The sequence below is a fragment of the Frigidibacter sp. MR17.24 genome (assembly GCF_037095655.1).
GTDB lineage: Bacteria > Pseudomonadota > Alphaproteobacteria > Rhodobacterales > Rhodobacteraceae > Frigidibacter.
The window spans coordinates 496191-552069 of sequence record NZ_JBAWKE010000001.1; the positions used below are offsets into that span (position 1 = coordinate 496191).

Consider the following 55879-nt stretch of genomic DNA (forward strand, 5'->3'; position numbering starts at 1 on the left):
GCGGGATCGCGCCAGAGCGTCATCAGGTCCGTCATTGGGTCACATCCTCGAAGGCAGGAACAGCGCGAGCTGCGGGAAGAGATAGAGGATCACCAGCATCGCGAAGCCGGCCAGGACGAAGGGCACCAGCCCCTTGAACACGTCCTCGAGCCGGACCCGCCCGCCCGAAGCCGCCTGCACGACGAAGCAGTTGATCCCGACGGGGGGCGTGACGGCGCCGATCTCGACCAGCAGCACCACGAAGACGCCGAACCAGATCGGGTCGTAGCCCAGGTCCATCATCACCGGGTGGGTGATCGGCAGGGTGATGGCCAGAAGCGCGGGCGCATCCATCATCATCCCCAGCGCCAGATAGATCAGCGACACCAGCACCACGATCATCCAGGGCGCGACGTCGAGCCCGGTGAGATAGCCGCCGACCGCGTTGGCCAGCCCCGACAGCGCGAGGAACTTCGAGAAGAGCAGCGCCGAGATCAGGATGCCGAAGATCATCGCCGTGGTGCGGATCGTCTCGAGCAGCGTCTCGCCCAGCCGGACCCCGGCGATGCCGCGATGTCGCAGGATCGCCAGCAGGAAGGTCAGGCCCGCGCCGACGCCGCCGGCCTCGGTCGGGGTGAAGATGCCGACGTAAAGCCCCGCGACGATGCAGAAGATGATCAGCACCAGCGGCCCCGCCAGCCGCAGCGCCGCCATCTTCTCGCGCAGCGTGTAGCGGGTGGTGTCGACGGGGGCGAGTTCCGGCCGGCGCAGCACCGTCAGCCAGATCGCGAGGCAGAGCATCGCGGCGAAGACGATGCCGGGGATGAAGCCCGCGATCAGCAGCGCCCCGATCGAGCTGTCGGTCAGGATGCCGTAGACCACGACCAGCGCCGAGGGCGGGATCATCACCGCCAGCGTCCCCGCGATGGCGATCGAGGCCGAGGCGAGGCTTTTGTCATAGCCGCGCTCCAGCATCTGCGGCAGCGCGAGCTTGGTGAAGACCGTGGCCGTCCCGACCGACGAACCCGAGGCCGCGCCGAAGGCCGCCGCCCCCATCGTGGTCGAGATGGCGAGCCCGCCGCGCAGGTTGCCCATCCAGCGGGTCGTCGCCTCGAACAGGTCCTCGCCAAGGCCCGCGCGCATCGCGAAGAAGCCCATCAGCAGGAACAGCGGGATCACCGAGAAGTGGAAGGAATTCGTGGTCTCGAAGAACACGGTCGACAGCAGCGCCGTCGCCGCCTTGAACCCCACCAGCGAGGCCAGCCCGAAGGCGCCGACCAGCCCCAGCACCACCATCACGTTGATGCCCGCGAGGATGCCGGCAAACAGGCAGCCGGTGCCGATCAGTCCGATGACGATGCTGCTCATTGGCGGGTCTCCAGGGCGGGCGGCTCGAGGTCGGGCGCCTCGAGGCCGTGGTCGTGATGCGGGGTGAGGCCGGCGGCGGTGCAGACGGCGTCGATCAGGAACTGCACCGTCAGCAGCGCCATGCCGAAGCAGACGGCGAACTTGATCGGCCAGACCGGGAACCGGATCGAGCCGCGCTCCATCTCGCCGATGGCCAGCGATTTCAGCGCCGACAGCCAGCCGGCCCAGGCCGCCCAGGCAAACAGCAGCGCCCCCGCCAGCAGCGCCAGCACCTGCGCCGCGCGGGCGGCGCCCGCCGGCAGCCGGTCGGTCAGCAGCGTCACGCGGATGTGCCCGCCATGGAACTGCGTCAGCGCCAGCGACAGGAAGATGATCAGCGGCAGCGCCGCCTCGGTCAGCTCGAGCGAGCCCGCGATCGGACGCGACAGGCCGTAGCGGCTGACGACATTGGCCAGCGTCAGGCACATGACCGCGAAGGTCACCGCGCCGGCGATCCAGCCGCAAAGGGTGAGGAACCGGCCGAAACCGGCCCGGACCTGCGTGAGGGTGTTCATGAGACGGGTCCTGGCTGGCGGCGTCCGCGCCCGGGCGGGCCGCCGTTGCGGCCGGCCCGGGCGCATCCGCGCAAGGGGTCAGAAACGCAGCTTGGCGACGATCTCGTCGACGGGCAGGCCCGCGGCCTCGGCCTTGGCCTGCCATTCGGCGCGCACCGCCTGCACGCCCGGGTCCTCGATCAGCGGCGCCAGCTCGTCGGCGGGGAACTCGGCGACCGTGACGCCCAGATCGCCCTTCCAGGCCTCGCGCACCGTCGTCTCGTCCTGCTCCAGCATGGCGGCGTATTCCTCCATGTAGTCATGGCCCAGCTGGTCGATCACGGCGCGCGTCTCGTCGTCGAGCCCCATGTAGCTGTCGAGGTTCATCGCCAGGATGTGGCCGAACGAGGCGCCGAAGGGCACTTCGGAATAGTATTTCGCCACCTCGTCGTACTTGAATCCGCGCGCCAGCGCCGGGCCGATCGGGGCGCAGTCGACGATCGAGCGTTCCAGCGCCTCGTAGGTGTCCGAGGTGGTGATCGACACCGGCGTCGCGCCCATCGCCTCGATCAGCGCCGGATAGGCGAAGCCGTAGGACCGGATCCGCTTGCCCTTGAGATCGGCCATCGACGCGATCGGCTGCTTGCACAGCATCCCGTAGCTCTCGAGCGGGCGGAACGCGAAGGCGTGCAGGTTCTGGCTTTTCAGCTCGTCGTCGAACTGGGGATAGGTGGCGTGCCAGTCGACCATCGCCTCGCCGACCTCGCGGCTGTCGAGCGGCTGCGGGATGAAGAATCCGACGGCGTTGTTCAGCGGGAACTGGTCGGGGAAATAGGGGGTGACGATGTCGCCCATGTCGCCGACGCCGTTGGCCAGCGCGTCGGGCGTCTCGCCCACCGCGGCGACCGAACCGCCCCAGAAGACCTCGATCTTGTGCTTGCCGCCGGTGCGCTTGGCGAATTCCTCGACCAGCCATTTCAGCGACCGGGCATGCGCGTCGTTGGCACCTTCGGGCTTGTAGGTGATGTAGCGGTAGGTGTCCGCCTGCGCCGTGGTGGCGGCAAGGGTCACGGGCAGGCTCATGGCAACCGCCATGGCCGACAGCGTCGTCCAGTTCATGGGTCTTCCTCCTCCGTCCGCCCGGCTCCTCCCGAACGTCAGGGCCTACCTTCCCCGCCCGCGGCCCATGTTGCAAATATCATGTTTCTATGATCCCATGCCTGCACGGCATGGATCTCAGCGCCACAGTCCGCGGCGCACGAAATCGGTGACGATGTCGAAGATCGCGTCCTCGACGATGGTGATGGCGACCTTGCGCTTCTGTTCGGCCCGGGTGGCGATGCACAGCCGCCAGCCGATCTGCGGCTCGACCACCGGGCGCGCCTCCAGCGTGCCGGCCGCCGCCTCGGTCAGCACCGCGCCATAGGTCAGCACGGTGAAGCCCTGGCCCGCGCGCACCAGCGCCTTCAGGTGCCACATCCCGTCCACCCGCTGCACGACCTGCGGCTCCAGCCCGCGTTCGTCGCAGGCCCGGTCGAAGATGATGCGCAGGTAGTTCGGCCGCGAGGGCATGATAAGCGGCAGGCCCGCCAGCTCCTCCAGCCGGTAGCGGTCCTGCAGCAGGCTGCCCGGCGGCCCGACCAGGTGCAGGTGTTCCACCAGCAGCTCGCGCCCGAGGATGTCGCTACGCTCGGGCGGGTCGTGCATCACCGCCAGCGCGATGTCGCCGCGGATCAGCGCCTTCTCCAGCTCGCGGCTGAAGCCCTCGACGAAGCGCAGCTCGATCTCGGGATAGCGGTCGCGGATCCGCGCGAGCAGCGGCGGCAGGATGAATTCGCCCGGCGTCGGCGGCATGCCGACGATGACCGTGCCCTTGGGCGAGGCCGAATGCGCCGTGATCTCGCGGTAGCCCTGCGCGAGGGTCGAGAACACCTCGTAGCAGCGGTCGAGCAGGATCTCGCCCGCCTCGGTCAGCTCGACCCCCCGCGCCAGCCGCAGGAACAGCGGCGTGCCCAGCTCCTGTTCCAGCCAGGCGATCTGGCGGCTGATCGCGGGCTGGGCGATGCGCACCCGGGCCGCGGCCTTGGTGATGCTCTTCTCCTCGGCCACGGCCACGAAATAGCGCAGCGCCCGCGTGTCGGGGAACCAGTCGAGGTCTCCGAATTTCTGCGACATGGCTCCCCCCGGGTCCGGTGCCGCGCCACGAGGCGACGGGCGCGGGCATCCCGCCATACCCCAGCACGGCGCGTCTGGCGAGCGCGACCCGGGCGCCGCGGCGCCCGGGGCCCGGCGCGGCACCGCGGGGAGAGGGGCGGGCCGCATCGCCCGAGGTCTCGCCCCCGGTCCCGGCGGCCCGCCTCGCGGGGCCTCGATGAAACCGCTGGTCATCCTCCGCGGCGAGGGGCCGGTGGTGTTCGGGGTCGCGGCGCCCTTGCCCTCCGCTATCCGTCACCCCGTCCTGCGCCGCGCGCCCTGCCGCGACCGGGCGCAGGCGAACGGCGGCCACATCCCCGGCCCGACCCGCGCCGGCACCGACGTCGCCCCTCCGCGCGCCTTTCGAGGCCGCGATCATGCTGCCGCAGGGCTCCGGACCCGGGGAACGCCTCCGCAGCGCCCCCCGACCCGGAAGGCGCTGGCTGATGACACGGGTCCTGCGGCCTGCCGCGGCCTCGGCCCGGGGCCGCGGTCACTGACGGCGACCCGGTTGACGATCCCGCGGGCAAGGGTGACGGGGAGGAAGGTCCCGCCTTGATCGGCGTCGGGACCGACGCCCTCCCGGACGCGGGCGCGGCGCTCACCGCGTCGAACATCAGGGCGCCGCGGGGCGTCAGCGGCCGGGCGCAGGCCACGCGCGGTGGCCCGAGGGCTCGCCCCGGAAGGCTGTCCCCCTTGCCTTGTCAGGCGCAGATCCTCGCGCGATCCGATCGGCTGCCCGGATGTCGATGCCCTGCGTGCGGCCTGTCCCTGACCGCCCGGGTCCGGCCGACAGCCGACGCCCGGGCCAGCAGGCGATGGTGATCGGCCCGACGCCGGCGGCGGCGCGGAGGGGCCACCTCACCGATGACGCACCGGTCGCCCCCGGGCGCGGTCACGCGCTTCATGCCGTGGTCGATCCGTCCGATCGCAGCCAAGCGCCGTGCTTCAGCCCCGGCACCCCGGCGGCGGCGAGCGCGATCCTCACCAGAGGGCGCCCGACGATGGTCGTGCCGCCGATGACCGCCGCGCCCGTCCCGTGCCGCGCGCCGATCCCGTCCCCCAGGCCGCCTGCGGCAGCCCTGCAGGGGCAGCCACGCCGCCGACCGCGCCCGAGGCGAGGCGCCCAGATTCCTCCGCTGTCCGGGGTGTCGTCGCTCACCCGCTTCGCAGGCCATGAGGGTCTTCGTCCTCTTTGCCGGCCCGTCCGTGCGCGCCTCGGCCGACGGCAGCCGGCACCCCGGTCACGGCAGGGTCGGGCCGGTCGGCGATCTGATCGAGCACGCTTTCGGTCGTGCTGACGGGCGGAGCCGGCGGCACATGGCCGTCCTTTGGCCGGTCTTCGGCTCGCCCGCCAGCCCATGGGTCGGATCGAACGGCTGCCGCATGGCGCGGTCGGCCACGCGGTTGACGCCCCGGAGGGGTCATGGCCGCGGCCCGAACCGGTGGCGCGGCGCGGTCCCGAGGGGACGAGATCGCGCCCGGGCATGTCCGACACGACGGCGTGGCCCCGCGGCGATCGGCTCGAACCAGCCCGCCGCTGTCGTCGCGGATCCGGAGGTGGCTGTCGTGGTCCGACAGTCTCGGCGCGGTACCGACGATCCCGTCGATCGGCTTCGTCAGCCGTCAGACATGCGCGCAGGCCAAGGCCGGCACCCCACCTCGCGCCTCCCTCGCACCACCACAGCCCGGTGCAGAGCATGATCGCATCGCAGATGAACGCCGTCTGCACGCCCGTCGCCCGGCCGTTCCCGGTCAGGGCGCCGGTCTCTTCGACTGCCGAATGTCACCCGCGCCGTGCAGACGGTCCGGGGCGGGACACGGCCGTCGTCGGCGACGCCCCCCCCCCCGACACGACGTCGGTGTTCATCGCCGGCCAGCGGTGCCGGCCGAGATCCAGCGCGCGCCGATGCCATGGCGATGGGCCCGCGCCCCGTGCCGCTTGATGGGCGTCAGCCGACTCCGGTCGGTCGCGATTAACGGCGAGCCCTTCCGGATCCGGCCCGGAGACAGCGCTGTCTCCTGCCAGATCCGGGGATGACGCTGGGTCGACCATGGGACCATCCCTGTGAGGACGCGCGAGCGGCGCAGCGCCCGCACCCGCGCCGCCAACACCCCTCTCGGCGAGATGGTGGAGCGTCGAGCGCGTCAGTGCAGGGTTTGCGCGCTTGGCCGCAGGGCCTGCCGTACCTTCAGACGATCCCGCGCCATGCCGGCCCGGCCATGGATGATCGGCACCCGGCCGGACCCTGCGCCGCGAGGATCACCGTCACGTCCCGGTCGCGCGCGACGTTCGAGGCCGTCGCCCGCCGGCCGAGGCGGGTCCGGGGCCCGGACATCAGCGCGGGCGAGACGCGGCCGGCCCCGGTGCCGTCGCTGCCTCCTGTCGGCTGCCATGCCGGCGCGAGCGCGCTGCTGGTCAAAGAGGGCGGCCCGGCGGCGAATCGCCACCGGACGCGTTCCTGCGGCGCGGCCCTCACGCCGACCGGAGCGCGCAAGATGACGGCTGCACGCCGGGCCGGCCCGGCGGACGGCGGACCCTGCCTCGGGCCCGGGACCGGCACCAGCCCGCCACGGCCCGCACCCGGGGCCGCGTTCGCCCCGGGGCGAAGGCCCCGCGCGGCCGTGCAAATGCGTCACCGCCGGCCGGCGATCCGCCCCGGGCGCCGCCCCGGGCGGTTGACACTCCGGCGCCGGGGCGCTCGACACTGGCGCGAGAGCTTTGGGACCGCGACAAGGACCGACCATGACAAGACAGTCTTCCGCCGGCCTCTGCGCGCCGACCGCCGTACCCGAGCTGCAGGCCATCCTCACCAACGTCTACCGCTTCATCGCGATCGATGTCGAAACCGCGAACCCGGATGCCGGCAGCATCTGCCAGATCGGCATGGCCTGCGTCGGCGCCCGCGGCGTGGAAGAGGTCGTGACCCTGCTCATCGACCCGTGCTGCGACTTCGCGCCGATGAACGTCCAGATCCACGGCATCCGCCCCGAACACGTGGCGGGCCGGCCGCTGTTCTCGGCCTTCCTCGATGCGGCCGGGGCGTTTCTCGCGCGTCACATGCTTGTCCAGCACAGCGCCTTCGACGGCCGCGCGATCCGCCGCGCGACCGAGGCCTGCGGCCGGCCTCCCGCCGCGCTGAAGTGGCACGACAGCGTGCTGGTCGCGCGCCGCGCCTGGCCCGAGTTCAAGGGCAACGGCGGCCACGGGCTGGGTCACCTGAAGGCCGCGCTGGGGCTGGAATTCCGCCACCACGACGCGGGCGAGGACGCCCGCGCGGCCGCCGAGGTCATCTTGCGGGCCGAAGCGCGGATGGGCCTGCCCTTCGCCGAGATCCTCGCGACGCCGTCGGGGGCGGCGGCGAAAGCCCCGGCCCGGACAGGCGCCGCGATCACCCGACGCCCCGCCTGACGCGCGCCCGCGCAGGCGACCCGCCGCCGCCCCATCGGCGACGACCCCGCCGGGCAGGGCAGTGGCGCATCCCGACCTGCGCGACCTCGTCCTTGAGGCGCGCTGACGAAGGCGCGGGATCGGCGGCGCCCGGCCGCGGGCGATCCGGGGCCCTGCCGCGGCGCTATGCCCCGGGGCCGCCCTGCCGCCGCCCGGCCCGCAGCGCCCATCGGCCCGGGCCCTGCGCCGCCAGCACCAGAAGCCCGCCCGCGATGGCCCAGTTCTTGACGACGATCGTCACCTGCCAGGGATCGGCGCGCAGCTGCCAGTGGAACCAGCTCGTCGCGATGCAATAGCCGGCCATGACCAGCGCCCAGAGCGCGACCCCCGGGCCAAGGACCAGCCCCAGTGCCGCCAGCAGGTCGAACCCCGCGATCCAGGGCACGGCGGCCGCCGGCACCCCGACCGAGCGGACCATCGCCGCCACTGGCGCCGGATCCGCCAGCTTCTGCACCGCGCCGCCAAGAAACAGCAGCGCCATCAGCAGCCGCCCCACCAGATTGAGCGCGTCGCGCATGATCGTTCCCCTTCGCCCCTCTTACGACCCGCGGCCCCCGGCCGGATCACCCGGCACCGCCCGCGCCCCGGCGTTTCGCTTGACAGACCGGGCCCCGCCGGGCGTGTTGGGCCGGTGACGGGGGAAGGCATGGATCACGATCCGCTGGCGGAGACATTCGCGCGCATGGCGCGGGGCGACCGCGCGGCGCTGCGCGCGCTTTATGCCGAAGCCGCCCCGAAACTTTTCGGCGTCTGCCTCCGTATGCTCAGGGACCGAAGCGAAGCAGAGGACGCGCTGCAAGAGATCATGACCCGCCTCTGGACCAGGGCCCACCGTTTCGATCCCGCGCGCGGGTCCGCGATGACCTGGGCCGTGGTGATCGCGCGCAACCACTGCCTCGACCGGCTTCGGGCCCGCAAGGAGCCCGTCGCGCGCGACGAGGCGGCGATGGCCGAGGTGCCCGACCGGGGCGCCTCGCCCGAAACGCTCGCGCTGCGGCGGGGCGAGGCGCGCCGGATCCTCGACTGCCTCGGCCAGCTCGATCCGCAGCGGGCGCGCGCGATCCGCAGCGCCTATCTGGACGGCGAAAGCTACGAGGGGATCTCGCGCGCGCTCGGGGTGCCGCTGAACACGCTGCGCAGCTGGCTGCACCGCGGCCTGAAGGCGCTGAGGGAGTGCATGGAGCCGTGACCGAGGACGATCGCCTCCTTGCCGCGGATTACGTGCTGGGCACCGCCCCGGCCGCGGAGCGCGCCCGCGCCGAGACGCTGCTGCGCCAGGACGCGGCCTTCGCCCGCGAGGTCGAGGGCTGGCAGCGCCGGCTGTCGGGGCTCGACGCGGAATTTGCGCCGGTCGAGCCGCCGCCAGAGCTGCTGGGCCGGATCGAGCGGCGCCTTTTCGGGCGGCAGGCACGCGTGCGGGCCCGGATCTTCGGCTGGCTGGCGGCCGCGGGGGCCGCCGCGGCGCTGGCGGCGGTGCTGTTGTGGCCCGCCGCGCCGCCGCGCCCGATCGCCGATCTGGCGGCGCCCGGTCTCGACGTCGCGGTGCTGGTGGCGGACGGCAGCCTGATCTTCCGCACCAGCTCGCCCCCGGCGCCGGGCCGGGGCGCCTATCAGCTGTGGGTCATCCGGGCGGGCCAGCCGCGCTCGCTCGGGTTGCTGGGCGCGGCCGAGACGGTGGTGAGCGCGAGCCTCGCGCCCGGCGACGTCCTTGCCGTCAGCCTCGAGCCGGCGGGCGGCTCGCCGACCGGCCTGCCGACCGGGCCGGTGCTGGCCACGGCCGAGATCAGGGATCTGTGACTTTTTTCCCGTCGCCCTGCAACGCGCGGGGTCGGGGGTCCGTATCCGCTGCGACCGCGGAGGGAACCGCGGGTCAAGGAGGATTACAGATGACCAAGGCCAAGTTCATGATCGCGCTGAGCCTTTCGATGGCGGCGGCGGTGCCGGCGCTGGCGGCGAACCCGATGGTCGGCGGCGCGCCGATGTACGAGACCAAGACCATCGTCGAGAACGCGGTGAATTCCGCCGATCACACGACGCTCGTGGCCGCGGTGAAGGCCGCGGGGCTGGTCGAGACGCTGCAGGGGCCGGGGCCGTTCACGGTCTTCGCGCCGACCAATGCGGCCTTCGGGATGCTGCCCGACGGCACGGTCGAGACGCTGCTGAAGCCCGAGAACAAGGCGATGCTGACCAAGGTGCTGACGGCGCATGTGGTGGCCGGCGACTGGACGGCGGCGAAGATCGCGCAGAAGGCGCGGATGAGCCGGGACGGGCTGGCGAATTTCACCACCGTCTCGGGCGACGCGCTTTCGGCGCGGATGAAGGACGGGATGCTTTACGTCTATGACGAAAGCGGCACCGTCGCCCGGGTGACGATCGCCGATGTCGATCAGTCGAACGGGGTGATCCACGTCGTGGACCACGTCCTCGTGCCGAAGTAAGCGCGCCCCGCCGCGCCCGGCTCCTCGCCTGTGGGGCGGGCGCCCCCGTGGCGCGGGGCCGGGCGACGGCGCCGCGCCGCCTGGTCCCGGCCCTCGGCACGCAGCGCGGCGCTGCCGGTCCCGTGTCGGGCCGACATCCTGAGGCCCCCGCGCGAAGGTCGCGAGAGGGAGGTCGGATTCCGGGATCGGCGCCAGTCCGAAGATCTGCGCGACGGCAGATTTAAGAGCGGACTATTATTGCAATAAGACAACAGCTTTTGCGGCGCATTGAGTGTGTCCTGTGAAGGCATGTCGGCCCGCATCCTCGCGGGTCGGTCAGGTCTTCGGGGGGTGATCGGTGCCGGTTCCGGGGATGCGTTTTCGCCCGGCTGGCGTTCGCGTCCCCGAGAGGTCGCGGCGGACGGGGCGTCGCCTGTTGGGGGATCGCGAAGGGGGCTGGCCGAGAGGCGCGCGCTCGCCACGATGCCTTGGCGGGGCCGTTGCGGGGCGTTCGGCCGCCGGGTCGTGGGGCCGCGCATTCCGGTGCGGGGCGGCGAAGGCCGGCGGGGTCCGGAGACGCCCGCCGGCCCGGCGCCGGATCTCACATCTGCGGCAGCAGCACCGTGTCGATGACGTGGATCACCCCGTTCGACTGCTTGACGTCGGCGATCGTCACGGTGGCCATCTGGCCCTTGCCATCCTCGATCATCAGCTTGTCGCCCTGCATCGAGGCGGTGAAGGCGCAGCCGCCGACGGTCTTGATCTCATGCGCGCCGCCGTCGTCCTTGATCATCTTGCCGATGTCGGCGGCCATCGCATCGGCCGCGACCACGTGGCAGGTCAGGATCTTGACCAGCTGGTCCTTGTTCTCGGGCTTCAGCAGCGTCTCGACCGTGCCCGCCGGCAGCTTCGCGAAGGCCTCGTCGGTGGGCGCGAACACGGTGAACGGCCCCGGGCCCGAGAGCGTCTCCACGAGCCCCGCCGCCTTCACCGCGACCACGAGCGTCGTGTGGTCGGCCGAGTTCACCGCATTCTCGACGATGGTCTTGGTGTCGTACATCGGCGCGCCGCCGACCATCGGGTTTTCGGCCAGCGCGGGCAGGGCGCCGGCCAGCGACAGGGTCACCGCGAACACGAATCTTGTCTTGGTCATCTTGCATCCTCCTCGGCCGCGGTTCCCTCCGCGGTCGGGGTGGATACGGAAGGCGGGTCCGCCGCGTTGCGGGGGATGGAAAAATATTCGTCCGTCGGCGCGACGGCGGCTGCCCCCGCTTGCGCCCGCCCGATCGTTCGCCGCGGGCGGCGCCGATCTGCCCATGTTTCGATCATCGCGCCGCCCCTTGCGCCCGACGCCGCCCGGACGGCGCGGTGCGTGAGAGAAAATTATTGACTGCTTGGTAAAAAACGTGGGTCCTGAGATCAGAACCCGGGAGCGCGCCATGAGCCACGATCTTTCGACCACCTTCACCGGTCTCAAATTCGTCAATCCGTTCGTCCTCGCCTCGGCGCCGCCGACCGAGAGCAAGCGCAAGATCCTCAAGGCCTTCGAGGCCGGCTGGGGCGGCGTCGTCACCAAGACGATCGGCCTGCACCCGGTCGAGAACGTCGCCGGCCCCAAGACGATCTTCCAGCGCGCGAGCGAGCAGGCTCCTTACGTCTCGCGCAACAAGCGCCCCGACACGGTGTCGCATTCGTCCTGGAACTGGGAACTGATCTCGGACCAGCCGCTGGATCAGTGGCTGCCCGACCTTGAGGAGATCAAGACGACCTACCCGGACCGGATGCTGATCGGCTCGATCATGGCCGGCGCGGGCGGCGAGGCCGAGATGGAGAACTGGCGCAAGCTGGCGCGGGCCTGCGTCGGCGCGGGCTGCGATGCGCTTGAGCTGAACATGTCCTGCCCGCACATGGACCGCAAGGACATGGGCGCGCATATCGCCAATGACGAGGCGATCATCACCTCGGTGCTGAAGGCGGTGAAGGGCGCGGTCGACGTGCCGATCTGGGTGAAGCTGACGCCGAATTCCTCGTCGTTGCTGGATGGCGCGCGGGCGGCCTATGGCGCGGGCGCGGAATCGATCTCGCTGTGCAACACCTTCCCCTCGCTGCCGCTGATGGACCCCGAGACGCTGAAGTTCGAGGTCGAGGTCGACGGCCTTGTCACCTCGGGCGGGCTGGGCGGGCTGGCGATCTTGCATCAGGCGCTGCAGCGGGTCTCGGACATCTCGCGCGCGTTCCCGGACAAGGCGATCTCGGGCATCGGCGGCATCCGCGGCTTCCGCGAGGCGTTCAACTTCATCGTCCACGGCGCGGGCAACCTGCAGGTCTGCACCGCGGCGATGGAGGAGAAGGGCTCGGGCGGGATCGGCGTCAACCTGATCGGCGAGCTGACCGGGGATCTTGCCGACTATCTCGACCGCAAGGGCTATCGCTCGATCGAGGAGTTCCGCGGCATCGCCCGCGAGCGGATCGTCGAGCATTCGAAGATCCGCCGCAAGAGCGAGGCCTATAACGGCGGCTACGCGCAGACGGCCTGAGCCGCGCGGGGGGCGGCCGCGCGACCCGGCGCCGCCGGTCAGGTCACGTTCACGCCGCCGAACAGCATGCGGTGCGGCAGGTCGAAGATGAAATAGGGGTTCAGCTGCGGCAGCGCGCTGGCCGCATCGAGCCGCGCGCGCTGCCCGGCATCGAGCGCGAGGCCGAGCGCCCCGATGTTGGCCTCGAGCTGGCCGCGGCTGCTGGCGCCCAGAAGCAGCGGGCCCGCGCCCGGCCGCCCCAGCACCCAGGCCAGCGCCACCTGCGCCATCGGCGCGCCGACATCGGCCGCGACCTCGCGCAGCGTGTCGACGATGTCGAAGTTGCGCGGGGTGAACAGCATGCCGCCATAGGGATTGGCGCCGTTCAGCCGTTCGCGCGGCTGCGCCTCGCCAGACTCGGCCGCGTTCGGGATCGTCGCGTCCAGCGCGGCCTCGGCCAGCTTCTCGCGCCCGTACTTGCCGCTCAGCAACCCGCCGGCGAGCGGGCTCCAGGGCATCACCCCCAGCCCGAAGTCGCGCGCCATCGGCAGCAGGTCCAGCTCGATCCCGCGCTCGGCCAGCGACCAGGCGTATTGCAGCCCGATGGGGCCGGGCAGGCCCTGCGCCGCCGCCAGCGTCGCGATCTTCGCCACGTACCAGGCCGGCGCGTTCGAGAAGCCGTAATACAGGATCTCGCCCCGCGCGACGGCGCCGGCAAGGGTGCGCAGCACCTCGTCCGCCGGGGTGATCCGGTCCCAGACATGCACCCAGAACAGGTCGATCCGGTCGGTGCCCAGCCGCCGCAGCGACCCCTCGATCCCCAGCCGGATGTTGTAGGCGCCGTTGCCCGCGTGCAGCGGCGTGCCGTCGGAGCGCGGGAACCCGGCCTTGGTCGACAGCACCAGCCGGTCGCGCAGGCCGGTCTCTTTCAGGAAGCGGCCGATCATGCGCTCGCTCTCGCCGCCGCTGTAGACATCGGCGGTGTCGATCAGGTTGCCGCCGGCCGCGACATAGCTGTCGAAGATCGCGCGCGCGGTGGGCTCGTCGGTGCCCCAGCGGCCCGCGCCGAAGGTCATGGTGCCCAGCGCGAGCGGGCTGACGATCAGGCCCGAGCGGCCGAAGGGGCGGTAGTCTGTCATCTGCATGGGGGGCGTCCTTGTCCTGATTGCGCTGAAGCTAGGCCGCTGCGCCGGGCGCGATTAGCTGCTATCGCTGCGATGAGCCTGTGAGGAGGTTTCAAGAATGGCGCGACAGCCGCTCAATGATCTTGCCGCCTTCGCCGCGGTCGCCCGCAGCCGCAGCTTCACCGCCGCCGCGGCCGAGCTGGGGGTATCGCCCTCGGCGCTCAGCCATGCGCTGCGCGCGCTCGAGACCCGGCTGGGGGTGCGGCTGCTGGCGCGCTCGACCCGCTCGGTCGCGCCGACCGAGGCGGGGGTGGCGCTGCTGGCACGGCTGGCGCCGGCGCTGGCCGAGATCGAGGGCGGGCTGTCGGATCTTGCGGCGTTTCGCGACGCGCCCGAGGGGGTGGTGCGGATCACGACCTTCCACTGGATCGCGTCGAGCTATCTGGCGCGCCGGCTGCCGGGATTTCTGGCCGCGCATCCGGGGATCACGGTGCAGGTCACGGTGGACGACGGCTTTCAGGACATCGTCGCGGGCGGCTTCGACGCGGGCCTGCGCTTTGGCGAGGATGTGGAACGGGACATGATCGCGGTACGGGTGGGCCCGCTGGTGCGCCATCTGGTGGTGGCCACGCCCGGCTACTGGGACCGGCACGGCCGGCCCGGGCACCCGCGCGACCTGCGCGGGCATGCCTGCGTCGCCTATCACAACCTCAGCGACGGCAGCATCGGCCCCTGGGAGTTCGCGCGCGACGGCCGCGATCTGCGGCAGCGGGTCGAGGGGCGGCTGATCTGCAATTCCTCGGATCTCGCGCTGGCGCTGGTGCGCTCGGGCGGCTGCGTCAGCCTGCACATGGAGGAGGACGTGGCCGAAGATCTCGCCACCGGCCGGCTGGAGGCGGTGCTGGAAGACTGGACGCCGCCCTTCGCCGGGGTCCATCTCTATCACCCGAGCCGCCGTCAGACCCCGCCGGCGCTGCGCGCGCTGATCGACTTCCTGCGCCGCTAGGCCGCGGGCGGGCTGCTGCCTATGCTCCCGGCCCGTCGCGCGCCCGGCGCCGCGCTCAGCGCATGCGGGTCGAGACCGGGGCGCGCAGCAGCAGGCGCAGCTGCGGCGTGCGCCGTTCGAACAGCGCGTAGACGAGGCAGGCGGTGATCGCCGAGGCCACCAGCCCCAGCAGGAACATCTCGAACCCGCCGGCGAAGGTCGTCGAGCGTTCGTCGCCGTTCAGGGCCGAGATCAGCGCCTGCACCGGGAAATGCGACAGGTAGAGCGAATAGGACAGGTTCGACAGCCACCGGCTGGTGATGCGGCCGTGGCGGAAGACCGGGTGGTGCAGCGCCGGGATCAGCAGCGCCGTGCTCAGCCCCAGCGCATAGCGGCCCCAGAGCGCGGTCTGGCTGTTGGTGACCCGCACCACCACCAGCACCGCGCACAGCAGCGCCACCGCGGCGATCACCGCCCAGAGCCTGCGCGCCAGCAGCCGCCCCAGCCGCCGGTCCTGCAACCGGTAGGCGGCGAAGCCCATCAACCAGATCGGGAACAGCTCGACGATCGAGCGTCCGACCGCCGCCGCCACCACCGCCGCCAGCAGCAGCTGCGCCGTCATCGCCATCGGCCGGCGCCGCGCGCGCCAGGCCAGCGCCAGCAGCGGGAAGAACAGGTAGTACCAGAATTCGTACGAGATGCTCCACAGCGGGCCGTTGCTGCCATAGGGGAAGACCAGGATCCCCTGCAGGAACAGGATGTTGCCGAAGAAATCCGATGGCGACAGGTCGATGCTGCGGCCGTAGGGGAACAGGAATTCCGGCACCTCGCCGAGATAGGTGGGCGAGTCGGTGACGGCCATCCCTGTCCAGTCGCAGGCCAGCGTCAGCAGCAGGCAGGGGATCAACACCGCCCAGAGCCGGCTGAACCGGCGCGTCAGGTAGTCGCCCCAGCTCCAGCGGCCGTCGCGCATCGCCCGGTCGGCCGAACTGGCGACGAGGTAGCCCGACAGCACGAAGAACACCATCACCGCCGACGAGCCGAGGCTTGTCACCAGATAGAACAGTGCCAGCAGCGGGCCCTGTCCGGCGGTCATGTCAGGATAGTCGGCGTAGAACAGCGGGCGGTCATGCGCGAGCAGGACAAGGATCGCGGACAGGCCTCGCAGCCAGTTCAGTCCCGGAACTTCGGTCATCGAAATATCCCTCGGCCGTGGGAAAAGCCACGGGCGCCTTGAAATGTCTGACGGAACGAAATTGCGTGATCGATGCTAGGCCCCGGCGCCATGCCCGGCAACTTTTATGTGTCCCTGCAACATAATTGCTGCCCGGGTGTGGCCCTGCGGTCGATCCTCCGTCGGTGAGGCGCAAATTGCGCAGCATTCGCCGGCACTTGCGGGCCCTGACGTGCCCGGGTGTCGGAAATGGTGATTTTTTGCCGGTTTCGTGCTAGGCTTATTTTACTCGAGACGTGGCTCTGTTGGGGGAGAGAGGACATGATTTCTTGGGAAATTCACGGTTTTGAACTGGCGAACTGCAATTGCGACTCTGGCTGTCCGTGCCAGTTCATGTCGCCGCCCACCAAGGGCTATTGCGAGGCCGCGGTCGGGCTGGTGATCGAGCGCGGCTTTCACGGCGACACCGACCTGTCGGGTCTCAGGGTCGCGCAGATGTACAAGTGGCCCGGGGCTGTTCACGAGGGTGACGGCACCATGCAGACGATCATCGATGACAGCGCCGGCCCGGCCCAGCGCGCCGCGATCGAGCGGATCGTGACAGGGCAGGACACCGACGACATGGCGACCTTCTGGTGGGTCTTCGCGGCGATGAGCCCGACGCGTCTGCCCACGATCTTTCGCCCGGTGACGATCGAGCTGGACTTCGAGGCGCGCACCGGGACGGTGAAGGTGCCCGGCGTGTTCGATTCCGTCTTCGCGCCGCTGGTGAACCCGGTGTCGGGGGCCGAGCATCGCGCGCGCATCAACCTGCCGCACGGCTTCGAATACCGCATCGCCGAGGTCGCCAAGGGCACCACCCGCGCCGTCGGCGCGCTGGAGCTGCCGGGCAACCAGGACAGCCATGCCCATTTCTGCGAGCTGCACATGTGCAACTCGGGCGTGCTCGACGCGGCCTGAGCGGGAGAGACGGCGATGTCCGGGCGACCCCGTGTCGAGGGGGCGCTGCGGCGCGACCGGCTGGTGCTGGTCGCGCTGCTGGCGGCCATGTTCGTGCTGGCCGCGCTCTACACCCTGCTGGGCGTGGGGATGCGGATGAGCGCGATCGAGATGACGGTGCTGCGCGGCGACGGGACGATGCCGGCGGGCGATGCCGGCATGGCCCTGCCGGGCGGGATCGACGCCGCGATGCCCCGGCCCCCGGATGGGGGCATGGCGGGCGGCATGGAACCGGCGATGGCGGGGCGGGTGCCCTGGGGGCCGGGCTACGCGCTGCTCGTGGCGCTGATGTGGTGGCTGATGATGGTGGCGATGATGCTGCCGGGCGTGGCGCCGGTGGTGCTGCTGAACGCCGCGATGCTGCGCCGGGCGGGGCGCGAGGCGGCCGTCGCGGCGGTCTCGACGGCGTTTCTTGGCGGCTATCTCTCGATCTGGGCGCTGTTCGCGGCGATCGCCACCGCGGTGCAGTGGTGGCTCGAACGGATCGGGCTGGTCTCGCCCATGACGATGGCGCTGACCGGCTCGGTCGCGGGGGGGGCTGCTGCTGGTGGCCGCGGGGCTGTTCCAGCTGTCGGCGCTGAAGGCCGCGTGCCTGCGCGCCTGCCGTGCGCCGGTGCGGGTCCTGACCGACCGGCGGCGGCCCGGGCGCGCGGGGGCGCTGGCGATGGGGGCCGAGCATGGCGCGGTCTGCCTTGGCTGCTGCTGGGCGCTGATGGCGTTGCTGTTCGTCGGCGGGATCATGAACCTCTACTGGATCGTCGGGCTGGCGACGCTCGTCGCGCTCGAGAAGCTGGCGCCGCGGGGCGCGCAGATCGGCCGGGTGAGCGGCGTCGCGCTTCTGGTCTGGGGCGGGCTGGTGCTCTGGCGCGCGCTTTGATCGCGCGCCGTGAGTCTGCGGGCCGCCCCGGGGCGATGGCCGGTCGATGGCCGGCAGGTCAGGGCGCGGTCTGGGCGCTGTCAGGGCGCCGCCTCGCGCAGGAAGCGCCCTGCGACCCAGCCCTCGCGCGGGGGCGGGCCGGGCAGGGCGACGCGGCACCAGCGCGTCGCCTCCACCATCCGGCAGCCCCGGTTCGCGAGCCGCGTCCCCGCCGCCAGCGCGGCGAGGACCGGCTGGGCGCTGCCCGGGCCGGCGCGCAGGTTCAGCCGGCCGCCGGGGGCGAGCCCGGTCACCTGCCACCAGTCCGGTCCCCCCGAGAGGCCGTCGGCGAAATCGGGGTCCCGGGGCGTGCCGTCGGACGCCCGCGGCGGCGGCGGGATCCGGGTGACCGTCAGCCGATAGCCCGAGGTCTCGCCGCGCCGCGCGGCGCTGCGCATCAGGTAGACGCGGACCCGGTACGGGCCGGGGCCGGGCAGGGCGCCCGCGAAGGTCTCGCCCGCGATCGACCCGATGTGCAGCGCCGCCGGGTCGTCGCCGCGCAGCAGGTTGAAATGGGCGGCGGCATTGCCGGCCGCGAGCGAGATGGCGACGCCCTCGTCCGGCCCGGCGGTGAAGACGTAATCGGTGATCGCGGGCCCGGCGAGGCGTCCCTCGAGCGTCACGGCGGGCGCGGGATCGATCGGGCGGGTCTCGATCGGCTGCGCGGGCACGGGCGTGGGCGACAGGCCCAGGCACATGAGCGCGATGAACAGGTGATGGCGCATGTCGCGGTCCTCCCGCGCACCAGCATAGCACGCCACGCGGCGCCTGCGGTGGCGGCGATGCGACCGGCGCGCCGGCCGCGCTTTCGGGGGGTGGCGCCGTCCGCGCGCCGCCCCTCTCCCGCGGCACCGCGACGATCTTTGCGTGGCGGCAAGGCCCCGCCGGGCCCACGCGGGATGGCGCCGATCCACCCGCCGACGGGGGCGTCGGCGGCGCATGACTGGGCGAGGCGCGCGTGGGGCGGCTTGCGCGCCCCGACGTCTCGACGGCCCAGACCCGGACATCCGTCCGGCGCTCCCGTCGCCCTTGCCGCCCGGGCTGCATCGGTGCGTTCGGCGGAACGCCGCGGAGATCGCCAGCAGCGAGCAGGCCACCCCGGGATCGCGGGCGGCGCGAGAGCCCGCAGGCAACCGGAATGGCCGGAAGGTTCAGGCGCGGGACCCGTCGACTTGCCGGGCCCGTCGTGACATGCGGTGCCGCAAGGCGGCCGGGAGAACGCGCAATCGGGTCTGGCTGAGAGAGACGCGGATGCAGCGCCTTCGTCCCTTCCGTCCGAAACGCCACGGGAGGATTTTCTGTAATAATCGCCGCGGCCCGAGCCGCACCATCCTCATCAATCGTGCTGGCTTGGGAGGGCGGGATACGTCTTCGGAGCAGAAAGCGGACCGTTGCACCAGCGGGGCCGTGTCAGTCCCTTAAATGTTCTTCTTCAGGCAGAGGCGCCCTAGCCGGACTGGCGTCCTCGACAGCCGCTTCGCGGCTTGGCAATCGACGCGGTCGAGCCCGCAACGGCCATGATCGATGCGACCTGCCTGCCGCGTGCGCGTGGCGCGGTGGCACCTGCAGACTGGCGGGCGCGCGGGTCTGATGTCGAAAGGTTCGGAAATGATCCGATGAACCCGAGCGTGCAGCCCTCAATCCCGGGGCGCACGGGGCCGAAGGCCCGACCCGTCACAATCTGCGATCCGACACGCGAGGGAACCGGATCGACGTCATGCTCGGCAGCCCAAAGGGTCGGAGAGGCGGCGCGATGCGCTGCGACGGAGGGCCGGAGGCCGTCCTCTCAGCGATCGCCCCCGCCGCCGCCACCCTCTTCCGGCGACCGATCCCGGACCCGGGAGGTCAGTCCGCGCGCTCTACCTGTTGCAGCGAGCGCTGCAGCATCCGCCGCACCTCGATCGCTTCGCGTTTCGCCTGCCACCAGGGTGGCGGAGCCTTGTCCCCCTCGGGCGCGCGAGCCGCCTGGGGGCGCTCGGCGGGTGCCGGGGCCTCTGTTTTCGTCGATGCCATGGAATGCGTCCTCCCGAGCGTTCCGCCATCTCGGCGGCGCGCGAAACGGATAACGCCCGAAACCGGAGAATGTTTCGACGCAGGTCCCCGAAAGGCGGTCGATGTCGCGGCACGCCCGGTCGATCCGTCCCCGTCGGGTGGCGCTGTGGACGGCATCGAGGGGGCCTTGGCCTGCCGCCCGGCGTCCCTCCGATCGGGCCAGCGCGGGCCTGGCCGGTGCGCCGGTGGCGCGGATCCTCGCGCGGTCCGCGCTGCCACAGGTCGTGGCGGACGAGGGCGGGGCGCGGGCCGAGACACCGAAAGCGCCTGAAAGGCGCGGCGATGGGGAGGGAAAACGCGCCCGTCAGCCCGAAGGTGCCCCGTGGCCCGTGCCGGCGGGGGAACTTTGCGCGCAAGGTGCCGAAAACGGTCGGCATGAATGGGTGCTGGTAGGCCCGGAGGGACTCGAACCCCCAACCAAGGCGTTATGAGCGCCCTGCTCTGACCATTGAGCTACAGGCCCGGCGCGAAATGCCTATGTCGTTCCGCCTCCGCGATCAAGCCGTTGTCGCCGGGTATCGCCCGGGCGCGGGGCCGCGACCGTTCGCGCGCACCGCCCAGACAAAAGCCCCCGGCGCGCGGATCGCGGGCCGGGGGCGGGCACTGGTCAGTCGGTCTCGTCACGCCCGGGGGCGCGGGAGGGTCACTGGGTCTCGGTCGTGACGGCCGGGGCCGGCTCGCCTTCCATCGCCTCGGGGATCGAGGCGGTCAGCGAGGTGTAGCCATCCACGGCCACCGCCGCGATGTCGGTCGAGGGCAGCAGCACCTCGAGGCTGTCCGTGCCGATGCGGGCGACCGATTCCGCGGTCATCTGCACCTGGCGGCCGTCGTCCATCGCGAAGACGATGTACTTCAGGCTGTCGTCGTCGTTGAGCTGCGTGTCGACCACCGAGCCGACCTGCACGCCGTCCGAGCCGTAGACCGGCCAGCCGGCCATGGCGCCCGAACCGGCCTGAACCGCGGCACCGACGACCTCGGTCGGCACGCCGTTGGCGGCGTCGACGGTCATCTCGGTCTCGGTCTGGCGCTGTTCGGCCAGGGCCGGCTCCGAGATGTTGTCGGTGACGGACTGCTGGGCAAAGGCGGCGCCGCCAACGGTGAGCGACATGGCGGTGGCGAGAAGAGCGGTTTTGTTGAAGCCGTTCATTTCGATTTCCTTTCGCGATCGTTGCGTCGTATGGTCCAACAACGGCAGGCCCGCAGGATTCGTTCCCGCCGGGCTGCACTTTCCCGTTCAGTTTATTTTTGTGCCGCGGCGGAACTTTGCGCCGCCCCGCCGCATGCGCTGCCGTTGCGGCGCGGCCCGGTTTCCGTTATCGGGGCGCGGACAGCGGCGCGCGCGGGCGCGCGCGAGACCAGATCACCATGAGCGGGGACGGGCGATGAGCGGCGGGAAGAACGGGCTGACCTATGCGGCGGCGGGCGTGGACATCGACGCAGGCAACGCGCTGGTCGAACGCATCAAGCCGGCGGCCAAGCGCACCAGCCGCGCCGGCACCGTCTCGGGCCTTGGCGGCTTCGGCGCGCTGTTCGACCTGAAGGCCGCGGGCTACCAGGACCCGATCCTCGTGGCCGCGACCGACGGCGTCGGCACCAAGCTGCGCATCGCCATCGACACCGGCCGCGTCGACACCATCGGCATCGACCTCGTGGCGATGTGCGTCAACGACCTGGTGTGCCAGGGCGCCGAGCCGCTGATGTTCCTTGACTATTTCGCCACCGGCAAGCTCGACGTCGACCAGGCCACCGCGATCATCGAGGGCATCGCCCAGGGCTGCGCCGACAGCGGCTGCGCCCTGGTGGGCGGCGAGACCGCCGAGATGCCGGGCATGTACCACGGCGGCGATTTCGACCTTGCCGGCTTCGCCGTCGGCGCGATGGAGCGCGGCACCGCGCTGCCCGAGGGCGTGGCCGAGGGCGACGTGCTTCTGGGCCTCGCCTCGAACGGGGTGCATTCGAACGGCTACAGCCTCGTGCGCAAGGTGGTCGAGCTTACGGGGCTTGGCTGGGATGCCGCCTCGCCCTTCGGCGAGGGCAACCTCGGCGATGCGCTGCTGGCGCCGACGCGGCTCTATGTCACGCAATGCCTCGCCGCGATCCGCGCGGGCGGGGTGCACGGCCTGGCCCACATCACCGGCGGCGGCCTGACCGAGAACCTGCCGCGCGTGCTGCCCGAGGGGCTTGGCGCGACGATCGACCTTGGCGCCTGGACGCTGCCGCCGGTGTTCCGCTGGCTGGCCGAGACCGCCGGGATGGACGAGGCGGAACTGCTCAAGACCTTCAATTCGGGCATCGGCATGATCGCCGTGGTCGCCGCCGACCGCGCGGCCGCGCTGCGGGCGCTGTTCGAGGCCGAGGGCGAGACCGTCTTCACCCTGGGCACGGTCACCGCCGGCGCGGGCGTCGCCTACACGGGCCGGATCCTCTGAGCCGTGGCGCCTGAGCCCAAGCGCGTCGCCCTGCTGATCTCGGGCGGCGGGTCGAACATGGTCAAGCTGGTCGAGAGCATGGTGGGCGACCACCCGGCGCGCCCGGTGCTGGTCGCGTCGAACGATCCCGGCGCCGCGGGCCTGGCGAAGGCCGCGGCGATGGGCGTCGCGACGGCGGCGGTCGACCACCGGCCCTTCGGCCGCGACCGGGCCGCCTTCGAGGCCGCACTGCTGGAGCCGATCCTCGCCGCCCGGCCCGACATCCTGTGCCTGGCCGGGTTCATGCGGATCCTGACGCCCGACTTCACCCGCCGGTTCGAGGGCCGGATGCTGAACATCCACCCCTCGCTGCTGCCGAAATACCCCGGCCTGCACACCCATGCCCGCGCGCTCGAGGCCGGCGACGCCGAGGCCGGCTGCACCGTGCACGAGGTGACCGCGGAACTCGACGCCGGGCCGATCCTCGGGCAGGCGCGGGTGCCGGTGCTGATGGGCGACACCGCCGAGCGGCTGGCCGCGCGCGTGCTGGTCGAGGAACACCGGCTGTACCCGGCCGTGCTGCGCCGCTTCGCCACGGGCGACCGCACCCCCGTCCTGCAATAGGCGGTCCTGCGCCAGGCTGACGCCCGGCCCCGCCCGCGGGCGCCGGGCCCAAGGTTCGTGCCCCTGTTCGTGTTCTTGCCCGTGCCCGTGTCCGGCAGGCGCCGGGCCGGCATCACCGCGCGGCGATCTTCGTGACGGGCTTTTGACCCGGCGCGCCCCCATCCCGTCGCCGGGGTGCGCGCGCGGAGAATGACGTCGCCGCGCGCCGGACCCCGTACGCCGGGGCCGTGCCCGCCGCGCAGGAGGCCCGTGGCCGGATCCGCGCACCGTGCGCGCGGCCATCGCTGTCGCGTCAGCCGCGCGCGTCGAATGCGGCGCGCGCCGCCTCGACGGCGGCCATCTTGTCCTTGGTCCAGACATAGAGCGCGCGGAACGGCGGCAGCAGCGTCTCGCCCAGCGGGCTCAGGCCGTATTCCACCGCCACCGGCGACGAGGCGATCACCCGCCGCTCGATCAGCCCGTTGCGCTCGAGCTTGCGCAGCGTCTGGGTCAGCGACTTCTGCGACACCCCCTCGAGCCGGCGCTTGACCTCGTTGAAGCGGCGCGGATGGCCGTCGAGCACGCTCAGGATCATCATCGACCACTTGTCGGCGATCTGGTCGAACAGCAGCCGGCACGGGCAATCGACCGAAAACCGCTCGGTCTCGCAGCGGCCCGAGAGGTCCTTGATCGTGGTCGGGGGGGCCATGTCTTTCATCGCCGGTCCTTCATCGCGGGCAGTTCTTCGACGGGGCGGTCACCCCGGGGTGACCTGGTGCGGTTGCGGTGCCTCATTGACACCAGGTCTCCAATTTATACCTGTAGGGCCCGAACGCAATCCTCCCCAACACCAAGAGGCCCTCCATGCCGGATACGTTCCACGACCTTTCCGCGACCGAAACCCTGTTCCGCCCCTTCGCCTTCAAGGGCCTGACGCTGAAGAACCGCATCGTCATGGCACCGATGACCCGCGGCATGGCCCCCGAGGGGCTGCCGGGCCAGGCCCAGGCCGACTATTACCGCCGCCGCGCCGAGGGCGACGTCGGGCTGATCCTGTCCGAGGGCACGGTGATCGACCGGCCCGCCAGCCGCAACATGGCGGGCATCCCGCTGTTCCACGGGGCGGCGCTGCCGGGCTGGAAGGGCGTGATCGACGCGGTCCATGCCGCCGGCGGCAAGATGGGCCCGCAGATCTGGCACACCGGCTCGACCCGCGCCGGCGCCTGGGAACCGGCCGAGGTCGAAAGCCCCTCGGGTCTCGTCGGTCCCGACGACCCGCGCGGCCGCGCGATGACCGACGAGGACATCGCCGACACGATCGCGGCCTTCGCCAAGGCCACGCTCGCCGCGAAGGAGCTGGGCTTCGACGTGGCCGAGCTGCACGGCGCGCACGGCTACCTGATCGACCAGTTCTTCTGGCCCGGCACCAACCTGCGCACCGACCGCTGGGGCGGCGCCACCATCGCCGAGCGCGCGCGCTTCGCCGCCGAGATCGTGCGCGCGGTGCGCGAGGCCATCGGCCCCGACTTCCCGCTGATCCTGCGGGTGAGCCAGTGGAAGCAGCAGGACTACGGCGCGCGCCTCGCCACGACGCCCGACGAGATGACCGAGTGGCTCGGCCCGCTGGTCTCGGCCGGGGTCGACATCATCCATGCCTCGCAGCGCCGCTTCTGGGTGCCCGAATTCCCCGAGATCGACGGCGAGGCGGGGCTGAACTTCGCGGGCTGGGCCAGGAAGCTGACCGGGGCGCCGACGATCTCGGTCGGGTCTGTCGGGCTCGACAGCGAGTTCCTGGGGTCGTTCAAGGGCGAGGGGTCGGGCGCGGGCCGGCTCGACAACCTGCTCGAGCGGATGGCGCGCGACGAGTTCGACCTGATCGCGGTCGGCCGTGCGCTGATCTCGGACGCGGACTGGGTCGCGAAGGTCAAGGCGGGCGTGCAGCCCGGCGGCTTCGACGCGGCGGACCTCAAGACGCTGGCCTGAGCCGGCCGCCCCTCCCGGTCTCATGACCGGATGCCCCCGCCTAGCCGCGGGCGGGGGCGGACCAGATCACGTAGTCGCCGCGCGCGGTCTCGGTCAGGTCGGGGCGCAGCGCGCGGATCTGGCCCATGTCGCGCGACAGGCATATGCCGCGCAGCACGGTGCCGGGGGGCGTCGCCTCGACATAGGCGGCGAGGTCGGCCGGGTCGCGGAAGATCCCGACCGGCTGGCCGGCGCTGGCGAAGAAGCCGATCGCGCCCACCACCATCAGCTCCTGCGCGCGCCCCGAGGTCTGGCAGGCGACAAGCCGGTCTTCGGGCGCGGCGCTGGCGGCCAGCGCGCGCAGCGCGGCCTCGGCCTCGACGCGCCGCGGGCTGGTCTCGCCGACCCGGGCCGAGACGATCCCGGGCGCGGCCAGCCCCGCCACGGCGGCCAGCGCCAGCGCGCGGCCGTCGCGCGCGGCCAGGCGGAAGATCGTCAGCGCCAGCGCCACCGCCACGAAGGGCGAAACGCTGAGCAGGTAGCGCGGATAGGTCGCGCCGCCGGCGAAGGTCATCGCGGCGAAGAAGGCCACGGTCCACAGCCAGACCATCCGCGCCCCGGTCGTGCGCATCCAGACCGGCAGCGCCAGCGTCGCCAGCAGCCCCGGCAGCCACAGCAGGGCCGAATCGCGCGCGACCCATTCCGGCCATTCGACACCATGCGCGGCCGTCTCGACCTCGGGCGCGAAGCGGCTGACCATCTCGTCCATGACCAGCAGCCGGAACGCCTCGATCCCGTGCAGGGCCACCTGCATCAGCGGCCAGACCAGCGCCGCCGGCACGAGGCAGATCAGCGCCAGGCTGAAGGCGCGCCGCGCGCCGGGCCGCAGCAGCGCGACATCCGCCGCCCCCCGCAGCCGCCGCGCCCGCCGCCCCGCCGCCAGCGCGAGCAGCCCGCACACCACCAGCATCGCCGCCACCGGCGCCTTCTGCAGCGCACCGAACCCCACGCAGGCCACCACCAGCCACATCCGCCGCGGCCGGTCGAGCGCGGCCAGGAACGCCACCGCCGTCGCCGCCAGCCAGAACCCGGTGCCGGTGTCCAGCATCGCCTCGGTCGAATAGCGCCACAGGCTGCGCGATCCCGCGAGCAGCAGCACCGCGCAGCCCGCCACCAGCCGCGGGTCCCGCGCGGGCACGAGGTCGCGCGCCATCCGCGCCGCCAGCAGCCCGGTCATCGCCAGCATCCCCAGACCACCGGCCAGCGCGACCAGCCGCAGCGCCAGCTCGCGGTCCATCCCCGTGGACAGCAGCGCCGCCCCCAGCCAGTACTGCAGCGGCGGCTTGCGGAAGCTCGGCTCGTGGTTGGTGTGGATCGTCGTCCAGTCGCCGGTGCGCAGCAGGCTGACCGTGCGGTCGAGCGTGAGGTATTCGTCGCGGCTGTTGAACGTGCCCGCGCCCAGGTGCGGCAGCACCCGCACCGCGAAGATCGCCACCAGAAGCAGGGCGATCAGGCCCAGCGCCCACCACACCCGACGCCCGGCGCGCGGCGGCGCGGCCGAGGCGGTTTCCGTGGCCATGCCGGGCCGGGCGGCACCGGATCGGGGAGGGGCGGTCTGGGGCACGGGGGCGGCTCCTCGGCGGGCGGGCACGCCGCGGCTTGGGCACCCGGCGGCGGCTCTCCGGGCGCTGATTACCGGCTTGGCCGCGAGGGTGCAACCGGACCCCCGGCGGCCCGGACCGGGCCCGGGGTGTCGGAAAAGCGACGATTCGGGCGGCAAAGCGTGCCCGCGTGCCGCCGCGCGGCGTGTTTTGCTTCCCATCGGTTGTCACGCCACCTATGAGAAATCAATTCCCCGCGGGATGAGCCCGCACCTGTCAGCGAAAGCCCGGATGCACACGATCACCACGACCGAGGACCTTGCCCGGTTCTGCGAAGCGGCCAAGGCCGAAGACTACGTCACCGTCGACACCGAGTTCCTGCGCGAGCGGACCTATTGGTCGAAGCTGTGCCTGATCCAGCTCGCGCTGCCCGGCAAGTCGGGCGAGGCGGTGCTCGTCGACCCGATCGCGGGGGGCGACAGGCTGTCGCTGGAACCGCTCTACGACCTCTTCCGCCACGAGGGCACCGTCAAGGTGTTCCACGCCGCGCGCCAGGATCTCGAGATCTTCTGGGTCGAGGGCAAGGTCTTCCCGACGCCGCTGTTCGACACCCAGGTCGCGGCGATGGTCTGCGGCTTCGGCGAACAGGTCGGCTACGAGACGCTGGTGCGCAAGATCGCGCGCGAAAGCCTCGACAAGACCTCGCGCTTCACCGACTGGTCGCGCCGGCCGCTGACCGATGCGCAGAAGACCTATGCCATCGCCGACGTGACGCACCTGCGGGTGATCTACGATCACCTCTCGAAAGAGATCCGCCGCTCGGGCCGCACCAGCTGGGTCGAGGAGGAGCTGGGCGTCCTGCTGAACCCCGCCACCTACGAGACCGACCCCGAGACGGCCTGGGAGAAGGTCAAGACCCGCACCACCTCGGGCCGGTTCCTGGCGGTGGTGCGCGAGCTTGCGAAATTCCGCGAAGCCTATGCGCAGGGCAAGAACATCCCCCGCAGCCGGGTCTACAAGGACGACGCGCTGCTGGAACTGGCCTCGACCAAGCCCGCGACGATCGAGGATCTGGGCCGCTCGCGGCTTCTGTTGCGCGAGGCGCGCCGGGGCGAGATCGCGGACGGGATCATCGCGGCGGTGAAGGCGGGGCAGGACTGCCCTTCGGCCGATCTGCCGAAGGTGCCCGAAAGCCGCGACCAGCTGCAGGTGAACGGCGCGCTCGCCGATCTGCTGCGGGTGCTGCTGAAGGCCAAGGCCGAGGAGACCGGCGTCGCGCCGAAGCTGATCGCGACGGCGGCCGAGCTGGACGCGATCGCGGCAGGCGAACGCGAGGGGCCGGCGATGGCGGGCTGGCGGGCCGAGGTCTTCGGCAACGACGCGCTGCGGCTCTGCCGGGGCGAGGTGGCGCTGTCGGCGATCGGCGGCGCGGTGCGCGTGCTCGCGATCTGACGGCACGGGCGGCGGGCCCGCGCGGGCGGGTCCGGCGCGGCGCTCAGTCGTTCACGTGCTCAGCGGTTGGCGCTGCGCTGGTTGGTCTCGCCCAGCACCACGATCCGGCGCACGCCGGCCAGGGCCTTGGCATTGAGGAAGGCGGCCGCCGTCAGCTCGCGCGATTGCGGGGTCGAGACCGCGGTGCGGCCCTGCGGCGGCGCGACGACGAACCGGTAGGTCGCGACCGAAGGCTCGCCCCCCGGCACCGGCACCAGCGCCGCGTTCCAGTAGCCTTGCGTCGCGGCCAGCCCCGTCGCGGTGACCAGCGCCCCCGACGGGCCGCTCCTGACGATCTCCAGCGCGGTGACCTCGTGCACCAGCGCCCGGCCGTCGGCCGCGGCCACCGGCGCCGCCTCGGCCGCGGCGACGGGCTCGCTGCGGCTGCCGCCGAACCAGGTCATCGGGTTGAGCCGCGTGCCGCAGCCGGCGACGAGCGCGGTGGCGGCAAGCGCGAGGGTCAGGGTCCTGAAGGCGGTCATCGGCATCTCCTGCGGCGCATCGCAGCCTTCGGTAGCCGATCCGCAAGGGCTTGAAAAGGGAAGGCTGGCGCCGGCCGCGCCGCCCGGGGGGCTGGACCCCGCGCCCGCGCGGGTCTAGGCCGGTGGCGCAGACGCGCGCAAGACGCCCGGACCACCCGCAGACGACCGCCAGAAGACCCGCTGAAGGAGCACCCGATGGCCAGCCCCGCCTTCGAAGAGATCGCCGAGACCTTCGACTTCCTCGACGACTGGGAGGACCGCTATCGCCACGTGATCGAGCTTGGCCGCGCGATGCCGCCGCTGGACGAGGCGCTGAGGGTGCCGGCCACCAAGGTCGAGGGCTGCGCGAGCCAGGTCTGGCTGGTGCCGCGGCTCGACGGCGAGGGCCCCGGGGCGCGCTTCGACTTCGACGGCGAGAGCGACGCGATGATCGTGCGCGGCCTGATCGCGCTGCTGCACGCGCTCTATGCCGGGCTGACCGCCGCCGAGGTGCTCAAGGTCGACGCCGGCGCCGAACTCGCGCGGCTCGGCCTGGATCGCCACCTTTCGGCCCAGCGCTCGAACGGTGTCCGCGCTATGGTCGAGCGCATCCGGCTGATCGCCGCCGCCGCCTGACGCCGCGAGGGGGCTCCGCCCCCGCCGCGTGCCGCGGCCCCCCGGGATATTTCAGCAAAGTCGAATACCTGGACGGATACTTCGACTTTGTCCAAGTATCCCGGGGGGCGGGCCGCAGGCCCCGGGGGGCAGCGCCCCCCGTCCGGGCCTCAGCCGCGCTCCGGGTCGGCATAGGCATGGACCCGGCCGGCGGTATCGGTCACGCGCCAGTGCCCGGGGCCGTCGGGGGCGACATGGTCGGCGGTCAGCGGCACCTTGCCGAAGCCGCCGGGGATGTCGAGCACGTAGGCCGGCAACATGTGGCCCGGGATCCGGCCGCGCAGCGCCGCCACCAGCGCGCGGCCCTCGGCGATCGTGGTGCGGAAATGCTCGGCGCCGCGGGCGAGGTCGCAGTGGTGCAGGTAGTAGGGCATCACCCGCAGCCGCGACAGCGCCCGGAACAGCGCGTCGAGCGTCGCCGCGTCGTCGTTGATCCCGCGCAGCAGCACCGATTGCGACAGCATCGGGATCCCGGCATCGACGAGGCGGGCGATCGCGGCCCGGGCCGCAGCGGTCAGTTCCTGCGCGTGGTTGGTGTGCAGCACGATCCGCGGCGCGGGGTGGCGGTTCAGCGCCGCGATCATCGCGGCGTCGATCCGCTCGGGCGCGACGACGGGGATGCGGGTGTGCAGCCGCAGCCCGTCGACATGGCCGATCGCGGCCACGCGCGCGGCGACATCGGCGATGCGCCGCGCCGACAGCACCATCGGGTCGCCGCCGGTCAGGATCACCTCGCGAATCGCGGGGGTCCGCGCGACATAGGCGAGTGCCGCGGCAAGATCGTCCTCGGGCAGGTGTCCGGTCGCGCCCACCGTCTCGCGCCGGAAGCAGAACCGGCAGTAGACCGCGCAGGTCTGGGTCAGGTGCAGGATCACCCGGTCGGGGTAGCGGTGCGTCAGCCCCGCCACCGGCGCATGGGTGCGGTCGCCGATCGGGTCGTGCAGCGCGGCGGGGCCGATCTCCAGCTCGTCGCGGGTCGGGATCACCTGGCGCCCGATCGGGTCGTCGGGCGCAGTCATCGCCTGTTGCAGCGCCGGTGGCACGCGGATGCGGAAGGCCGCCGCGATCTCGGCGAGGTCCGCGGTGTCGCCGGGCGCGGCGAGGCCGGCGGCGACGAGGTCCTCGGGCCGGGTCCAGGCCGGGGGCAGCGGCGACGGAGCGAGCGGGGCCGGAGCGGACGCCGATGCGGGCGGCACCGGGGCAAGCGGGGCCAGAGCGGGCGGCGCCGGAACGGGCAGACGGGTGTCGGTCATGGCCTAACCGTCATGGCGTCTCGGGCTCCAGCCGGGTGATGCCGGTCGCCGCCGCGCGCGCGAGCGCGGGGTCGAGCGACATCGGCAGGTACTCGCCCTGGCGCCACAGCTCGGCCAGGTCGTCGTAATGGCGCGACAGCGGGTGGCCGGACTGCCCGGTCGAGATCACGAAGACCGAGCTGTCGGGATCGGCGAAGTTGTAGATCCCGCGATAGCCCGCGCCGTGCACGTTCAGGAACGGGTCGGCGCCGGTGCCGCGGGTCAGGCCGCGGTTCAGCGTGAAGTCGCCGCCCGAGGTCGACTGGCGGATGTTGACGAACCATTTCAGCACCGGCACCTGGCCCAGCACCGGGTGGTCCTGCGCCGCCTGGTGCGCATCGCCCCAGCGCCAGCTCTCGACATTCGGGCCGTAGCGGTCCGCCAGCCCGACCAGCGCATCGTCCAGCGCCATGCGGGCGATGTCGGTGCAGGTCTCGACCGGCGCGCTCTGCAGCACGTCGCACCAGCGCCCGGCGCCCTCGACGTTGCGGAACACCCGCTCGATGAACAGCGGCTCGACATGGGTGAAGCTGTCGGCGAGCGGCCCCAGCTCGTCGCGGATCAGCCGGTCCTGCAGCGCCCGCATCCAGGCGGCGTAGATCAGCGGTTCGGGCTGGTGCTCGCTCATCTCGCCGTTCCAGTCCGCCAGCAGCTCGAGCGCGCGCTGGCGCCGGGCCTCGGGCGTGCCCGCGGGCGCGGCCTCGCCGGTGTACCACAGGTTCGCGCCGACCAGCGGCAGCAGCGAGCGCGCGGCGGGCGAGGTGGTGTCGAGCTGCGCCGCGATGAAGCTCTCGCGCGAATGCACTTCGCGCTCCTGCATCAGCCGCTGCCAGCGCTGGATGCGCTGGGTGTCGCCCCAGTCGAACGAGACATGGTTCGGGAACGGCCGGTCGACGGTCTTGTTGTTGGTGTTGCCAAGGATGCCGCCCTCGGGGTTCACCACCCGCGGGTTCTGCGCATAGGGCAGCGTGCCCTGCCAGCGGTTCTCGGCCTTCCAGCCCATGGCGGGCATCATGCCCTTGGTGTCGTGGCCGGGATCGCGCGCCGGCAGCCGGCCGATCGTCACCATCGCGATGCCGTTCTCGTCGGCCAGCGTCAGGTTCTGCGCCGGCGCGACGAACAGCTCGCCCGCCGCGATGCCCTCGTCGACCGTATGCGCCTTCATCAGCCCGATCGCCGCCGTCATCGAGGTGTCGCCCTCGGCCAGCAGCGTCCAGCTCAGCGCCGCGACATGGCCCGCCGGCGTGACCGAGCCGAGGTCGTAGTGGCTGCCCGGCAGCACCGGGCCGTTGTCGGTCCAGCGCAGCGTCAGCGTCACCGGCGGCTGGTCCTTGACCTGCACGATCGAGCGGCGGCTGTCGAAGGCCTTCCAGCCGTCGGGGGTGCGGTACTCGGTCGGCTCGGCCGGGTTCAGCTCCTCGATCATCACGTCCTGATCGTCGGCATAGGCGGTGGTCAGCCCCCAGCCCAGCCCGGCGTTGCGCCCCAGGATCACCGCGGGCACCCCGGGGATCGTCGCGCCGATCACGCCGCCCGACTGCAGTTCCAGCCGCGCGAGATACCAGGTCGAGGGCGCGGTGAAGCCCAGGTGCGGGTCGTTGGCCAGCAGCGAGCCGCCCGCCGCCGACCGCCCCGGCGCCGCGGCCCAGGCGTTCGAGGCGCCGGCCATGTCGCGCGGCGCGACGGGCGACATCTCGGCGGCATCGGCGCGGCGCAGCGCCGCGGTCGAAGCCGGCACCCCGGGCACGGCCTCGGCATAGCGCGGCAGGTCGATCACCCCGGTGCCGGGCGCCGCCGGCATCAGGTCGCGCGGCCAGTCCTTGTCCAGCAGCGACAGCCGGGCGCGCAGCACCTCGGACTGGGCGGCCGAGCTGAGCTGCACCCCCATCAGCTTCAGGATCGCCAGGCTGTCGGCGGGCTGCCAATAGGCGATCTCGGGCGGGAAGACGAAGAATTCCGGCGCGCCGCGGCCGCGGGCCTGCTCGTTCACCTCGCCGATCCAGGCGTTGACGCCCCGGGCATAGGCCTCGAGCGCGGCCCGGGTCTCGTCATCCTGCCCCGCGACCGCGCGGGTGGCCAGGCCATAGAGGTCGAGCCGGCGCATCAGCTCGTCGGTGCGCAGCGTGCGCGCACCGAAGATCTCGGACAGGCGCCCCTGCGCGGTGCGGCGCAGCAGCGTCATCTGCCACAGCCGGTCCTGCGCATGCACATAGCCCAGCGCGAAATAGGTGTCGGCATCGGTCTTGCCGAAGATGTGGGGCACGTCGCCGGTGTCGCGCACGATCTCGACCGGGGCCGAGATGCCGGGCACGCGGGCGGTCTCGTCATACGCGGGCAGCGAGCCCGCGGCGAAGTAGTAGACCAGAAGCGTGCCGAGCACGGTGAGCACGATGAGCCCGCTCACGATCCTCAGAAGCCAGCGGAAGACGGTCAGCATCGGCGGGATCGCTAGGTTGACGGCGGGAGCTTGGCGGAGTGACATGCGCCGGACATCAAGACCGGGCATGGGGCGGCTGATTAAGGGCAAATGCCCCGGTTCGCAATGGAAAGGATCGACGATGGCAAAGCTGGCATTCCTCGGGCTGGGGGTGATGGGCTTCCCGATGGCGGGGCACCTGCAGGGCGCGGGTCACGAGGTCACGGTCTACAACCGCAGCCCCGCCAAGGCCGAGGCCTGGGTCGCCCGGCACGGCGGCGCCAGCGCGCCGACCCCGGCCGAGGCCGCGCGGGGTGCCGATTTCGTGATGGCCTGCGTCGGCAATGACGACGACCTGCGCGCGGTCTGCACCGGCGAGACCGGCGCCTTCGCCGGCATGGCGGCGGGGGCGATCTTCGTCGACCACACCACGGTCTCGGCCGCGGTGACGCGCGAACTCGCGGCGGCGGCGGCCGGGCGCGGGTTCGGCTTCGTCGACGCGCCGGTCTCGGGCGGGCAGGCGGGGGCCGAGAACGGGCAGCTTTCGGTGATGTGCGGCGGCGATCCCGCGCAGTATGCCGCGGCCGAGCCGGTGATCGCGGCCTATGCCAAGATCTGCCGGCTGATGGGGCCGAGCGGGCAGGGCCAGACCACCAAGATGTGCAACCAGATCGCAATCGCGGGCCTGGTGCAGGGCCTGTCGGAATCGCTGCACTTCGCCGAGAAGGCCGGGCTCGACATCGCCGCCGTGGTCGAGGTGATCAGCCAGGGCGCGGCCGGCAGCTGGCAGATGGTCGCGCGCCACAAGACCATGGCCGAGGGGCATTTCGACCACGGCTTCGCCGTCGACTGGATGCGCAAGGACCTTGGCATCTGCCTGGCCACCGCCGACGAGACCGGCGCCTCGCTGCCGGTGACGGCGCTGGTCGACCAGTTCTACAAGGATGTCCAGAAGATGGGCGGCGGCCGCTGGGACACCTCGGCGCTGTTCGCGCGGCTGCGCGCCGCGGGCTGACCCTCCTCGTTCTCGACTTTGCCGAAATATCCCGGGGGTGAGCCCGCCAGGGCGAGGGGGCAGCGCCCCCTTCCTCCCGCCCTCGGCCTGCCGCCCTCAGCCTGCCGGCCTGAGGGTGCCCGGCAGCGCCGCGTCGGCGGTCTCGGCGGTCGCATCCGCGGCTCGGTCCTCGCGCGCCCGCGCCGCGGTGCGCTGCGCGTCGCGCGCCAGCGCCGCCGCCTCGGTTCCGGCCTCGCCCTCCTCGGCGCCGGGCGGGACCAGCGCCACGATCCGGTCGCCGGGCCCGGCCTCCAGCGCGTCGGGCGCCGCCACCATCTCGAACCGCCCGCGCCCGTCGATCACCGCGACCGGCAGCGCGTGCGGCCGCTCGGCGTGCCAGTCGCCAAGGCCGTAGCCCTCGGTCAGCCGGGTCAGGCGGAACCGCGCGCCCTCGGCCAGCATCGCCTCCAGTTCCTGCAACGTGCGCCCGTCGGCAAAGCCCCGGCCCGACAACTGCGCGGGCCGCGCGTGGCGGGCCGAGCCGTCGCGCTCGCCCGCGACCTGCCAGACCTTCTCGCGGCCAAGCTCGGGCCCGAGGCCGGCGGCGATCAGGCTGTTGTAGGCATCGTTGCCGGTCGCGGCGACGATCGCGTCGAAGTTCAGAAGCTCGACCCGGTCCTCGGCCGCCTCCGACAGGATGTCGCCGTAGAAGGCGGGCAGCCCGGCCCGGCGCGCCGCCGCCAGCCGCCCGAGGTCGGGATCGGCGATCAGCACCGGCAGCTCGGCCCGGCACAGCACCTCGGCCAGCCCGCGCCCGAACGGCCCCGCGCCCAGCACGATCACCCCCGGCACCTCGGCCCCCGTCAGCCTCAGCCGCCGCGCCAGCGGCCCGACCGAGAAGCCGTGCAGCACCACCGTCGCCACCACCAGCACGAAGGCCAGCGGCGGCAGCACCGCGCCGTCCTCGATCCCCGCCGCGACCAGCTGCTGCCCGAACAGCCCCGCCACCGCCACGATCACCACCCCGCGCGGCGCCGTCAGCGCCAGCAGCCAGCGCTCGGGCATCGGCACCGGGCTGCCGGCCAGCGCGATCATCACCGTCAGCGGCCGCGCCAGCGCCACCACCAGCGCGATGAACAGCCCGTCGCGCCAGTCGAGCATCCCCAGCGCGCCCACGTCCAGCCCCGCCGCCAGCAGGATGAACACCCCCGACACCAGCATCAGCGTCGCCTGTTCCTTGAAGCGGCGGATCTCGTCGTGGCTGGGCAGGTCGGCATTGGCGATCAGGAAGCCCATCAGCGTCACCGTCAGAAGCCCGCTCTCGTGCAGCACCTCGTCGGCCAGCGCGAAGGTCGCAAGCAGCGCCGCGAACAGCACCGGCACCTTCATGTATTCCGGCACCCAGCCGTTGCGGAACGCCTTCACCAGCCCCCAGCCCGCGCCAAGCCCCACGACCGAGGCGATGGCGACACCGGTCACCACCGCGGCCATCGCCTCGCCCAGCGTCTCGCCGGTGGCGAAGGCCGAGACGATCTCGAAGGCGAAGACCGCGCAAAGCGCGCCGATCGGGTCGTTCACGATCGCCTCCCACTGCAGCAGGTTGGCGGGGCGGCGCGCGATGCGGGCCTGGCGCAGCAGCGGCGCGATCACGGTCGGGCCGGTGACGATCATCAGCCCGCCGAACACGGCCGAGCTTTCCCAGCCGAGCCCGGCGCCGAAATGCAGCGCCAGCGTCGACAGCGCCCAGCCCAGCGGCGCCCCGATCATCACCAGCCGCCGCACCCCGGCCTTCGCGTCGCCCAGCCGGCGCAGGTCCAGCGTCAGCCCGCCCTCGAACAGGATCACCGCCACGGCAAGCGAGATCATCGGCTGCGTCAGCGCGCCGATGTCGCGCGCGGGATCGAACAGGCCCAGCACCGGCCCCGCGAGGATCCCCGCGACCAGCATCACCACGATCCCCGGCAGCCGGAACCGCCAGGCCAGCCATTGCGAGCCGATCCCCAGTGCCCCCACCAGCGCGAAGGCAAGGATCGGCCCGAGGCCCTGGTCGTGAAGCTCTTCCATCCTGCCGCTGCCCCGCATTGCGCATTTCGTCGCCCGCCAACGCCGATCGGCGCAGGCGGTTGCACCGCGGCGGAAAAATCGCATCGGGGGTGCGGCGACGGCCGCCCGCGGCCCGCGCGCCCGCGGCTTGGACCTGCCCGATCGCCTTCTGCGCCGGCAGCACGGGACCGATCCGCGGCGTGCCGCCAGAGGGTGCGCGGCCGTCCGGCGACGGCCGGGCGCTTTGACCGGCAGGCACGGCGCGCGCCGGGTGGTGGTCGGGACGGCAGGGCCGTGCCAGCCGCGCAAAAAGCTGCGGCAAAGGCGGGATCGGCCGGATCCGGGCAGGGACCGGGCCGTCGCTTTGTCAGGCGGCCACGCGCCCACGCGACCGCCGGGCGCGACACCGCGCACCCCGCGCGCGCGTTCGACCGGACCGGTCCCGGTGACGGACCCCGGTGAGGGAGGCCACGAAGACGAAGGCCCTCCGGCGGGGCCTCCGCGCCCCGCTCGCGCCAGCGGTCAGCCCGGGCGGTCAGGCGTGGCGCTCAGGTGCGGGGCGCCTCGCCGAACAGGCGTTCGTGTTCCTGGATCGCGAAGCGGTCGGTCATGCCCGCGACATAGTCCAGCACCACCCGCGCGGTCAGGGTCCGGTCGCCGGCCGCCTCGCGGATGTCGGCCTGCCAGTCCTCGGGCAACAGCCGCGGATCGTCGAGGAACAGCGGGAACAGGTCGTTGATCATCGCCGTCACCCGCTGGCGCTCGACCACCACCGTGGGCGCGCGGTACATCCGGGTGAAGAGGAAGCTCTTGATCGCCTTGAGGTTCTGGTACAGCGGCTTGGAGAAGCGGATGATCGTCCCCTCCATCGCCCGGATCTCGTCGACCGATTGCGGCCGGGCCGAGGCCAGCCGGTTCTGCGCCACCGCGATCACGTCCTCGACCATCACCCCGAAGACGCGCCGCAGCGCCTCGTGCCGCCGCCGCGCCGGGTCGAGCCCGGGCCAGAGCCGGTCGACCTCCTCGAAGCAGGGGCCGGTGACCGGCAGCTCCATCAGGTCCTCTTCCGTGAACAGCCCCGCGCGCAGGCCGTCATGCAGGTCGTGGTGGTTGTAGGCCACGTCGTCGGCCACCGCCGCCACCTGCGCCTCGGCCGAGGCGAAGGACGCAAGCTCGAGGTCCCAGGCCCGGTTCACGTCGGCCAGCGCATAGGGCAGCGGCTCGCCCTCCTTGACGCTGTGCGAGCCCGAGGCATGCGGCCCGGTGACCGGGCCGTTGTGCTTGGCCATGCCCTCGAGCGTCTCCCAGGTCAGGTTCAGCCCGTCGAAGCCGGCATAGTGCTTTTCCAGCCGGGTGACGATCCGCAGTGCCTGGGCGTTGTGATCGAAGCCGCCGTAGGGCTGCATCAGCACCGCCAGCGCATCCTCGCCGGTGTGGCCGAAGGGCGGGTGGCCCAGGTCGTGGGCCAGCGCCACCGCCTCGGCCAGGTCGGTGTTCAGCCCCAGGTGCCCGGCGATGGTGCGCGCGACCTGCGCGACCTCGATCGTGTGGGTCAGGCGGGTGCGGTAATAGTCGCCCTCGTGCTCGACGAAGACCTGGGTCTTGTGCTTCAGCCGCCGGAAGGCCGAGGAATGGATGATCCGGTCGCGGTCGCGCTGGAACGGCGAGCGGAAGGTCGACATCTGCTCGCCATGCAGGCGCCCGCGGCTCAGCTCGGGCTGGCAGGCATAGGGGGCGAGGAAGGGTGTGGCCTGGTTCGGCACGTGGCAGTCCGTCGGTTCGCCGGGCGCAGGACCCGGCCGCTTGTCCCAAGGCCCGGTGCACCGGTTCGCCCGGCGTCCTTGCGGGCCGCTCGGGGCGAGCCTATATGGGGTTTGTCACCGGAATGATACGGTTTTCGCCTCATGGACCTCGTACTCCCCCCCAAGGTCACGCCGCGCGCCTTCGCCCGGCTGGCCGAGATCAACGCCGCCACCGGCGAGGCCAAGTCGCTGCGCGTCGCCGTCGAGGGTGGCGGCTGCTCGGGCTTTCAATACGACATCCGCCTCGACGACCCGGTGTCGGACGACATCGTGCTCGAGGGCGAGGGCCAGCGGGTGCTGGTCGACCCGGTCTCGCTGCCGTTCCTGCAGAACGCGGTGATCGATTTCACCGAAGAGCTGATCGGCGCGCGCTTCGTGATCGAGAATCCGAACGCGACCTCGTCCTGCGGCTGCGGGACCAGCTTCTCGCTGTGATCCCAGCCTGACACGGGCGACCCGGCGCCGCTGCGGCGGCGTTCCGGGACGGTCGTATCTCGCGGGTGCGAGGGCGGGGTGCCGGTTGAGACACCGCATCAGCATCGGCGTGCAAGTGTCTGCATTGATTTGATTTTGGCTGGCGCGGCGATGGCCGTTCCGGGTGCGCTGTTCGTCTCCACCAGGTCGGGTTCTTTTCCCAGGTAGCCTCGTCGCGGAGTGAGCCGATGATCCCTGCTCCGGCACGGCGTTCCGTCGGTCTTCGGGGGCTGATATCGTGCGGGGCGGGCCCGTGGCACTGGCGCGGGGCACTCGGGTTGCGGGCGCGGAGGGGATCGGCATGGACGCTTCACGGATCTGGCGGTCGCGCGCGCTGGGCGGGTTCGATGCGCTGGAAAGCCGCGTGACGCGGTTCGAGTACAGCCCGCACCGCCATGCCGAGGTCGTGATCGCCGCCTATGGCGCCGGGTACAAGCAGGTGCGCTGCGGGCAGCAGGCCTTCGACGTTGCGGCCGGCGACCTCTTGGTGATCGGGCCGGAAACCCTGCACCGGGGCGCGACCGGCGCCGGGCCGGGCTGGCACTATCTGTCGGTCTACCTGTCCCCGGGCCAGATCGCCGCCGCCACCGGGCTCGCGCCCGGCCGGGTCGAGGCGGCCGTCGCCGGGCACAGGCTGCACCGGCGGGCCGGGGCGATGGCGCGGCTGCGCGCCGCGCTGGCCGAGCCGGAGGTCGCGGGGGCCGGGCCGGGACCCTCGCCCGCAACCCCGCCCGCCACTCCGCCCGCGCCCCCGCTGGCCCTGGCCGAGCTGCTGTCCGAGCTGCTTGCCGCCCCCGGGGGCGCCGCGCGCGGGCCCGGGCCGGCGCCCGGGCTGCGGCGGGTGCGCGAGCGGCTGGCCGACGATCTCTGCGCCACGCCGTCGCTGCACGACCTTGCCCGTCTGGCCGAGCTTTCGCCCGAACACCTGTCGCGCCGGTTTCGGCAGGCCTTCGGGCAGTCGCCGTTCCAGCACCTGACCGCGCTGCGCACCCGCCGCGCGCGCGAGCTGATCGCGGCCGGCGTGCCGCTTGCGCAGGCGGCGCAGGCCGCGGGCTTTGCCGATCAGAGCCACCTCAACCGCTGGTTCAAGCGCACCTATGCCGTCACCCCCGGCGCCTTCGCCGCCAGCCGCGTGGCGTCAAGCGCGTTCAAGACCGGCGCCGCCTGACCTGCCAGATCCGTGGAACCACCCTGACACAGAAGGTTCCGCAATGATCGACCGCCCGCTTCCCCTCAAGACCATCGGCCTGCTTGGCGGATCGTCGAACGTCGCCACGATGGAGTATTACCGCTTCCTGAACGAGGGCGTGAACGCGCGCCTCGGCGGGTGGGAGATCGCCGAGACGCTGATCGCGGGGATGAACTTCGGCAATATCGAGGCCATGGTGCGCGCCGACGACTGGCCGGGGCTGACCGCCTACATGCGCGGCAAGGTCGCGGCGCTGGTCGCCGGCGGCGCCGATCTGATCCTGTGCGTGTCGAACACGCTGCACCGGCCGCTGGAGCCGATCATGCGCGAGCTGCCGGTGCCGCTGCTGCACATCGCCACGCCCACGGGCGAGGCGATGCGGCGGGCCGGCATGCGGCGGGTCGCGCTGTTCGGCACCCGGCCGGTGATGGCCTCGGGCGACATGGCGGCGCGCTGGCGGGAGGGCTTCGGCATCGAGGCCATCAGCCCGACCGGCGCCGAGCAGGCCGAGATCGACCGCATCATCTTCGACGAGCTTGTGAAGGGCGAGATCCGCGCCGCCTCGCGCGGCCGCTATGTCGAGATCGCCGAGCGGATGCGGCGCGAGGAGGGGGTCGAGGGGCTGATCCTCGGCTGCACCGAGATCTTCCTGCTGATCGGGCAGGACGACATCCCCGACCTGCCGATGTTCGACACCGCGCGGCTGCATTGCGAGGCCGCGGTGGCGATGGCGCTTGGCTGACCTCAGCCGCCCGCGATCCCGGCCACCCCGAGCGCGAGGCCGAAGCCCACCAGCGCCAGCCCGAAGACCCGGTCGATCCAGTGCCGCATCCCGAGGATCCGGTGCCGGATCGGCGCGGCGCCCAGAAACAGCCCGACGGCGGCGAACCAGCCGACATGGGCAAGGGCGATGAACAGCCCGTAGGCCAGCCGCGTCGCCAGCGGCGTGTCGGTCCCCACGACCTGCAGGAACAGGCTGACGATGAAGATCGTGGTCTTGGGATTGAGCGCGTTGGTCAGGAAACCCGTCCGCAGTGCGCCCAGATCCGACGGCGCGCCGGCGGTCGTGGATGTCGCGGCGGCGGGCGTCGGATCGGCGGGTGGCGGGGCGGGGCGGCTGGCCAGCATCCCGACGCCCAGCCGCACGAGATAGGCCGCGCCCACCAGCTTCAGCAGGTCAAAAAGCGCCGGCGTCTCGCGGATCAGCAGGCCGACGCCCAGAAGCGTGTAGCCGACATGGACCAGCACGCCGAGGCCGATGCCGACGGCGGTCAAGAGCCCCGCGCGGCGCGACAGCGTCAGCGCGTTGCGCGACACCATGGCGAAGTCGGGCCCCGGGCTGATCACGGCAAGCAGGGTGATGGTGATGACGGCGATCCATTCGGTCATGGGCGTCTCCTTTCGACTGGCCGCTGGATAGCGCCGCCGGGCGGTGGCGAAAAACGATGACATCTGGCGCAATGCGTGAGAAAAGCTGACACATGAGGCATCTCGTCACATCGCTGCCCGCGTTGGCCTGTTTCCGCGTCGCGGCCGAGGTCGAAAGCTTTTCCAAGGCGGCAGAGCGGCTGAACCTGACCCATGGCGCGGTCAGCCGCGCGGTGCGCCTGCTGGAAGAGGATCTGGGGACCCCGCTGTTCGAGCGGCGCAACCGTGCGGTTTTCCTGACCGATGCCGGGCGGCGCCTCGCGCAGGTCACCGCGCGCGGGCTGGGCGAGATCGAGGCCGAGGTCCGCCGGATCCGGGACGACCGCGCCGCGGCGCCGGTCACGGTGTCGTGCGAGCCGACGCTGCTGATGCGGTGGCTGATCCCGCGGATGCCCGGGTTCCATGCCGCGCATCCGCGCGCCGATGTGCGGCTGGTCGCCGGGGGCGGGCCGGTGCCGCTGGGCGCCGGCATCGACCTTGCGATCCGGCGCGACGATTTCGACTGGCCCGAGAGCTATCACGCCCGGCCGCTGTTTGCCGAGCGCATCGGCCCGGTCTGCCGCCCCGACCGCGCGGCGGCCTTCTTCGCGGCCGGCCGGCTGACCGGCGCGGCGCCGCGGCTGCACACCCGCACGCGCCCCGGCGCCTGGGCGCGCTGGGAGGCGCTGGCGGGCGCGGGGCCGGCGGGCGCCCCGGCGCAGCAGTTCGAGCATTTCTATTTCAGCCTGCAGGCGGCGGTCGCCGGGCTGGGCGTGGCGATCGGCCCCTGGCAGCTCGTGCGCGACGATCTCGACGCGGGGCTTCTGGTCGCGCCGCAGGGCTTTCGCGAGGACGGCAGCACCTATTTGCTGCTGTCGGCCGGGGCGACCGGGTCGGGCGCGGTGGCGGCGGCCTTCGGCGACTGGCTCGTCGGGCTGGCGGCCGGCGAGGCGCCGGGGGCGGCCGGGCACCGCGATCGGGCCTGATCGCCGCGGCCTGCCGGCACGGCCGGGCCGGTGTTCTCCGGCAGGTCGACCAGAGCGGGCGCCGGCGCCCGTGTCGGCCCCCCCGGCTCCCCCCGGCGCCACCGGTCCGGCCCCGGTCCGGTCCTTGCCCGGCCGCGCCGGTCGCCCGGGGCGAGCGCGTCGCCGCGGCCGGGCAGGGCCAAGTTGCACTCGTGCCCCGGCTCGCCTACCAAGGGCCACCGCAACGGAGGCCCCCCGATGAAGATCGCCACCTTCAACATCAACGGCGTCAAGGCGCGGATCGAGGCGCTGGTCGCCTGGCTGGCCGAGGCCCGCCCCGACGTCGCGCTGCTGCAGGAGATCAAGTCGGTCGACGAGGGCTTTCCGCGCGAGGCGATCGAGGCGATGGGCTACCGGGTCGAGACCCATGGCCAGAAGGGCTTCAACGGCGTGGCGATCCTGTCGCGGCTGCCGATCGAGGACATCCGGCGCGGCCTGCCCGGCGACGAGACCGACGAGCAGTCGCGCTGGATCGAGGCGGTGGTGCTGGGCGATCTGCGGCCGCTGCGGATCGCGGGGCTGTACCTGCCGAACGGCAACCCGGCGCCGGGGCCGAAATACGACTACAAGCTGGCCTGGATGGCGCGGATGCAGGACCGCGTCGCCGAGGTGCTGGCGGGCGAGGAGGCGGCGGTTTTCGCCGGCGATTACAACGTCATCCCGACCCCCGCCGATGCGGCGCGCCCCGATGCCTGGGTTGCCGACGCGCTGTATCTGCCCCAGACCCGCGCCGCGTTCCGCCGGCTGGTGAACCTCGGGCTGACGGATGCCTTCCGCGCGCGCGAGCCGCGCCCGGGGCAGTATTCGTTCTGGGACTACCAGGCCGGCGCCTGGGAGAAGAACAACGGCATCCGCATCGACCACCTGCTGCTGACGCCGCAGGCCGCCGACCTGCTGGTCGATGCCGGCATCGACCGCGAGGTGCGCGGGCGGGAAAAACCCTCGGACCACGTGCCGGTCTGGATCGAGCTGACCGCCTGACCTTTTTTCTTCGGCGGCTGCCGCCCGCCCGAGGGCGGCGCGGTCGGGTTCCCGGGCGTGGCGGGAGTTCGCGCGCTGCGGCCCGGGCGCCGGGCCATCCGGCACGGCGGCGCGTCCGACCGGCCGCGCAAGGCGTGCCGGCGGGGCGCGCCCTGCGCCGGTGGCCCTGTCGGTCGGGGGCTCGGTCCGGTGCGGTCATGGCGCACCACCGCGCCGGTCACCGTGCCAGTCACCGTGCGAGTCTGACCCGGCCCCGCTTCGCCCGGGCAGGACCTGCCGGCCGGGCGCGCGGGGGCATCGCCGGGGCAGGTTCTCCTGCCGGTGCAGGACCGTAGGGCCGGCGGCGCCCTCCGTCTTCCCCGGCACCGCCCGTCACCGCCGCGGGCCCGGCCGACCGCGCGCGGCGTGGCGGTCGGTCGGCGGGTGAGAGGCTGGTGCGGCTTACGGGGTGGTGGCGCTCACAGCCCGTGGCTGCGGTCGTAGGCGGCGGGCGCGGGCGGCGACCAGCCGTCGGGCAGGCGGGCCGGGCGCAGGATCTCGACCCGGAGCGGGAAGCAGGCGGCGGCGTCCGAGGAGTGGCTGGCCGAGCAGTCGCCACCCGGGCAGGCCGAAAGTGCGCCCAGCAGCGGGATCTCGGCGAAGAACTCGAAATAGTCGCCGGGCCGGACCGGGCTCGCCTTCATGAAATACTGCCCGGTGTCGCGGGTGAAGCCGGTGCACATGAAGACGTTGAGCACGTCGTGCACCCGCCGCTCGGCCTCGTCCGCCGGCAGCGCGCGCGCCTGCGCGAGGGCGCGGGTCAGGTTCGAGTGGCAGCAGTGGTGGTACTGGCCGCCCTCGCTCAGCAGCGCGTGGGTGTAGGGATCGCAGCGGGTGCCGATCACGTCGTGGCAGCCACCGCCGAAGGTGTCGAAGCCGTACCAGTCCAGCGTGTCATGGGTGACGGTCGCCATCGGCCGCAGGTACGGCAGCTTCGACCACAGCCGGTCGCCGGGGCCGACATGGGTGCCGTGCAGCGCCCGGGTCTTGCCCGAGAAGAACGCCTCGTCGAGGTCGTCGGCATTCCACAGGTTCAGGTCGCCGACCTGCGGGCCCTCGACCGAGTGGATGCGGCAGAAGTGGCCCTGCGGCACGGTGAAGGCGGCGCCGTCGCGCGGCGGCACGATCACCTCGTCCACCGTCACCAGCCCGTCGCGCAGCGCGCGGTAGGCCGCAAGGTCGGGGCGCGGCAGCGTGTCGACCGGGTAGCAGATCACCGGCGCCACCGCGCGGCGCTGATCGGCATCGTCGGGGGCAGGGGCAAGGGGCGCGGGCTTCATCGGGCTCTCCGGCATCAGGGGCGGTGGCGCCATCCGTAGCGCGCCGCCACCGCCCGCGCCAGCGCCGTGCCGCAGTGCCGCCCCGCCGCCTTCACCCGCGCCTTCACCCGCGCCGTCACCCGCGCCGGAGCCCGCCCGTGCCGGAGCCCGCCCGTGCCGGAGCCCGCCCGTGCCGGAGCGCCCCGCACGCCCCGCACGGACAGGCAGACACGGCCCGGCGCTACCCGCCGCCAGCCGTCCGCGCAGCACCTGTCCGCCCGGCGCGGTGGCGCGGCAGCGGCCTCACGGGCGGCCCCCCCTGCCTGCCGGTGCCGCGCACCACCCGCCCGCGCGGCGGAGGTTCACGGCGCTGGCGCCAAAGGCGCCCGGCTGCCTGCCGCCGAGGGGCGGGCCGTTTCGCCGGTGACCGCGTGCCGCTCGCCTGCGCGGGGGAGGTGCACGGTGATGACCGGTGGGCGTCCCTACCTGTCGCACAGGGTATCATGGCTGTCCCGCCGGTGCCCGCCCGCCGCCCACCTGCGCGGGAAAGATGCAGGGTGACGGACCGGACCCTCCTGTCGGGCGCCGCGCGGGGCGTCCGGTCGCGGCCGCCGGGACCCGCGTGCCGTCGATCCGCGTAGCGGAGTGGCGCCGTGGCGGCCCATGCCGTGCGGCGGGTCCGGCGGGCGGCTGTCCGGGTGCTTGCGTGCCACCTGACCGCTCGGCGGTTTCCGGGTAACGAACCCGGGGCGGCCCGCCGTCTGCCGTGCCGGCCGTCTTGCCCGGCCTGCCGGTGGCTGCGTGCCATCCCGGCTTCGCCGCGTGTTCCACAGTCGCCGCAGTCATCTTCCGGCCGGACCTGCAACGCCGCCACCATCGCCGCCAGCGCCATCCGCCCGCGCGATCGGGGTGTGCCGCGGGCGCGCCAGCGACGGATCGTCCCGAAGCCCCGCGATCCGCACCACCGGGCGTGGAGGGGCCGGGCGCGTCGCCGGCATCGCGGGGGCGGGGCAAGGCAGGGCGGGCCAAGGCGGCGCGGGCCGGGCCCGCGTTCGTCGCGCTTCCCACGCGCGCCAAACCGCGCTAGATCGCGGACCATGCTGCCCGAAGAGACGCTCGACCAGATCACCCGCCGCTTCGCCTTCCTCGAGGCGCGGCTGAACGAGGGCGCGAGCCCCGCCGAGATCGCCGATCTCAGCCGCGAATACACCGACCTGCGCCCCGTCGTGACCGAGATCGCGGCCTGGCGCCAGGCGGTCGCGGACCTGTCCGAGGCCGAGGCGATGCTGTCGGACCCCGAGATGCGCGCGCTGGCCGAGGACGAGATCCCGCGGCTGAAGGCGCGCATCCCCGAGATGGAGGGCCGGCTGCGCATCGCGCTGCTGCCCAAGGACGCCGCCGACGCGCGCCCCGCCATCCTCGAGATCCGCCCCGGCACCGGCGGCGAGGAGGCGGCGCTGTTCGCGGGCGACCTGCTGCGGATGTACCAGCGCCACGCCGAGGCGCAGGGCTGGGACTTCCAGCTGCTGGACTACGCCCCGACCGAGCTTGGCGGCGTCAAGGAGGCGATGGCGCGGATCGCGGGCGAGGGGGTCTTCGCCCGGCTGAAATACGAATCCGGCGTGCACCGGGTGCAGCGCGTCCCCGAGACGGAATCGGGCGGGCGCATCCATACCTCGGCCGCGACCGTGGCAGTGCTGCCCGAGGCCGCCGAGGTCGACATCGACATTCCCGCCAGCGACATCCGCATCGACACGATGCGCGCGAGCGGGGCGGGCGGGCAGCACGTCAACACCACCGACTCGGCCGTGCGCATCACCCACCTGCCCACCGGCATCGTCGTGACCTCGTCCGAGAAGTCGCAGCACCAGAACCGCGCCAACGCGATGGCCGTGCTGCGCGCCCGTCTCTACGACGCCGAGCGCGCCCGCGCCGATGCCGAGCGCGCCGCCGACCGCCGCTCGCAGGTGGGCACGGGCGACCGCTCGGAACGGATCCGGACCTACAACTTCCCGCAGGGGCGCATGACCGACCACCGCATCAACCTCACGCTCTATTCGCTGGGCCAGATCCTGCAGGGCGACCTCGGCGCGATCATCGACGCGCTGGTCGCGCACGACCAGGCGCAGCGGCTCGCGGCGCTGGAGGGGGGCGCGGCGTGATCCCGGCCCGCACCGCCGCGCAGGCGATCCGCGCCGCGATCCCGGGCCTGTCGGCCGCCGGGATCGACGACCCGATGCGCGACGCGCGCCGGCTGATGGCCCATGCCTTGGGCGTGGCCGCCGACCGGCTGTCGCTGCACATGGCCGAGCCGCTGGCCCCCGTCGCCGCCGCCGCCTTCGCCGCCGCGATCGAGGAGCGGCTGCGGCGCCGCCCGGTGGCGCAGATCACCGGCGAGCGGCTGTTCTGGGGCCGCAGCTTCCGCGTCACCCGCGACACGCTCGATCCCCGCCCCGAGACCGAGGAGCTGGTGGCCGAGGCGCTGGCGCAGCCCTTCGGGCGGGTGCTCGACCTTGGCACCGGCACCGGCTGCATCCTGCTGACGCTGCTGGCCGAGCGGCCGGAGGCCTCGGGCGTCGGGCTCGACCTGTCGCCGGGCGCGCTCGCGGTCGCGGGCGAGAATGCCGGGCGGCTGGGCCTGCAGGCGCGCGCGCGGCTGCTGCAGTCGGACTGGTACGACGCCGCGGGCGGCACCGGGCCCTTCGACCTCATCGTCTCGAACCCGCCCTACATCGCGCAGGACGAGATGGCGGACCTCTCGCCCGAGGTCCGCGACTGGGAACCGGCGATGGCGCTGACGCCGGGCGGCGACGGGCTTGACGCCTATCGCGAGATCGCGCGCGGCGCCGCGGCGCATCTTGCCCCCGGCGGCCGGCTGATCGTCGAGATCGGGCCCACGCAGGGGCGGGCGGTCTCGGGCCTGTTTCGGCGCGCGGGTCTTGACGTGACCCGGATCAGGCCCGATCTGGATGGCAGGGACCGCGTCGTCGCGGCCCGCCTGACCTGAACCCGCACCGCCCGGGGCCGACACTCAGGGCCAGCACTGGGGCAACACCCGGGGCCAGCACTGGGCCAGCACTGGGCCAGCAATGGGGCCGGTTGCCCGAGCTTCGGACCGGCCGACGGCCGGACGGGCGCCACGGCCGCAGCGGGCAGGGCAGGTCTCACCACCTTCGGACCCCGCCGCAGTGCCCGGCCCAAACTCCTCGCGACCGCGGGTGACGCCACGGCAACGGGCAGGGTCGGGACAGCTTAGGGCAAGATGTCGCATCACCGGCGTTTTATCGGGAAAACCCTGCACACCGGGCAGAATCTTCTTGCCCTGCCCCCCGTGCCCATGCATAGACCGTCGATGTGACGGGATGGAGAGGACCTCCCGCGCGCTTCGCCCGAAAGCAACCAGACCTCGCCAGCGACAGGATTGCGCCGCTCGGGGAAGCTTTATGGTGAAGGCCGGACGCCGCATCAACGGACCGCAGACGGGATCCCCCGCAGCCGGGGACCGGGGTTCGGACGAACCATTGGCCGGCAGTGCCACACCGAAGGCGCCAAGATGACGCCCTGCAGGGCCGCAACAAGCGAAAGCACATGAGATCATCCAAGTCCCGTTCGCGTTCGAAGTCGAACCGCCAGCGTTCCCTAGGCAACATCGTCAACCGGGTTTTCGACAGCTCGGGTCCCGAGGGCAAGGTGCGCGGAACGCCGCAGCAGATCATCGACAAGTACCTCATGCTGGCGCGTGACGCGCAGCTGTCGAACGATCGCGTCGCCGAGCAGAACTTCCTGCAGCATGCCGAGCACTACACCCGCATGCTGGGCGAGGCGCAGCGCGAGCTTGCGCGCGAGCAGGAGACCCGGCAGCAGCACGGTGGCCAGCAGCACGGTGGCCAGCAGGCCGGCGCGCCGCACGGGCAGCAGAACGGCAACCATCAGAACGGCAATCAGCAGCAGGACCGTGGGGGCGATCGCCAGAACGATCGGCAGCACGATCGGCAGCATGACCGCCAGAACGATCGGCAGAACGACCAGGGCGGGGACCGCCAGCAGGATCGGCAGCACGAGCGCCAGCACGACCGCCAGTCCGATCGGCGCGGCGAGCGTGGGAACCGCGACCGCCGCGAGGGCGGGCGCGAGTCCGGCGGTGGCCTGCAGCCGGCGATCGAGCTTGGCGGCGAGGAGAGCGGCCTGGTCGAAACGCCCGAGGCCCGCGCCGCTGCCGCCCCGGCGGCCGCGCCCGAAGGCCCGGCGCTGAGCGCCGCCCCGGCCCCGCAGGCCGAAGCGGTTCAGCCCGAGGCTCGCCAGCCCGCCGCCGCCCCCGCTGCCGACGACGAGGCGGCCGATGGCAAGCCGCGCCGCAGCCGCGCACCGAAGCCGCGCGCGCCGAAGGCGCCGGCGGCCGAGGGCGGCGAGGCCGAGGCCGCCGCCAAGCCGCGCCGCCCGCGCAAGGCCAAGGCCGAGACCGCCCCCGAGAACGTCGGCGGCAGCGACGACTGACCGGCGCGGGCCGGATACGGACAAGGGGAGCGGCCGCAGCGCCGCCAGCCTCTCGGGTAAATTGTGGAAGCCCCCGGAGCCAGCGAGGCACCGGGGGCTTTTGCGTTAGGCCCTCTGACCGCCGAGAACCCGATGTCATCCCTCGTCATCAATCGATGGCGCACGCGGCCGAGAGGCACGGTGGCGACACCCGATCTGTTGGTCGGCGGTGATGAACCGGCTGGCGATCAAACCCTCCGACGTCCGCCAAGCCACAGACGATCATGGCCATGGCACACCATATCCGGGATGCGAGACCGTCGTGCAGGAGCAAGTGCCCTGCACCCATGCCGACACTGGGGATGGCGTAGAGACATTGCCGGATACGGGCCCGGGAAGAGGCGACAGGGCGTGACCGCCGCAATGCGGGCCGGCTCGGTGCTGCCAACAACCGGGATCAGGCCCACGGCCGTGTCGGAAGGGGCGCGTTTGAGGGGCTGCGGCAGGGAAGGCAAAGCCAGCGGAAGACCTGGCAGGCCGCCGAAGGCGACTGTCGTCGCGCTCACCGCGAGGGCTTCATGGTGCTTCACCGGCGGGACCACCTCGACATCATAGGCTGCTGCGCCCGGGATCCGGGCGGACCTTGCGCGGCAGGCGTGTCGCCCCGGGGCAGGAAGCGCCAGGATCGCGACGCCGACCGCGCCGTGGAGGGCCGCTCGCGCCGTTGTAGCGACCGCTGGATCAGGATCCTGATCGGCTCCGTGGCGATCACGAGCGAGGTGACGCTGGCCGATGTCACGACCCGGCCAAGGGTCACCGGCAGGGTGTCGCCGATCACCCCGAGGCCGGTGGAAGGGAAGACAGGCGCAGGTCGCTCGCCGGCCAGCGTCAGGGTCGGGCCCTTCAGGATCGGCGCCGGGACAAGCCGCGACAGGCCGAGACGCAGGGCACCCAAGGCCGGCGGCGCAATCCGCTGCACGGCTTCGTCAACGAGAAAGCGGGTGCCGACCGGAACCGCGCCCCGAAGCAGAACCGCCAGCAGCGCCGCGCCTACCGCGCCCGCGGTGCTCGCGGCCGCCTCGGTCCCGATCGGCATCTCCGGAGCGGCGAAAGGGAGGACGTGGACCCGGCTGATCGCCGGTGGGGCCTCCGCAAAGGCTTCGGCATGGGCCCTGCCTGCCTCGGTCGGGCGGCTGGTGTGCAGAACATTCCCCCTGTTTGTTCCGGCGCGGCCCGGAATGCCTTCGATCGTGTGAAGGATCGCGCGCGTCTGCCCCTCAGGGTCGCCTTTGCAAAGCGCCTGCCCGGCGTCGTCGGGTGCAGCCATCGCCGAGACGTGGACATTCTTCGGCGCGCGGCCTGCCTGACGCGGCCAGGGTCGGTGTCGGTCTGGTTTGCCCCGGACATGTCCCGGCAGGCGGATCAAGGTGGCAAGCGTTTCCATCCCGAGAGCTTGTCGGGCAGCACCATTCAAGCCTGCCTGACGCTGGAGGGTCCGGTCGGCCTGCCGCTCCGCTAGATGGCGAGGGGGTCCGGTCTCGCACCTGATCGGGATGGCCGGGCGCGACTGGCCCGTGCCGAGTCATTCGACGCTGTGCCGCCGCCCGGCCCGGATCCCTGTGCATCGCCGCTCGGGGGTTCCTCCGGACCATCTGATCGACAGCACCGGCATCCGCTTCCGCGGCGACGACGGATGGCTGGCGCGCAAGCATGGGATGACGCGCAGACGTGACGGGCGGAGGGTTGATCTGGCGATGGACACGGCCCTTGGCGACGTCCAAGTTCCTCGAAGGCACCCCGAGCAGGCAAGGCGACACCCATTCATCGGGGCTGCTGCCGCAGGTCCCAGCCGCCGAGGGCATAGGGACGGTCCCTGCCGACGGTGCCCGCGATGCGCGCCTCTGCCACGCGGCGCCCCCTGAACGCGGCGCAGAGCCGTTCGGGCAGTCCGTCCGACCGATGGCCGTCATGCGCTCGCGCCCGGTCCGCCGAAAGGGCCGCGCCCGCAAGCCCGACTGACCCGGCGCAAGCTCTTCGGTGATCGGACACTGTCACGAGACCCTGACCGCCAGACTGCCGAAATCCAGACCCGCATCGCCGTCATGAACGGCTGTTCGGCCTCTTCACCCTCCTTCGCGCGGCGCGGCGCAGCCCGGCTTGGCCACGGGTGCACGCGGAGTTCAGGGCCCTTGGGACCACGACGGTTCCGGGGTGCGGAGCCGGATGATGGCGTCCCGGCCGCGGCCGGGGGCTGGGGTCGCGCCGGGGCCGAGTTGGGACCGCGTCGGGGATGGTCTGGGCGCACCGGGTCATGGGGCAGGAGCACCGGGCCTGCGCGCGGTCGGGAGCGGCATCAGGGGCAATGCTGGGATCGCCCCTGGCGGCTGTCAGCCAGCCGCCGCGGCAGAGGCGGCCCGGAGGGCGGCGCGGCGTCGGCTGGAGGGGGCTGCGCGTGAGGGGCAGTGCCGGTTGCGGCCATGGCGTCGACGCGGGGGCGCGCGGCGATTTGGGGCGGGCCGGTGGAGCGCCGGCGGTCTGGGGCCGCGCCGGTGCGTCGTCGGCCGTGGCGCGGACGGGCATGGGGCGCGCCGCGGGCGGTCGGCCGGGACAGGCGGCGGTGCGCCGCGCGGGGCGGGGTCAGGCGAGGGCGCGGGCGAGGCGGCACCAGGCCTCGAGGCCGATCTCCTCGGCGCGGGCTGTGGGGGCGATGCCCGCCGCCTCGAGCTTCGCCTCGATCTCGGGGGCGACGCCGCGAAGGCTCGCGCGCAGCATCTTGCGGCGCTGGTTGAACCCGGCGGCGACGACGCGGCTCAGGATCCGGGCATCGGCCGGGAAGCGCGGCTCGGGCAGGGCGGTCAGGTGCACGACGGCGGAATGGATCTTGGGCGGCGGGGTGAAGGCCTCGGGCGGCAGGGTCAGCGCGATCTTCGCATCCGCCCGCCACTGCGCGAGGATCGCGAGCCGGCCATAGGCCTTGGAGCCGGGCCGCGCCACGATCCGCTCGGCCACCTCCTTCTGGAACATCAGCGTGAGCGAGGACCAGGCCGGCGGCCAGGCGGGCGGCGTGAGCCAGCGCACCAGCAGCTCGGTGCCGACGTTGTAGGGCAGGTTGGCCACGACCTTCCACGGGCCGGTAAGCAGCGCGCCCTCGTCGATCTCGAGCGCGTCGCCCGAAACCACCTCGAGCCGGCCCGGGTAGGCGGCGGCGATCTCGGCCAGCGCCGGCAGGCAGCGGGCGTCCTTTTCCACCGCGACGACGCGGCGCGCGCCCTCGGCCAGAAGGCCGCGGGTCAGGCCGCCGGGGCCGGGGCCGACCTCGAGCACGTCGTGGCCGACGAGGTCGCCCGCGGCACGGGCGATGCGGGCGGTGAGGTTGAGGTCGAGCAGGAAGTTCTGGCCGAGCTGCTTCTTCGCCTGCAGGCCATGGGTCGCGATCACCTCGCGCAGAGGGGGAAGCGTGTCGATCGCGGGCATGTGCCGGTCCTTGGTCTGCGGGCGGCGAGGCCGGGGGCTGTCTGCCCCCGGACCCCCGAGGATATTTGGGCAAAGGCGAAAGCGGAAGCGGTTCAGGCGGGGCGGCCGGCGCGGGCGGCGGCCATGTCGACGGCCATGCGCAGGGCGGCGACCAGGCTCGAGGGGTCGGCGCGGCCCTGGCCCGCGATGTCGAAGGCGGTGCCGTGGTCGGGCGAGGTGCGGATGAAGGGCAGGCCCAGCGTGACGTTGACGCCGCCGGCGAAGTCGATGGTCTTGATCGGGATCAGCGCCTGGTCGTGGTACATGCAGACCGCCGCGTCGTAGCGGGCGCGGGCGGCGGCGTGGAACATCGTGTCGCCTGGCAGCGGGCCCGCGACCGCGTAGCCCTCGGCGCGCAGCGCCTCGAGCACCGGGGTGATGCGGTCGATCTCGTCGCGGCCGATCGCGCCGCCCTCGCCCGCATGCGGGTTCAGCCCCGCGACGGCGATACGCGGCCCCTCGAGGCCGAAGTCGCGGATCAGGCTGGCATGGGTGATGCGGATCGTGTCCGACAGAAGCTCGGGCGTGAGCGCCGCCGGCACCTCGGCCAGCGGGATGTGGATCGTGGTCGGCACCACGCGCAGCCCCTCGCAGGCCAGCATCATCACCACGCGGTCGACGCCGGCGAGATGCGCGAGATATTCGGTGTGGCCCGGGTGGGCGAAGCCGGCGCCGTCCTTGAGCACCTTCTTCGAGATCGGCGCGGTGCAGACGGCCGAGGCCTCGCCGGTCTCGACCAGGCGCACGGCGCGGGCGATGACCTCGACCACGGCGGGGGCGTTGGCGAGCGCGGGCTCGCCCGGCGTCGCGGGCGCGGGGAAGTCGTGGCGCAGCACCGGCAGCGCGTGGCTGGGGACCGCCTCGGCCTCGGACGGGCGGGCGATCTCTTCGGTGCGGGCGCCGCGGGGCAGGTGCCGCGGGTCGCCGATCCAGAAGAACGGCAGCCGGGCGCCGAGGATCTCGCGCGCGCGGAGCGCGATCTCGGGGCCGACGCCGGCGGGATCGCCGCAGGTCAGCGCCACCGGCCGGAGGGGCGCGGCCATCACGGTTCGCGGATCACGGCGGTGGCGCGCAGCTCGGCCATCCAGCTTTCGGCAAGCTGGGCGAGCTGTTCGCTTTCCAGGCGGCCGCGCAGGGCGGTCCGCGGCACGGTGGTGCCGTCCATCAGCTTGCCGCGCGAGCACAGCATCAGGAACACCAGCGCGTTGCCGCGGGTGAGCGCGGTCGAGGCTTCGCCCGCGTCGAGCGTGGCGAGCGCCCCCGCGACATCGGCGGGCAGCGTGTTCGAGGCCCGGGTCTCGATCTGCAGCCGCTCGGCCGGCTGGCCGCGGTTGACCGCGTAGAGATCGTCGCAGCTGGTGACGCGGGCGCGCACCCGCTCGGCCTCGGCCAGGGCCGGGGCGGTGCGTCCGCCCGGGATCAGGTACTCGGCATAGGTCAGCGCCTCGATGTTGCCGGGCAGGATGCCGCGTTCCTCGCGCTTGTCGCGCAGCATGAACATGGCGTAGGTGCCCGGCCCGGCATGGATCGGGGCCGAGATCTCGCCGGGCTTGAGCGCGGAGACCGTGCCGCGGACCTCGGGCGGCAGGTTCTCGATCGGCATCCATTCCAGCTCGCCGCCGTCGGTGCGGCTGTTCGAGGTGGAATACTGCCGCGCGTTGGCGGTGAAATCGGCGGGCGAGCGGGTCAGCGCGGCGACCCGGTCGATCAGGAGCTTGGCGCGGGCGTCATCCTCGCCCTTGCGCACGATCAGCTCGGACAGCAGCACCCGCGTGCCGGGCGGCACGTCGATCGGCTTGTCGAGACGCGTGATCGCCTCGTCGACATCGGTCTTCGAGATGTTGACCCGGCCGCCGAAGCGGGCGCGCACGGTGTCGCGCCACAGAAGCTGGGCGCGCAGGAATTCGCGGAAGGTCTCGGGCGCGACGCCGGCGCGGCCAAGCTCGGCCGTGAACTGCTCGGCCGAGAGGTTCGCGCGGCCGGCGAACTGCTCCAGCGCCGCGTCCAGCTCCTGCGGGTTCACGGTGACGTTGCCCTGCGCGGCGGCCTGTTCGTGCAGCCGCTCGTCGATCAGGTTCTGGCGGACGTCGGCGATCATCTCGGGCGGCGCGTTCAGCAGCGTGAGGAAGCGCTGGCGCTGCTGCAGCTCGAACGTGGTGACGGCCGAGCCGTTCACGTAGACGAGCGGTTCGAATGTGCCCTGGGCCGCGGCCGGGCCCGGCGCCGACAGCGCCAGGAGCGCGGCCACCGCGAGGGCCGGGAGGGAGAAGGTGTCACGCATCGGTCGGTCCTGCTCTGTCCTGTCGTCGCCCGGTTTCGGCCGGGCCGTCGTTCGTTGTCCTGCCGCCGGGGCGGCCGGTCCTTGCCCGGGTCGGCGCGGTCGCCGTGCCCGCAGCGCCGGACCCGCGCCTTGCCCCCGGCGTCTCATCCGCACGTCATCTGCCGCACGCCTTCACCCGCACTGGCGCGAGCCGCGGCCGCCCCGGTTCTTGGCGCCGAAGCCCGCAAGCTCGACCCCCAGATTGAAGGCGGTGGTCGGGCGCACAGTATCCGAGCTGAGATAGCGGCGCGAGAGCGAAACATCGACGGTCACGCATTCGCTGAAGTACTGCAGGCCGATCTCGGTGCGCGAGGGTTCGTTCTCCTCGAAGTCGTAGCGGGTCTCGAGCGTGGTGCGCCAGCGGTTCGAGATGTCCCAGGCCGCGTCGAGCCGCGCCTCGGAGGTGGGGCCATAGCGGTTCTCGGCCTCGTCCTCGTCAAGCCAGGTGTAGGCGGTGCCGAGATCGAGCCGCTTCGAATCCCACAGCACCCGCAGCTCCTCGCGCGAGAAGTCCATCGCGTCCGAGACCACGGCGCGGTTGGTGACCGAGAAGCCCCAGTCCGCGGCCCATTGCGTGAAGATCATCCAGTCCGAGGTCGCCCCGTCGAGCCCGGTCGAGGAATTGAACTGGCCGAGGTCCTTCTCGCGGAACACCCGCCCGAAGGTCAGGTTGAAGGAGGTGCCGGCCTCGTCGAGGCGGGTGAAGCTCATCCCGACGTTCGAGCGCAGGCCGCGCTCGTGCAGGTCGTCGCCGGGGAAGCGGTCGAGCGAGAACAGGTTGCCCTCGTCGAATTCGACGAGCGTGCTGTCCTCGTTCGGGACCTCGGTCTCGGTGTCCGGGCTCCAGGCGAGCTGCGCGATCGGCTCGATCACCCAGGCGGCGCCGCCCGGGGTGGTGGCGGTGCGGATGAAGGGCCAGCGCAGCTCGACCCCGGCCGTGCCGTAGAGCCGCGCGATCGTGTCGTCGTAGGTGCTGTCCTGATCGATGTTGTAGATGTCGCCGTTCAGGGTGCCGAGGCTCGAGAACACCATCCCGTTCGACATCACCCAGTTGCGCCGCCAGTCGCCCTCGATCACGGCCGAGGCGGTGTCGCGCCCGACGATGTCCTCGGTCGAGCTGCGGCGCAGGGTCCGGGTGCTGAAGCGCAGCCCGCCCTCGCCGCCCAGCAGCGCCGGGGTGAAGCGGCGCTGATAGGTGGTGTTGGTCGTGAGCGAGGGGATCTGCGAATAGATCTCGTCGTCGCGCAGGGATTCGTAATGGGTGATGCTGCCGCTGATCAGCTCGTTGCGGCGCACCCGGCCGATGTTGACGCTGCTCGTCAGCCGGTCGATGTCGTCGTCGTAGCCGTAATCGTTCAGGTAGGCCTCGTCCGAGGCGGTCTGGACACCGAAGCTCAGCCCGTAGCCGTCGGGCAGGCCGAACCAGCCGCCGCCGAACATGTAGCCGCGCAGGCCGTTCTCGAGGTCGTCCTGGGTGTAGGCGCCGTTGAACTCGAGATAGCCGTTCCGCAGCGCCTGGCGGTAGCGGTATTCCAGCGTGCGCGTGCCCGAGGACAGGTAGGGCGTCAGCGTCACGTCCTTGTCGTCGCCGATCGGGATGAAATACGGCGCCTTCACCCCGGTCCCCAGCGTCGAGGTCGAGCGGATCGAGGGCGCGAGGAAGCCGCGCGCGCGGGTGACCGAGGGGTCGGGCATCCGCAGCACCGGCGAATAGAACACCGGGATGCCGACGACGCGGAAGGTC

Annotated in this window: 48 protein-coding genes, 1 tRNA gene and 2 pseudogenes (2 of these 51 only partly in view); 24 read left to right on the forward strand and 27 right to left on the reverse strand. The window is 72.5% G+C overall.

Translation table 11 applies throughout. The features are described from left to right. The 5 genes from V8J39_RS02360 to V8J39_RS02380 form a co-directional block, all read right to left on the reverse strand. Positions 1-35: the 5' end (the start) of a glutathione S-transferase family protein gene (locus V8J39_RS02360; protein ID WP_336459262.1), read on the reverse strand. 616 nt of this gene lie to the left of the window's left edge; 35 of the gene's 651 nt are visible here — the first part of the coding sequence; its start codon is at positions 33-35; its stop codon lies off the left edge, out of view. A gap of 4 nt (positions 36-39) precedes the next feature. Beyond that, the gene (locus V8J39_RS02365) at positions 40-1347 is read right to left on the reverse strand and encodes a TRAP transporter large permease (protein WP_336459263.1); all 1308 of its coding nucleotides are present in this window, start codon (positions 1345-1347) and stop codon (positions 40-42) included. Beyond that, positions 1344-1901, reverse strand: a complete 558-nt coding sequence (locus V8J39_RS02370) for a TRAP transporter small permease subunit (RefSeq protein ID WP_336459264.1) — start codon at positions 1899-1901, stop codon at positions 1344-1346. The genes V8J39_RS02365 and V8J39_RS02370 overlap by 4 nt, the downstream gene beginning before the upstream one ends. Positions 1902-1979: 78 nt before the next feature. Continuing rightward, entirely contained in the window at positions 1980-2999 is a 1020-nt protein-coding gene (locus V8J39_RS02375) for a C4-dicarboxylate TRAP transporter substrate-binding protein (RefSeq protein ID WP_336459265.1), read from the reverse strand. A gap of 117 nt (positions 3000-3116) precedes the next feature. After that, on the reverse strand, positions 3117-4055 hold the full coding sequence (locus V8J39_RS02380) for a LysR family transcriptional regulator (RefSeq protein ID WP_336459266.1): 939 nt from the start codon (positions 4053-4055) through the stop codon (positions 3117-3119). Between the two features lie 2764 nt (positions 4056-6819). On the opposite strand from V8J39_RS02380, the gene V8J39_RS02385 reads away from it, so the two are divergent. After that, the gene (locus V8J39_RS02385) at positions 6820-7485 is read left to right on the forward strand and encodes an exonuclease domain-containing protein (RefSeq protein ID WP_336459267.1); all 666 of its coding nucleotides are present in this window, start codon (positions 6820-6822) and stop codon (positions 7483-7485) included. Positions 7486-7648: 163 nt separating this feature from the next. On the opposite strand, the gene V8J39_RS02390 is transcribed toward V8J39_RS02385, so the two are convergent. Next, entirely contained in the window at positions 7649-8041 is a 393-nt protein-coding gene (locus V8J39_RS02390) for a DoxX family protein (protein WP_336459268.1), read from the reverse strand. A 129-nt stretch (positions 8042-8170) separates the two neighbouring features. On the opposite strand from V8J39_RS02390, the gene V8J39_RS02395 reads away from it, so the two are divergent. The 3 genes from V8J39_RS02395 to V8J39_RS02405 all read left to right on the forward strand — a co-directional run bounded on the left by V8J39_RS02395 (position 8171) and on the right by V8J39_RS02405 (position 9962). After that, a complete protein-coding gene (locus V8J39_RS02395) occupies positions 8171-8713 on the forward strand; it encodes a sigma-70 family RNA polymerase sigma factor (RefSeq protein ID WP_336459269.1) in 543 nt (180 codons plus the stop codon). After that, entirely contained in the window at positions 8710-9321 is a 612-nt protein-coding gene (locus V8J39_RS02400) for an anti-sigma factor (protein WP_336459270.1), read from the forward strand. The genes V8J39_RS02395 and V8J39_RS02400 overlap by 4 nt, the downstream gene beginning before the upstream one ends. A gap of 89 nt (positions 9322-9410) precedes the next feature. Beyond that, a complete protein-coding gene (locus V8J39_RS02405; protein ID WP_336459271.1) occupies positions 9411-9962 on the forward strand; it encodes a fasciclin domain-containing protein in 552 nt (183 codons plus the stop codon). Between the two features lie 580 nt (positions 9963-10542). Here V8J39_RS02405 and V8J39_RS02410 read toward each other — a convergent pair. Further along, the gene (locus V8J39_RS02410; RefSeq protein WP_336459272.1) at positions 10543-11094 is read right to left on the reverse strand and encodes a fasciclin domain-containing protein; all 552 of its coding nucleotides are present in this window, start codon (positions 11092-11094) and stop codon (positions 10543-10545) included. 286 nt (positions 11095-11380) lie between these two features. Between V8J39_RS02410 and V8J39_RS02415 the strand changes: the two genes are divergently transcribed. Then, on the forward strand, positions 11381-12478 hold the full coding sequence (locus tag V8J39_RS02415; RefSeq protein ID WP_336459273.1) for a tRNA-dihydrouridine synthase: 1098 nt from the start codon (positions 11381-11383) through the stop codon (positions 12476-12478). 38 nt (positions 12479-12516) lie between these two features. Here the strand turns inward: V8J39_RS02415 and V8J39_RS02420 are convergent, their stop codons facing one another. Beyond that, positions 12517-13602 (reverse strand): aldo/keto reductase, encoded by a 1086-nt coding sequence (locus V8J39_RS02420; RefSeq protein ID WP_336459274.1) that lies wholly within the window; start codon positions 13600-13602, stop codon positions 12517-12519. A 97-nt stretch (positions 13603-13699) separates the two neighbouring features. Between V8J39_RS02420 and V8J39_RS02425 the strand changes: the two genes are divergently transcribed. After that, positions 13700-14587 carry a LysR family transcriptional regulator gene (locus V8J39_RS02425; RefSeq protein WP_336459275.1) on the forward strand — a complete coding sequence of 296 codons (888 nt, stop codon included), beginning with the start codon at positions 13700-13702 and terminating at the stop codon, positions 14585-14587. 55 nt (positions 14588-14642) lie between these two features. On the opposite strand, the gene V8J39_RS02430 is transcribed toward V8J39_RS02425, so the two are convergent. Further along, positions 14643-15761, reverse strand: coding sequence for an acyltransferase family protein (locus tag V8J39_RS02430; RefSeq protein WP_336459276.1), 1119 nt, complete (start codon positions 15759-15761; stop codon positions 14643-14645). Positions 15762-16061: 300 nt separating this feature from the next. On the opposite strand from V8J39_RS02430, the gene V8J39_RS02435 reads away from it, so the two are divergent. The 3 genes and pseudogenes from V8J39_RS02435 (at position 16062) to V8J39_RS02440 (ending at position 17616) form a co-directional block, all read left to right on the forward strand. Then, positions 16062-16700: a DUF1326 domain-containing protein gene (locus tag V8J39_RS02435; protein ID WP_336459277.1), complete on the forward strand. Its 639-nt coding sequence runs from the start codon at positions 16062-16064 to the stop codon at positions 16698-16700. A gap of 354 nt (positions 16701-17054) precedes the next feature. Continuing rightward, a pseudogene (locus V8J39_RS23555) lies at positions 17055-17207 on the forward strand (copper chaperone); the annotation flags it as partial. Between the two features lie 79 nt (positions 17208-17286). After that, positions 17287-17616, forward strand: coding sequence for a DUF2182 domain-containing protein (locus V8J39_RS02440; protein ID WP_336459278.1), 330 nt, complete (start codon positions 17287-17289; stop codon positions 17614-17616). A gap of 80 nt (positions 17617-17696) precedes the next feature. Here V8J39_RS02440 and V8J39_RS02445 read toward each other — a convergent pair whose 3' ends face one another. The 4 genes from V8J39_RS02445 to V8J39_RS02460 all read right to left on the reverse strand — a co-directional run bounded on the left by V8J39_RS02445 (position 17697) and on the right by V8J39_RS02460 (position 20854). Next, the gene (locus V8J39_RS02445; protein ID WP_336459279.1) at positions 17697-18380 is read right to left on the reverse strand and encodes an SH3 domain-containing protein; all 684 of its coding nucleotides are present in this window, start codon (positions 18378-18380) and stop codon (positions 17697-17699) included. Between the two features lie 1120 nt (positions 18381-19500). Continuing rightward, on the reverse strand, positions 19501-19668 hold the full coding sequence (locus V8J39_RS02450; protein ID WP_336459280.1) for a hypothetical protein: 168 nt from the start codon (positions 19666-19668) through the stop codon (positions 19501-19503). Between the two features lie 426 nt (positions 19669-20094). Further along, a tRNA-Ile gene (locus V8J39_RS02455) sits at positions 20095-20170 on the reverse strand. A 180-nt stretch (positions 20171-20350) separates the two neighbouring features. Next, a complete protein-coding gene (locus tag V8J39_RS02460; protein ID WP_336459281.1) occupies positions 20351-20854 on the reverse strand; it encodes a hypothetical protein in 504 nt (167 codons plus the stop codon). Between the two features lie 235 nt (positions 20855-21089). On the opposite strand from V8J39_RS02460, the gene purM reads away from it, so the two are divergent. Next, positions 21090-22136, forward strand: a complete 1047-nt coding sequence (gene purM / locus V8J39_RS02465) for a phosphoribosylformylglycinamidine cyclo-ligase (protein WP_336459282.1) — start codon at positions 21090-21092, stop codon at positions 22134-22136. 3 nt (positions 22137-22139) lie between these two features. After that, on the forward strand, positions 22140-22739 hold the full coding sequence (purN, locus tag V8J39_RS02470; RefSeq protein ID WP_336459283.1) for a phosphoribosylglycinamide formyltransferase: 600 nt from the start codon (positions 22140-22142) through the stop codon (positions 22737-22739). 292 nt (positions 22740-23031) lie between these two features. Here purN and V8J39_RS02475 read toward each other — a convergent pair whose 3' ends face one another. Beyond that, positions 23032-23436 carry a winged helix-turn-helix transcriptional regulator gene (locus tag V8J39_RS02475; protein WP_336459284.1) on the reverse strand — a complete coding sequence of 135 codons (405 nt, stop codon included), beginning with the start codon at positions 23434-23436 and terminating at the stop codon, positions 23032-23034. Positions 23437-23582: 146 nt separating this feature from the next. Here V8J39_RS02475 and V8J39_RS02480 point away from each other — a divergent pair, with 146 nt between their 5' ends. Next, positions 23583-24701, forward strand: a complete 1119-nt coding sequence (locus V8J39_RS02480) for an NADH:flavin oxidoreductase (protein ID WP_336459285.1) — start codon at positions 23583-23585, stop codon at positions 24699-24701. Between the two features lie 40 nt (positions 24702-24741). On the opposite strand, the gene V8J39_RS02485 is transcribed toward V8J39_RS02480, so the two are convergent. Further along, complete coding sequence (locus tag V8J39_RS02485; protein WP_336459286.1) at positions 24742-26304, reverse strand: ArnT family glycosyltransferase; 1563 nt, start codon at positions 26302-26304, stop codon at positions 24742-24744. 268 nt (positions 26305-26572) lie between these two features. On the opposite strand from V8J39_RS02485, the gene rnd reads away from it, so the two are divergent. Beyond that, the gene (gene rnd, locus V8J39_RS02490; protein WP_336459287.1) at positions 26573-27733 is read left to right on the forward strand and encodes a ribonuclease D; all 1161 of its coding nucleotides are present in this window, start codon (positions 26573-26575) and stop codon (positions 27731-27733) included. Between the two features lie 59 nt (positions 27734-27792). Here the strand turns inward: rnd and V8J39_RS02495 are convergent, their stop codons facing one another. After that, on the reverse strand, positions 27793-28254 hold the full coding sequence (locus V8J39_RS02495) for a hypothetical protein (protein ID WP_336459288.1): 462 nt from the start codon (positions 28252-28254) through the stop codon (positions 27793-27795). Positions 28255-28449: 195 nt separating this feature from the next. Here V8J39_RS02495 and V8J39_RS02500 point away from each other — a divergent pair, with 195 nt between their 5' ends. After that, positions 28450-28869, forward strand: a complete 420-nt coding sequence (locus tag V8J39_RS02500) for a SufE family protein (protein ID WP_336459289.1) — start codon at positions 28450-28452, stop codon at positions 28867-28869. Between the two features lie 149 nt (positions 28870-29018). Here V8J39_RS02500 and V8J39_RS02505 read toward each other — a convergent pair whose 3' ends face one another. Both V8J39_RS02505 and V8J39_RS02510 read right to left on the reverse strand, forming a co-directional pair. Then, positions 29019-30161 (reverse strand): lysine-2,3-aminomutase-like protein, encoded by a 1143-nt coding sequence (locus tag V8J39_RS02505; protein WP_336459290.1) that lies wholly within the window; start codon positions 30159-30161, stop codon positions 29019-29021. A 10-nt stretch (positions 30162-30171) separates the two neighbouring features. After that, on the reverse strand, positions 30172-32637 hold the full coding sequence (locus V8J39_RS02510; RefSeq protein WP_336460174.1) for a penicillin acylase family protein: 2466 nt from the start codon (positions 32635-32637) through the stop codon (positions 30172-30174). A 121-nt stretch (positions 32638-32758) separates the two neighbouring features. Here V8J39_RS02510 and V8J39_RS02515 point away from each other — a divergent pair, with 121 nt between their 5' ends. After that, the gene (locus V8J39_RS02515) at positions 32759-33631 is read left to right on the forward strand and encodes an NAD(P)-dependent oxidoreductase (protein ID WP_336459291.1); all 873 of its coding nucleotides are present in this window, start codon (positions 32759-32761) and stop codon (positions 33629-33631) included. A gap of 96 nt (positions 33632-33727) precedes the next feature. Here V8J39_RS02515 and V8J39_RS02520 read toward each other — a convergent pair whose 3' ends face one another. Next, on the reverse strand, positions 33728-35674 hold the full coding sequence (locus V8J39_RS02520; protein ID WP_336459292.1) for a cation:proton antiporter: 1947 nt from the start codon (positions 35672-35674) through the stop codon (positions 33728-33730). A 527-nt stretch (positions 35675-36201) separates the two neighbouring features. Continuing rightward, positions 36202-37416 carry a deoxyguanosinetriphosphate triphosphohydrolase gene (locus tag V8J39_RS02525; protein WP_336459293.1) on the reverse strand — a complete coding sequence of 405 codons (1215 nt, stop codon included), beginning with the start codon at positions 37414-37416 and terminating at the stop codon, positions 36202-36204. Positions 37417-37557: 141 nt separating this feature from the next. Between V8J39_RS02525 and V8J39_RS02530 the strand changes: the two genes are divergently transcribed. From V8J39_RS02530 to V8J39_RS02540, 3 genes are all read left to right on the forward strand, one after another. Beyond that, complete coding sequence (locus V8J39_RS02530) at positions 37558-37890, forward strand: HesB/IscA family protein (protein WP_336459294.1); 333 nt, start codon at positions 37558-37560, stop codon at positions 37888-37890. A 340-nt stretch (positions 37891-38230) separates the two neighbouring features. Beyond that, positions 38231-39097 carry an AraC family transcriptional regulator gene (locus V8J39_RS02535; RefSeq protein ID WP_336459295.1) on the forward strand — a complete coding sequence of 289 codons (867 nt, stop codon included), beginning with the start codon at positions 38231-38233 and terminating at the stop codon, positions 39095-39097. Between the two features lie 43 nt (positions 39098-39140). Next, complete coding sequence (locus V8J39_RS02540) at positions 39141-39860, forward strand: aspartate/glutamate racemase family protein (protein WP_336459296.1); 720 nt, start codon at positions 39141-39143, stop codon at positions 39858-39860. Positions 39861-39862: 2 nt separating this feature from the next. Here the strand turns inward: V8J39_RS02540 and V8J39_RS02545 are convergent, their stop codons facing one another. Then, positions 39863-40507 (reverse strand): LysE family transporter, encoded by a 645-nt coding sequence (locus tag V8J39_RS02545; RefSeq protein ID WP_336459297.1) that lies wholly within the window; start codon positions 40505-40507, stop codon positions 39863-39865. Positions 40508-40599: 92 nt separating this feature from the next. Here V8J39_RS02545 and V8J39_RS02550 point away from each other — a divergent pair, with 92 nt between their 5' ends. After that, positions 40600-41511 carry a LysR family transcriptional regulator gene (locus V8J39_RS02550; RefSeq protein WP_336459298.1) on the forward strand — a complete coding sequence of 304 codons (912 nt, stop codon included), beginning with the start codon at positions 40600-40602 and terminating at the stop codon, positions 41509-41511. Positions 41512-41748: 237 nt separating this feature from the next. Continuing rightward, complete coding sequence (gene xth / locus V8J39_RS02555; RefSeq protein WP_336459299.1) at positions 41749-42531, forward strand: exodeoxyribonuclease III; 783 nt, start codon at positions 41749-41751, stop codon at positions 42529-42531. Positions 42532-42989: 458 nt separating this feature from the next. On the opposite strand, the gene V8J39_RS02560 is transcribed toward xth, so the two are convergent. After that, positions 42990-43850, reverse strand: a complete 861-nt coding sequence (locus tag V8J39_RS02560; protein WP_336459300.1) for an urea carboxylase-associated family protein — start codon at positions 43848-43850, stop codon at positions 42990-42992. Between the two features lie 1076 nt (positions 43851-44926). On the opposite strand from V8J39_RS02560, the gene prfA reads away from it, so the two are divergent. The 3 genes from prfA (at position 44927) to V8J39_RS02575 (ending at position 48323) form a co-directional block, all read left to right on the forward strand. Beyond that, positions 44927-45991, forward strand: coding sequence for a peptide chain release factor 1 (gene prfA / locus V8J39_RS02565; RefSeq protein WP_336459301.1), 1065 nt, complete (start codon positions 44927-44929; stop codon positions 45989-45991). Then, positions 45988-46836 (forward strand): peptide chain release factor N(5)-glutamine methyltransferase, encoded by an 849-nt coding sequence (prmC, locus tag V8J39_RS02570; RefSeq protein ID WP_336459302.1) that lies wholly within the window; start codon positions 45988-45990, stop codon positions 46834-46836. Before prfA ends, prmC begins: the two co-directional genes overlap by 4 nt. Positions 46837-47417: 581 nt before the next feature. Next, a complete protein-coding gene (locus V8J39_RS02575; RefSeq protein WP_336459303.1) occupies positions 47418-48323 on the forward strand; it encodes a DUF4167 domain-containing protein in 906 nt (301 codons plus the stop codon). Positions 48324-48888: 565 nt separating this feature from the next. Here V8J39_RS02575 and V8J39_RS02580 read toward each other — a convergent pair. Further along, complete coding sequence (locus V8J39_RS02580) at positions 48889-49746, reverse strand: hypothetical protein (protein WP_336460221.1); 858 nt, start codon at positions 49744-49746, stop codon at positions 48889-48891. On the opposite strand from V8J39_RS02580, the pseudogene V8J39_RS02585 reads away from it, so the two are divergent. After that, positions 49639-50422, forward strand: a pseudogene (locus tag V8J39_RS02585) (transposase); the annotation flags it as partial. The gene V8J39_RS02580 and the pseudogene V8J39_RS02585 sit on opposite strands and share 108 nt — an antisense overlap. 517 nt (positions 50423-50939) lie before the next feature. On the opposite strand, the gene rsmA reads toward V8J39_RS02585, so the two are convergent. The 4 genes from rsmA to V8J39_RS02605 form a co-directional block, all read right to left on the reverse strand. Then, positions 50940-51776 carry a 16S rRNA (adenine(1518)-N(6)/adenine(1519)-N(6))-dimethyltransferase RsmA gene (rsmA, locus tag V8J39_RS02590; protein ID WP_336459304.1) on the reverse strand — a complete coding sequence of 279 codons (837 nt, stop codon included), beginning with the start codon at positions 51774-51776 and terminating at the stop codon, positions 50940-50942. Between the two features lie 92 nt (positions 51777-51868). Then, the gene (pdxA, locus tag V8J39_RS02595) at positions 51869-52858 is read right to left on the reverse strand and encodes a 4-hydroxythreonine-4-phosphate dehydrogenase PdxA (RefSeq protein ID WP_336459305.1); all 990 of its coding nucleotides are present in this window, start codon (positions 52856-52858) and stop codon (positions 51869-51871) included. After that, positions 52858-54096, reverse strand: coding sequence for a peptidylprolyl isomerase (locus V8J39_RS02600; protein WP_336459306.1), 1239 nt, complete (start codon positions 54094-54096; stop codon positions 52858-52860). Before V8J39_RS02600 ends, pdxA begins: the two co-directional genes overlap by 1 nt. Positions 54097-54267: 171 nt before the next feature. Next, positions 54268-55879, reverse strand: partial view of an LPS-assembly protein LptD gene (locus V8J39_RS02605; RefSeq protein ID WP_336459307.1) — the 3' portion only. 539 nt of this gene lie beyond the right edge of the window; only the last 1612 of its 2151 coding nucleotides appear in the window; its start codon lies beyond the right edge, outside the window; the stop codon is at positions 54268-54270.

What these genes read in the sequence shown, in the direction of transcription:
- V8J39_RS02365 (WP_336459263.1), bottom strand. Translation starts at nt 1,347, where the DNA reads ATGAGCAGCATCGTCATCGGACTGATCGGCACCGGCTGCCTGTTTGCC.
- V8J39_RS02370 (WP_336459264.1), bottom strand. Translation starts at nt 1,901, where the DNA reads ATGAACACCCTCACGCAGGTCCGGGCCGGTTTCGGCCGGTTCCTCACC.
- V8J39_RS02375 (WP_336459265.1), bottom strand. Translation starts at nt 2,999, where the DNA reads ATGAACTGGACGACGCTGTCGGCCATGGCGGTTGCCATGAGCCTGCCC.
- V8J39_RS02380 (WP_336459266.1), bottom strand. Translation starts at nt 4,055, where the DNA reads ATGTCGCAGAAATTCGGAGACCTCGACTGGTTCCCCGACACGCGGGCG.
- V8J39_RS02385 (WP_336459267.1), top strand. Translation starts at nt 6,820, where the DNA reads ATGACAAGACAGTCTTCCGCCGGCCTCTGCGCGCCGACCGCCGTACCC.
- V8J39_RS02390 (WP_336459268.1), bottom strand. Translation starts at nt 8,041, where the DNA reads ATGCGCGACGCGCTCAATCTGGTGGGGCGGCTGCTGATGGCGCTGCTG.
- V8J39_RS02395 (WP_336459269.1), top strand. Translation starts at nt 8,171, where the DNA reads ATGGATCACGATCCGCTGGCGGAGACATTCGCGCGCATGGCGCGGGGC.
- V8J39_RS02405 (WP_336459271.1), top strand. Translation starts at nt 9,411, where the DNA reads ATGACCAAGGCCAAGTTCATGATCGCGCTGAGCCTTTCGATGGCGGCG.
- V8J39_RS02410 (WP_336459272.1), bottom strand. Translation starts at nt 11,094, where the DNA reads ATGACCAAGACAAGATTCGTGTTCGCGGTGACCCTGTCGCTGGCCGGC.
- V8J39_RS02415 (WP_336459273.1), top strand. Translation starts at nt 11,381, where the DNA reads ATGAGCCACGATCTTTCGACCACCTTCACCGGTCTCAAATTCGTCAAT.
- V8J39_RS02420 (WP_336459274.1), bottom strand. Translation starts at nt 13,602, where the DNA reads ATGCAGATGACAGACTACCGCCCCTTCGGCCGCTCGGGCCTGATCGTC.
- V8J39_RS02425 (WP_336459275.1), top strand. Translation starts at nt 13,700, where the DNA reads ATGGCGCGACAGCCGCTCAATGATCTTGCCGCCTTCGCCGCGGTCGCC.
- V8J39_RS02430 (WP_336459276.1), bottom strand. Translation starts at nt 15,761, where the DNA reads ATGACCGAAGTTCCGGGACTGAACTGGCTGCGAGGCCTGTCCGCGATC.
- V8J39_RS02435 (WP_336459277.1), top strand. Translation starts at nt 16,062, where the DNA reads ATGATTTCTTGGGAAATTCACGGTTTTGAACTGGCGAACTGCAATTGC.
- V8J39_RS02445 (WP_336459279.1), bottom strand. Translation starts at nt 18,380, where the DNA reads ATGCGCCATCACCTGTTCATCGCGCTCATGTGCCTGGGCCTGTCGCCC.
- V8J39_RS02450 (WP_336459280.1), bottom strand. Translation starts at nt 19,668, where the DNA reads ATGGCATCGACGAAAACAGAGGCCCCGGCACCCGCCGAGCGCCCCCAG.
- V8J39_RS02460 (WP_336459281.1), bottom strand. Translation starts at nt 20,854, where the DNA reads ATGAACGGCTTCAACAAAACCGCTCTTCTCGCCACCGCCATGTCGCTC.
- purM (WP_336459282.1), top strand. Translation starts at nt 21,090, where the DNA reads ATGAGCGGCGGGAAGAACGGGCTGACCTATGCGGCGGCGGGCGTGGAC.
- V8J39_RS02475 (WP_336459284.1), bottom strand. Translation starts at nt 23,436, where the DNA reads ATGAAAGACATGGCCCCCCCGACCACGATCAAGGACCTCTCGGGCCGC.
- V8J39_RS02480 (WP_336459285.1), top strand. Translation starts at nt 23,583, where the DNA reads ATGCCGGATACGTTCCACGACCTTTCCGCGACCGAAACCCTGTTCCGC.
- rnd (WP_336459287.1), top strand. Translation starts at nt 26,573, where the DNA reads ATGCACACGATCACCACGACCGAGGACCTTGCCCGGTTCTGCGAAGCG.
- V8J39_RS02495 (WP_336459288.1), bottom strand. Translation starts at nt 28,254, where the DNA reads ATGACCGCCTTCAGGACCCTGACCCTCGCGCTTGCCGCCACCGCGCTC.
- V8J39_RS02500 (WP_336459289.1), top strand. Translation starts at nt 28,450, where the DNA reads ATGGCCAGCCCCGCCTTCGAAGAGATCGCCGAGACCTTCGACTTCCTC.
- V8J39_RS02505 (WP_336459290.1), bottom strand. Translation starts at nt 30,161, where the DNA reads ATGACCGACACCCGTCTGCCCGTTCCGGCGCCGCCCGCTCTGGCCCCG.
- V8J39_RS02510 (WP_336460174.1), bottom strand. Translation starts at nt 32,637, where the DNA reads ATGCTGACCGTCTTCCGCTGGCTTCTGAGGATCGTGAGCGGGCTCATC.
- V8J39_RS02515 (WP_336459291.1), top strand. Translation starts at nt 32,759, where the DNA reads ATGGCAAAGCTGGCATTCCTCGGGCTGGGGGTGATGGGCTTCCCGATG.
- V8J39_RS02520 (WP_336459292.1), bottom strand. Translation starts at nt 35,674, where the DNA reads ATGGAAGAGCTTCACGACCAGGGCCTCGGGCCGATCCTTGCCTTCGCG.
- V8J39_RS02530 (WP_336459294.1), top strand. Translation starts at nt 37,558, where the DNA reads ATGGACCTCGTACTCCCCCCCAAGGTCACGCCGCGCGCCTTCGCCCGG.
- V8J39_RS02535 (WP_336459295.1), top strand. Translation starts at nt 38,231, where the DNA reads ATGGACGCTTCACGGATCTGGCGGTCGCGCGCGCTGGGCGGGTTCGAT.
- V8J39_RS02540 (WP_336459296.1), top strand. Translation starts at nt 39,141, where the DNA reads ATGATCGACCGCCCGCTTCCCCTCAAGACCATCGGCCTGCTTGGCGGA.
- V8J39_RS02545 (WP_336459297.1), bottom strand. Translation starts at nt 40,507, where the DNA reads ATGACCGAATGGATCGCCGTCATCACCATCACCCTGCTTGCCGTGATC.
- V8J39_RS02550 (WP_336459298.1), top strand. Translation starts at nt 40,600, where the DNA reads ATGAGGCATCTCGTCACATCGCTGCCCGCGTTGGCCTGTTTCCGCGTC.
- xth (WP_336459299.1), top strand. Translation starts at nt 41,749, where the DNA reads ATGAAGATCGCCACCTTCAACATCAACGGCGTCAAGGCGCGGATCGAG.
- V8J39_RS02560 (WP_336459300.1), bottom strand. Translation starts at nt 43,850, where the DNA reads ATGAAGCCCGCGCCCCTTGCCCCTGCCCCCGACGATGCCGATCAGCGC.
- prfA (WP_336459301.1), top strand. Translation starts at nt 44,927, where the DNA reads ATGCTGCCCGAAGAGACGCTCGACCAGATCACCCGCCGCTTCGCCTTC.
- V8J39_RS02575 (WP_336459303.1), top strand. Translation starts at nt 47,418, where the DNA reads ATGAGATCATCCAAGTCCCGTTCGCGTTCGAAGTCGAACCGCCAGCGT.
- V8J39_RS02580 (WP_336460221.1), bottom strand. Translation starts at nt 49,746, where the DNA reads ATGGAAACGCTTGCCACCTTGATCCGCCTGCCGGGACATGTCCGGGGC.
- rsmA (WP_336459304.1), bottom strand. Translation starts at nt 51,776, where the DNA reads ATGCCCGCGATCGACACGCTTCCCCCTCTGCGCGAGGTGATCGCGACC.
- pdxA (WP_336459305.1), bottom strand. Translation starts at nt 52,858, where the DNA reads ATGGCCGCGCCCCTCCGGCCGGTGGCGCTGACCTGCGGCGATCCCGCC.
- V8J39_RS02600 (WP_336459306.1), bottom strand. Translation starts at nt 54,096, where the DNA reads ATGCGTGACACCTTCTCCCTCCCGGCCCTCGCGGTGGCCGCGCTCCTG.